This is a genomic window from Lewinella sp. 4G2, from assembly GCF_001625015.1.
Taxonomy (GTDB): domain Bacteria; phylum Bacteroidota; class Bacteroidia; order Chitinophagales; family Saprospiraceae; genus Neolewinella.
On the sequence record NZ_LVWJ02000019.1, the window covers coordinates 115,344 to 173,014 of the forward strand.

At 56.5% G+C, this 57,671-nt stretch carries 38 protein-coding genes and 1 tRNA gene (1 of these 39 only partly in view); 7 read left to right on the plus strand and 32 right to left on the minus strand.

Annotation, left to right across the window (positions count from 1 at the left end):
• Positions 1-5,107 carry the 5' portion of a gliding motility-associated C-terminal domain-containing protein gene (locus A3850_RS17505; protein WP_068220199.1) on the minus strand. The gene continues 749 nt to the left of window position 1, outside the view, so the window shows 5,107 of its 5,856 coding nt (coding positions 1-5,107); it begins with the start codon at positions 5,105-5,107; the stop codon falls past the left edge of the window.
• 282 nt (positions 5,108-5,389) lie between these two features.
• Here A3850_RS17505 and metF point away from each other — a divergent pair, with 282 nt between their 5' ends.
• Together metF and A3850_RS17515 are read left to right on the plus strand one after the other, a co-directional pair.
• A complete protein-coding gene (gene metF / locus A3850_RS17510) occupies positions 5,390-6,346 on the plus strand; it encodes a methylenetetrahydrofolate reductase [NAD(P)H] (RefSeq protein WP_068220202.1) in 957 nt (318 codons plus the stop codon).
• A 74-nt stretch (positions 6,347-6,420) separates the two neighbouring features.
• Positions 6,421-6,494 (plus strand) — tRNA-Met (locus A3850_RS17515).
• 537 nt (positions 6,495-7,031) lie between these two features.
• Here the strand turns inward: A3850_RS17515 and A3850_RS17520 are convergent.
• The 6 genes from A3850_RS17520 to A3850_RS17545 all read right to left on the minus strand — a co-directional run bounded on the left by A3850_RS17520 (position 7,032) and on the right by A3850_RS17545 (position 14,062).
• Positions 7,032-8,039, minus strand: a complete 1,008-nt coding sequence (locus A3850_RS17520; RefSeq protein ID WP_068220205.1) for a DUF3078 domain-containing protein — start codon at positions 8,037-8,039, stop codon at positions 7,032-7,034.
• Between the two features lie 238 nt (positions 8,040-8,277).
• Positions 8,278-9,126: a mechanosensitive ion channel domain-containing protein gene (locus A3850_RS17525; RefSeq protein ID WP_068220208.1), complete on the minus strand. Its 849-nt coding sequence runs from the start codon at positions 9,124-9,126 to the stop codon at positions 8,278-8,280.
• Between the two features lie 9 nt (positions 9,127-9,135).
• The gene (locus A3850_RS17530; protein ID WP_068220212.1) at positions 9,136-9,426 is read right to left on the minus strand and encodes a hypothetical protein; all 291 of its coding nucleotides are present in this window, start codon (positions 9,424-9,426) and stop codon (positions 9,136-9,138) included.
• Positions 9,427-9,435: 9 nt separating this feature from the next.
• Positions 9,436-10,032: an RNA polymerase sigma factor gene (locus A3850_RS17535; RefSeq protein WP_231915360.1), complete on the minus strand. Its 597-nt coding sequence runs from the start codon at positions 10,030-10,032 to the stop codon at positions 9,436-9,438.
• A gap of 612 nt (positions 10,033-10,644) precedes the next feature.
• A complete protein-coding gene (locus A3850_RS17540) occupies positions 10,645-11,538 on the minus strand; it encodes a DUF4249 family protein (protein WP_068220215.1) in 894 nt (297 codons plus the stop codon).
• A gap of 136 nt (positions 11,539-11,674) precedes the next feature.
• The gene (locus A3850_RS17545) at positions 11,675-14,062 is read right to left on the minus strand and encodes a TonB-dependent receptor (RefSeq protein WP_068220218.1); all 2,388 of its coding nucleotides are present in this window, start codon (positions 14,060-14,062) and stop codon (positions 11,675-11,677) included.
• A 207-nt stretch (positions 14,063-14,269) separates the two neighbouring features.
• Between A3850_RS17545 and A3850_RS17550 the strand changes: the two genes are divergently transcribed.
• Positions 14,270-16,264 (plus strand): thiamine pyrophosphate-dependent enzyme, encoded by a 1,995-nt coding sequence (locus A3850_RS17550; protein ID WP_068220221.1) that lies wholly within the window; start codon positions 14,270-14,272, stop codon positions 16,262-16,264.
• 347 nt (positions 16,265-16,611) lie between these two features.
• Positions 16,612-17,013, plus strand: coding sequence for a DUF5606 domain-containing protein (locus A3850_RS17555; RefSeq protein WP_068220224.1), 402 nt, complete (start codon positions 16,612-16,614; stop codon positions 17,011-17,013).
• Positions 17,014-17,135: 122 nt separating this feature from the next.
• On the opposite strand, the gene A3850_RS17560 is transcribed toward A3850_RS17555, so the two are convergent.
• The 16 genes from A3850_RS17560 to A3850_RS17635 form a co-directional block, all read right to left on the minus strand.
• Positions 17,136-18,320, minus strand: coding sequence for an OmpA family protein (locus tag A3850_RS17560; protein ID WP_082921942.1), 1,185 nt, complete (start codon positions 18,318-18,320; stop codon positions 17,136-17,138).
• A 139-nt stretch (positions 18,321-18,459) separates the two neighbouring features.
• Positions 18,460-18,921: a hypothetical protein gene (locus A3850_RS17565; RefSeq protein WP_068220231.1), complete on the minus strand. Its 462-nt coding sequence runs from the start codon at positions 18,919-18,921 to the stop codon at positions 18,460-18,462.
• Between the two features lie 24 nt (positions 18,922-18,945).
• Positions 18,946-20,643, minus strand: a complete 1,698-nt coding sequence (locus A3850_RS17570) for a M23 family metallopeptidase (protein WP_068220234.1) — start codon at positions 20,641-20,643, stop codon at positions 18,946-18,948.
• Between the two features lie 3 nt (positions 20,644-20,646).
• Complete coding sequence (hemA, locus tag A3850_RS17575) at positions 20,647-21,861, minus strand: glutamyl-tRNA reductase (protein WP_068220237.1); 1,215 nt, start codon at positions 21,859-21,861, stop codon at positions 20,647-20,649.
• A gap of 164 nt (positions 21,862-22,025) precedes the next feature.
• Positions 22,026-22,955, minus strand: coding sequence for a calcium/sodium antiporter (locus A3850_RS17580; protein ID WP_068220240.1), 930 nt, complete (start codon positions 22,953-22,955; stop codon positions 22,026-22,028).
• 168 nt (positions 22,956-23,123) lie between these two features.
• Positions 23,124-23,459, minus strand: coding sequence for a phosphoribosylpyrophosphate synthetase (locus tag A3850_RS17585; protein WP_068220243.1), 336 nt, complete (start codon positions 23,457-23,459; stop codon positions 23,124-23,126).
• Positions 23,460-23,525: 66 nt separating this feature from the next.
• Positions 23,526-24,917, minus strand: a complete 1,392-nt coding sequence (locus A3850_RS17590; protein WP_082921943.1) for a PAS domain-containing sensor histidine kinase — start codon at positions 24,915-24,917, stop codon at positions 23,526-23,528.
• Complete coding sequence (locus A3850_RS17595; protein ID WP_068220246.1) at positions 24,847-25,185, minus strand: element excision factor XisI family protein; 339 nt, start codon at positions 25,183-25,185, stop codon at positions 24,847-24,849. Before A3850_RS17595 ends, A3850_RS17590 begins: the two co-directional genes overlap by 71 nt.
• Positions 25,186-25,263: 78 nt before the next feature.
• Positions 25,264-25,581 (minus strand): element excision factor XisH family protein, encoded by a 318-nt coding sequence (locus tag A3850_RS17600; protein WP_068220249.1) that lies wholly within the window; start codon positions 25,579-25,581, stop codon positions 25,264-25,266.
• A gap of 21 nt (positions 25,582-25,602) precedes the next feature.
• Positions 25,603-26,967 carry a sigma-54 dependent transcriptional regulator gene (locus A3850_RS17605; RefSeq protein ID WP_068220252.1) on the minus strand — a complete coding sequence of 455 codons (1,365 nt, stop codon included), beginning with the start codon at positions 26,965-26,967 and terminating at the stop codon, positions 25,603-25,605.
• Between the two features lie 23 nt (positions 26,968-26,990).
• On the minus strand, positions 26,991-27,380 hold the full coding sequence (locus A3850_RS17610; RefSeq protein WP_068220255.1) for a hypothetical protein: 390 nt from the start codon (positions 27,378-27,380) through the stop codon (positions 26,991-26,993).
• A 46-nt stretch (positions 27,381-27,426) separates the two neighbouring features.
• Positions 27,427-28,608: an ABC transporter permease gene (locus tag A3850_RS17615; RefSeq protein ID WP_068220258.1), complete on the minus strand. Its 1,182-nt coding sequence runs from the start codon at positions 28,606-28,608 to the stop codon at positions 27,427-27,429.
• 36 nt (positions 28,609-28,644) lie between these two features.
• Positions 28,645-29,976 carry an ABC transporter permease gene (locus tag A3850_RS17620; RefSeq protein WP_068220261.1) on the minus strand — a complete coding sequence of 444 codons (1,332 nt, stop codon included), beginning with the start codon at positions 29,974-29,976 and terminating at the stop codon, positions 28,645-28,647.
• Between the two features lie 235 nt (positions 29,977-30,211).
• Positions 30,212-30,877: an ABC transporter ATP-binding protein gene (locus A3850_RS17625; protein ID WP_068221119.1), complete on the minus strand. Its 666-nt coding sequence runs from the start codon at positions 30,875-30,877 to the stop codon at positions 30,212-30,214.
• 152 nt (positions 30,878-31,029) lie between these two features.
• Positions 31,030-32,469, minus strand: coding sequence for a TolC family protein (locus A3850_RS17630; RefSeq protein WP_068220264.1), 1,440 nt, complete (start codon positions 32,467-32,469; stop codon positions 31,030-31,032).
• A 185-nt stretch (positions 32,470-32,654) separates the two neighbouring features.
• Positions 32,655-33,902, minus strand: a complete 1,248-nt coding sequence (locus tag A3850_RS17635) for an efflux RND transporter periplasmic adaptor subunit (RefSeq protein WP_068220269.1) — start codon at positions 33,900-33,902, stop codon at positions 32,655-32,657.
• Positions 33,903-34,228: 326 nt separating this feature from the next.
• On the opposite strand from A3850_RS17635, the gene A3850_RS17640 reads away from it, so the two are divergent.
• Complete coding sequence (locus A3850_RS17640) at positions 34,229-34,705, plus strand: hypothetical protein (RefSeq protein WP_068220272.1); 477 nt, start codon at positions 34,229-34,231, stop codon at positions 34,703-34,705.
• A 96-nt stretch (positions 34,706-34,801) separates the two neighbouring features.
• Here the strand turns inward: A3850_RS17640 and dusB are convergent, their stop codons facing one another.
• The 9 genes from dusB to A3850_RS17685 all read right to left on the minus strand — a co-directional run bounded on the left by dusB (position 34,802) and on the right by A3850_RS17685 (position 53,738).
• The gene (dusB, locus tag A3850_RS17645; protein ID WP_068220275.1) at positions 34,802-35,797 is read right to left on the minus strand and encodes a tRNA dihydrouridine synthase DusB; all 996 of its coding nucleotides are present in this window, start codon (positions 35,795-35,797) and stop codon (positions 34,802-34,804) included.
• Positions 35,798-36,115: 318 nt separating this feature from the next.
• A complete protein-coding gene (locus tag A3850_RS17650; RefSeq protein WP_068220278.1) occupies positions 36,116-37,579 on the minus strand; it encodes a RagB/SusD family nutrient uptake outer membrane protein in 1,464 nt (487 codons plus the stop codon).
• Positions 37,580-37,600: 21 nt separating this feature from the next.
• Positions 37,601-40,588 (minus strand): TonB-dependent receptor, encoded by a 2,988-nt coding sequence (locus A3850_RS17655; protein WP_068220282.1) that lies wholly within the window; start codon positions 40,586-40,588, stop codon positions 37,601-37,603.
• 19 nt (positions 40,589-40,607) lie between these two features.
• Positions 40,608-42,890 carry a beta-glucosidase BglX gene (gene bglX, locus A3850_RS17660; RefSeq protein ID WP_082921945.1) on the minus strand — a complete coding sequence of 761 codons (2,283 nt, stop codon included), beginning with the start codon at positions 42,888-42,890 and terminating at the stop codon, positions 40,608-40,610.
• A 63-nt stretch (positions 42,891-42,953) separates the two neighbouring features.
• Complete coding sequence (locus A3850_RS17665) at positions 42,954-44,354, minus strand: glucoamylase family protein (protein ID WP_231915361.1); 1,401 nt, start codon at positions 44,352-44,354, stop codon at positions 42,954-42,956.
• A 2-nt stretch (positions 44,355-44,356) separates the two neighbouring features.
• Complete coding sequence (locus A3850_RS17670) at positions 44,357-47,056, minus strand: T9SS type A sorting domain-containing protein (RefSeq protein ID WP_068220291.1); 2,700 nt, start codon at positions 47,054-47,056, stop codon at positions 44,357-44,359.
• Positions 47,057-47,100: 44 nt separating this feature from the next.
• Positions 47,101-48,969 carry a glucoamylase family protein gene (locus tag A3850_RS17675; RefSeq protein ID WP_197494106.1) on the minus strand — a complete coding sequence of 623 codons (1,869 nt, stop codon included), beginning with the start codon at positions 48,967-48,969 and terminating at the stop codon, positions 47,101-47,103.
• Positions 48,970-49,240: 271 nt separating this feature from the next.
• Positions 49,241-52,000 carry a hypothetical protein gene (locus A3850_RS17680; RefSeq protein ID WP_068220297.1) on the minus strand — a complete coding sequence of 920 codons (2,760 nt, stop codon included), beginning with the start codon at positions 51,998-52,000 and terminating at the stop codon, positions 49,241-49,243.
• A gap of 184 nt (positions 52,001-52,184) precedes the next feature.
• Positions 52,185-53,738: a T9SS type A sorting domain-containing protein gene (locus A3850_RS17685; protein ID WP_068220300.1), complete on the minus strand. Its 1,554-nt coding sequence runs from the start codon at positions 53,736-53,738 to the stop codon at positions 52,185-52,187.
• Positions 53,739-54,264: 526 nt separating this feature from the next.
• On the opposite strand from A3850_RS17685, the gene A3850_RS17690 reads away from it, so the two are divergent.
• Entirely contained in the window at positions 54,265-56,241 is a 1,977-nt protein-coding gene (locus A3850_RS17690; RefSeq protein ID WP_231915362.1) for an ABC-F family ATP-binding cassette domain-containing protein, read from the plus strand.
• A gap of 212 nt (positions 56,242-56,453) precedes the next feature.
• On the plus strand, positions 56,454-57,656 hold the full coding sequence (locus tag A3850_RS17695) for a hypothetical protein (protein WP_068220304.1): 1,203 nt from the start codon (positions 56,454-56,456) through the stop codon (positions 57,654-57,656).
• Positions 57,657-57,671: the final 15 nt, after the last annotated feature.

The window sequence follows — 57,671 nt, forward strand, 5'->3', positions numbered from 1 at the left end:
TCGGGGAAAGATCGAAGAGGACGGAGTCCAGGGTATTTTCCAGGACGCGGATAGTCGCGCTGGCTTCACAATCGTTGGCGGGGTTGGTGGCAGTGAATACGTAAATCCCCGCGCCATCCACGGTAACTGCGGTGGAATCTGACGCTCCGAGGATTGCTCCATCTCCCGTTCTCCATGTATAGTTGAGGTCTCCGGTACTTACCTCGGCGGTAATGCCCGTCGGCATGGGGTCGCAACCCAGGTCTATTTCAGCTGGCAACCCGACGGTAGGCGTTGCGACGTCTTCAGTCACGCGCCAGGTAATGGCCGATTCACAGGCGTTGAGGTTGTTCGTTGCCGTCAGAACGTAGGTGCCCGGAGTAGATACCGACAGGTCGGGACTGATGGCGGGGCCTTCCAGGGTACCGTCGGTACTCGTCCACTGGTACATCACATTGGGCTCGGGATTCCCCGTCGTGACGGTGAACATGGTCTGGCTGCAAGTAAGGGTAGCAGGGGCGGGTTCTTGCAAGCCCGGTTTGACGGTATCCTGGGTGACGGTCACCACTAAATCCTGGGTACAGCCATTGGTGGGGTTGGTCACCTCCAGCGCATAGGTTCCGGCTAAGTTGACGGTAGCTTCCGGTTGATTGACCTGCCCCACCACGTTGCCATCCGTCGTAGTCCAGTCGTAACGGAAACCGGGAAGGCGGTCGGCGGGGTCCGGCACCAACTCAGTGGTGGGGTTAGCGCAGTTGAGCTGCAGGACGGGCATCAACCTGACCTCGGGTGCCATCGTGTCGATGGCGACGATCGTGCGGACGGTATCCGTACATCCATTGTCCGGGTTGAGGGTAATGAGTTGGTAAGTCCCAGGCACTGAAAGATCAATTTGGGTGGCCCTTGGATCACCGGTTACCACACCATCAGTTGTGGACCATGCGAAAGTGGCGTTTCCCGCCGCGCTTTGCCCCTCCAGCGCGAGGGAGGTGCGTGTACAGTTAAGCTCATCCGGGCCAGTGATGGAGGCCACGGGAATGGTTTTGTCTTCGGTGACCGTAACGGTACGCGTCGTTTCACACCCCGTGTTCCGGCTGGTGGCCACCAGGACGTAGGTACCGGCTTCCGCTACAGTGAGGTCTGGAGTGGTTACCACCGGTGTCCCATTTACGTTGCCTTCGAACCATGCGTAGTCCGTTCCAACCGTTGAGCCTGTCATGGGCACGAGGGTTTGCTCCGGTTGTCCACAACTCAGCACCTGCGACAGCGCCATATCTACCGTTGGTGCGGAGAAATTTTCGGTGATGACAACCGCATCATCGGCCGAGCAGCCGTTGACAGTATTCAGTACCACGAGTCGGTACTGGCCAGCCGCATCCACCGTGGGTGCTGCAGTGCCGGCCCCGGAAACGATGTTGCCGGTGACGGACGACCAAGCGTAGACAATCGTATCGCCGGGGGTGGATCCCGTCCCATCCAAAGCTATTTCCGGATTGCGACAATTCAGCATGAAAGGGCTGCCAGCATTTGCGACAGGTGGTGTGAATGACTCAGTGACATCAACATAAGCGGTATCCATGCACCCGTTTACGGAGTTGGTAACGATGAGACCGTAGCGGCCGATGGTGCTCACCGAGGCGGTCAAATCCGTCGCTGAAACGGGGTTACCGCTGGCGTCAATAAAGCGGGGGAAAAAGTCGCCCGCGGGGTCGGCGACGCTGCCGAGCAGATCGATCTGAGCATCGCGGCAATTGATCTGACCCGACGTGGTGAGGCTGACTGCGTTAACTGCCCGGTCGACGACCACCGGCACCGTTCGCTCCGTAACGCATCCATTGACCGGGTTGCGTACGGACAGCGTGAAATCGCCCGTCACGTCCGCCAGTAGTTGTGAAGTAGCGCTCGTCTGTTGGGTGTTTCCGGCGGGAGCCGTCCAGGTATATTCCAGCCCCGACACCGGGGTTGTGAGCCCTTCGAGAATAACCGAATTGGTATTGCAGGTAAGGGCATAACTATTTTGGTCGAGGCTATTTTCGGGTGCCGTGATGTCCTGCAGGAGCGTAACCGAGGCCACGCTCTGGCAGCCAGAATTGATGTTGACTACCGTGAGCAAGTAAGTACCAGGACCAGTAGCCGCTGCAGAAGTTGCTACGGGATCTGAAGCCAGCGTACCGTCGGTAGTCGACCAGGTATAGGTGATAGAATCACCGGGAATAACGCCGGCCGCGCTCAGATCTACCTGCGGTAAATCACACGTAAGTAGGTCGTCACCAGTGATGGCGGCGGGCGGTGGAGCACCGTTTTCGTCTACCACTACGTTCAATGTATCGGCACACCCTGTACCGGGGTTGGTCGCGATAAGCTGGTAGTCACCACCCGCGGCAATCAGGGGCGTGAGGGTATTGCCATCTTGCAAAATATTTCCCCCCGTGGTGGTCCAAACGTATTCAAAACTGCCGGTTCCTACGTCCGTAGCCATCAATTCCTGGGTGGGGTTTTGGCAGTCGATGATGGACACATCAGCAATGTTTAAATCTGGAATGGCGTTGTTCACTGTGATCGTCACGGTACTTTCGTCGGTGCAGCCGTTACTAGGGTCTGTGGTCACGAGCGTGTAGGTACCGGGCCCCTCAACGGCGATGCTGGGCGCGGTGGGCAGGCCGGAAAAAGTCCCGTCGGGCGTAGACCATTGGAAGGTATACCCCAATCCAAATTGGTCCGTTCCGATCAGTAATTCTGGCCGATCGCAGGTAATTTCTAAGCCCGGTGTATTAATGGGTGCGTTGGGTGCAATGGTATCGGCGAAAACCATCACGGTGTCGATGGCCTGGCAGTCGGTATCGGTATTCGTCACGATGAGGCGGTAGAGGCCCGCTTCGGTGATGGCGATGGTGGGGAGCACATTTTCGTCGGCATCCTGATACACACTCGTAAATTCCGGGCCGGTGCTGGAGCCCGTTGCGTTCAGGAAAACCTGTGTGGTGGTACAGGTCAGCCGCAGGTCTTCATTCGCGTTCGCCACGGGTAGCCCGGCGACCGGATCGATGGTAATGGCTTCCGATGCCGTACAGTTCGTGATCGTATTCGTGACGGTCAGTACGTAAGTACCGGGTTGGTCGATCAGTGGGTTCGCGGAGTCTCCCCCCTGCACAATATTGCCGTCGGCGGTTGACCACTGGTAGGTGATCGGGTCGCTGGTCATCACGTCCGCATTAATGTTGATCTGGGCGCGGTCGCAGGTGAAAGGCAATGGGCTAGTAAGGGTAATGGGCACGTCAAAATCAGTGGACGTAACGGTAGTGAACGTGGAGTTCGTACAGCCACCGGCGCTGGTTACGGTGAGCACGTAGGTACCGGCGGACGTAGCGGTAGCCATCAGACCATTCGTGGGGCCGGAGAAACTGCCGTCGGTGCTCGTCCACTGGTAACTAATGCCCGTACCGGTAGTACTGCCCACGCCGGAGAGCATCGCCAAGCCGGTCCCGTCACAGTTGATCTCCCCGGTAGCGTTCGCCTGGGCAGTGACTTCCCCTGCAGTCTCAGTAACGATGACGTCCTGCTCCGTAAAGCATCCCGTATCGGTATTCGTCAGCCGAAAGGTATAGGTACCGGCGCTGCTCACGGTTGGGGTGTATCCATTCTGGCCAGTCACGAACGTCCCCCCGTTGGAGGCTACCCACGATGAGGTGATATTGGAGCCAACTTCGGATGCCCCACCGTCAATGATCACTTCCGGCTGGTCGCAGCTGATATTCCCCACTGGTTCGATGGACATAATAGGAGTGGACAGATCCTGGAGGACTTCCACCGTACGGGTCGCCGTACACCCCATGAAACCGACGACGGTGAGGGTATACGTACCGGGCTGGTCCACCTGAACCGTAAGCCCGGAGGTGCTACCGACAATATTACCCCCAACGGTCGCCTCCCAGAAATAACTTACGGAGGACCCGCTACTGGAACCCGCTGCGGAAAGGGTAACGCGATCGTTGGAGCAGGTAAGGATACCATCTTCATTTGCTACCGCGCTGGGGATATTAGGGTTGGCCCGTACAAGGATGGTGGCGGATTCGGTACAGACGGTCGTGCCGTCATCGTAAGATAGGGTTAGGGTGTAGTTGCCAGGCTGGTCCACGCTGGGAGTAAGGGTGGTAGCGCCGGAGACGATATTGCCGTTGGCGTCCGTCGTCCATAAGTAGGAGTAATTCGCCCCCGTGGTGGTTCCGGTAGCGTCCAGCTCCGTTCCTCCGGACGGGATGTTGCAGGGAAGGGTAAATTCGTCGTCCAGCTCAATCTCCGCTTCCACGACGGTGACCAGGACGTCGTCCGTCACTTCACAGATTGGCCCAAAGTAGAGGTCGTCAATGGCAAAGTCATTACCGCTGCTCTGGGTATTTTGGTTGACGATACACATCCGGGCGGTTGTGGCCGTGCCGGAGTTCCAACGGTCGTCGAACTGTCCCCAATTGCAAACGGAGGAGGAGGGGCGGAAGAGATTTCCAATCAACTGCCCGTTCACCGAAAACTGTAACCGAGCGGGGTTTTCGCTGATGACGGATTGCACCCAGGCGCGGAGGGCGTAGTCGGTGTTGGGGTCCACGGTAACCTCCTGGCAGTAGATCTCCTCGTTAGGCTGGGTGGCGCCGTTAACGACGAGCATCTGCCCACCGCCGGTGTGGTCATCACAAGCCGCAAAGTTACTGTGGGTATTGCTGGCGTTGACGTCGACGACGTAAGTCCCTTCCGCGGAGAGCGGCCCGAAAGCGCCACCGGGGCCAGGTTCGTATTCGGTCGTCCAGACCATCCCGGGGCTTTCGAAGTCACCGTTGACGAGCAGATTATTGTCGGAATAGATCACGCTGGCGGAGAAGGTCATCGTAGTCGTCTCGTCGCCAGTGAAGGTGGTCATGACCTGGTCCGCACTGGTAACCGCGGTGGCGGGGGACCATTCAACGCTGAGGAGTTCCCCACCCACCAGGTCAACGGTACCAGCGAGGCCCGCCCCGCTAGCGTCGGGGCAGATCACGATGGGCTCGCCCGCATCGGCCGCGGCATTGCACTGAGCCACTACCTGATTGCCACACAGCAATAGCAGGGAGATGGTGAATAGTTTAGAAAAAGAAGTCATGTCAAGTGTATGTATAAGCGACCGGGGAAACCTAAAGCAGTATGAAAGTACGCATACCGTAAGCCAAATACACCTTGTTATGGGTAGCGGATGCGTCCAAGATTCAAAAAATTCGGTTCAACTGGTTTTAAGGTATGCTTACCCGAAAATCAGCGTGCCCGTTCTAAGCTTGGTGTGGATAGACAGTGTATAAAGCACGGCTAATTTACGCAATCCTTACGCTTAGCGCTCAGCCCGTGGTGTATCTTCGCCGGCCCCCAACAAACTATACCCTCGCGAATTATGCGCGTAACCGATTACATCGACCAAGCTAAGGGCAAGACGCTCATCAGTTTTGAAGTACTCCCCCCACTGAAGGGCGGCAGCATGCAGGCCATTTTTGATACCCTGGACCCATTAATGGAGTTCAAGCCCCCCTTCATTGACGTGACCTACCACCGGGAGGAATACGTCTACAAAAAGCGGGCGAGCGGGTACTACGAGAAGACGGCCATCCGCAAGCGCCCCGGCACGGTGGGGATCTGTGCCGCCATCATGCACCGCTACGGCGTGGATGCGGTACCCCACATGCTCTGCGGTGGCTTCACCAAACAGGAGACCGAGAACGCCCTGATCGACCTGGGTTTCCTGGACGTACAGAACGTCCTCGCCCTCCGGGGTGACGCGCGCAAGTTTGAGGGTAAGTTCGTCCCCGAAAAGGAAGGCCACCACTACGCTTCCGACCTCGTGGGCCAGATCGCGCAGATGAACGAAGGGCAGTACATGGACGATCTGACGGACCAGAGTAACAAGACCAACTTCTGCATCGGGGTGGCCGGTTACCCGGAGAAGCACTTCGAAGCGCCCAATATGGAGATCGACCTGCGCTTCGTCAAAAAGAAGATCGAAGCGGGGGCTAATTACATCGTCACCCAAATGTTCTTCGATAACCAGAAGTACTTCGACTACGTCGATGCCTGCCGGGCGGCCGGGATCAACGTCCCCATCGTACCGGGTTTGAAGCCCATCACGAAGTTGTACCAACTCAACTCCATCCCCCGCCTCTTCCACGTGGACTTGCCGGATGACCTGGTCAAGGCCATCACCGAAGCGAAAGATGCCAAGGCGCGCACCCAGGCTGGCATCGAGTGGTGCATCGCCCAGAGTAAGGAGTTAAAAGAGCGCGGTGCCCCCGTGTTGCACTACTATACGATGGGGGATTCGAGCACGATCCGCTCAATTGCCGAGGCTGTTTATTAGGCTTCAACAATTTTGGGGCGTGGTTGCACAGAATTAGACATCGTACTATCTTTGCACCCGCTTAACCGAATAATGGCGCGGTAGCTCAGCCGGTTAGAGCGCAGGATTCATAATCCTGAGGTCGGGTGTTCGAGTCACCCTCGCGCTACTTTTAAGATGGAGTTACGGGTTTCCCGTGGCTCCATTTTTTGTTTTGGTGTGTAAATTTCGCAAGAGTTGGCGAGGTTGGGGAGGCCTGCGGCGCTGCGCCTCGCGGCTATTGTTTCGCAGGAGTTACGGAGTTAAAGAGAAGAGGAGGCTTAAGGCGATTTGCCACATCCCGTCCCGAAGGGCCGGCTTACGTAGCGGTGGCACACCGTCAGGTGGCCCACCCTACTTCGGGACCTGTGGCGCCTACCAAACCCCGTCCCGAAGGGCCGGCCTGCGTAGCGGTGGCACACCTTCAGGTGGCCCACTCTACTTCGGGACCCGCGACTTCCTTCCTCTCTTCTCAATCGTCTCACCCCCCTTAATCTTCTTTGCGAAACCCAAAAAATAGTTCGACCAAGCCGAAGGCGAACATCTCCAAAATCGAGTAAATCAAAAGGGGTAAAGCCCACAACTCGGACTCTACCCCTCTTATTCCCCCTAACCTTCTTCACCTCCTTGTCGAAAAGTAAATCCAGCAGCTTAAGTTTTCGCTACCCTAAAACGTCCGCGAATAAGTAAACAGCAGCTGCTGAGTAATACTCACCCGCTTACCCAAACCATTCACCCCGTTCGGGAAGTCGTAGTCCGTAACCTGGACGAACACGTCGTCATCATAAAAGACGTTCAGCAGGAGCTGGACCTGGAAATTCTTGAAGATCTCATAGCCAATGGCGTTGGCCCAGTCGACGTCCACGTTCTGGGGGTTACGCAGGTAATTGGTATACAGCTTGAGGTTGGAGATGTAGGACCCCTTGTCACCGGCGAAGCTGTACTTGTATTGCACCTGCGCCAGCGCACCTAACTGTGCATCGACTTTTTCGTACTCGGGGAAGAAGCCAAACTCGTTGGCCACGCCTTCCACTTGGTTACCGTGCACGCCCCGGGCCGCGATGGAATCATTGGCCACGATGATGAATTTGGAGGCCAACGGCGAGAAGAAGACGGAAAGGTTATCGTTCGGCTTGTAGTCGATACCAACCGACAACTGGAAGGTAGCCGGTGCCAAAAACTTGCTCAGGGGCGTGACGCCACTATCGATAAAGTCGGTGATGAAGTTACCCGCGTAGGTATCAGGGAACTGGTACGTCGGCGTCACTTGGCTGAGGAAACTGCTGTTGACCGTCCAGAACAACTTACTGCCGGGCTTAACCTGAAAGCCGTACTTGGAGTTGATCCGCAGTTCGTCGATGGCCTTTTGGAAAGGGATCTTTGATTCGGAGCCCTGGGCAATCACCCCGGAACCGAGGCGCTGCAGGCCAAACTGCCAAAGTAAGGTGGTCTCCCACGCAGCCGTTTCCGTGCGGTGGTTAGCGAAACCGTTGAAGGCACCGCCGAAACCCAAACGGTTCTGACCGGCACCCTGCTTGGGGTTGATCTGAAGTAATTGGGAAAGGTCCAGACCAAGGCCGGCACCTTTCTCCCAGCCTAGTTTGGGTTCTTCATCCTGGCCCAAAACGGGCAGTGCGAACAGACACAGCAGGGCGAATAAGGTAAAATTTTTCATGAGGTACAGTTTATCGGGTGGGCGGTTAGGGAAGTCTTAGGTCGCCAACACCCCAGTTCAAAGTGAGTAGGCCAATTTATCGCACGGAAGTGTGTGCGACGCTCGGCCGCCGCAAAAATACTAAACCGGATAAGTATTGTTAGCCTCTTCCCAATTTTGGTACTCCGCTGGTCCTCGTCATAAGGTTATCCCTCTTGTTAAGGAGCGGCCAGAAATCCAACTACGTAATACCCCAGTATTACCCCTCCCGGTTCGGCGGTAACGGTGGCCCCACCTCCCGCCGCGAGTGAATCTGAACCGACTCCGAAGTAAGTTTGCTGAAGGGAATGATGTACTCGCTCTCCTCCGCCCTTAGGACGAGGTCCGAATTATTCATCGTCACGATCTCACCGCGCATCCCGTCGATGGTGACGTCGTCGCCCACCTTGAGGCGGCCGCGGTTGTAGAAGCTGGCGAGCAGGGAACCCATTACGTGGCGGGATGCCAGGCCATATCCAATGGCGAAAGCACCGGCAACTCCGGCGAGCATCACGGTGATGTTGGCCTCCATGAAGCGGGTCTGCAACTGCGCCTGCCGTAGGGCGATCAGAATGATATTGAGCAGAATGAAGTAGAAGACCACATTAGCGATGAGGTTACCGCTAGAAATACCCAAACTCCGGCAGGTCTCGTAGATGATCTTTTTGACGGTATCCGCCAGGAAAATACCTAGCACCAGGACGAGCAGCGCCGTCACCCCGTTCGGGATGTAGGCAATCAGGTCCTTCAAAAGATCCGAAATGATCTTCAGACCCATCGCTTCCACGGCGGCCATGATGAAAATGATCAGGATGAAATAGTACGCGGCGGAAGAAATGGCGGCGGAGGGCACCAGATTGAAATTGGAGGACTGCAACAACTCAATGTCCATCAACTTATCCGCCAGCTTATCGATGCCCACGGCTTCCAACAGGCGCTTGAGAATATTACGTACTAGTTTGGCCAGCAGGTAGCCGACGAGGATGATCACGAAGGCCTTTAACAGGGCGGGGATGACCTCAAAAAGGAGGTTAAGCTGTGCTTGTAAGGCTTCTAAAATAGCTTCCATGGGTGGTCCTTAGCGGATGATCTCGTCCCGGTCTTCGGGGCCGGGCAGGCGTTTGGTGGCGGAGTCGTTAGCGGAGGGGTCCTCACCAATGGTGGGGTAATCCTCCTGCCCTTCGATGGCTTCGCCGCCGGCCATTACGGTAAGTGTGTCCGCTAATTTAGGGAAGAAAAGTTCCAGGACGTTACCGATGAACTCCTGCCGGCGCAAGCGCTGCTCCACCTTGGCGCGGACGCCATCCTGGCGGTGCGCTACGAACTCGGCCATCTCCAGCTCCCGCAGTTGTAAAAAACTGTTGTTCATGCGTTCGTTCTAAAGTGTTGAAGAGGTAAAAAGCTCTCCGTGGATTTTTTTCGCCTTCTCTTTGGCGCGTTTCAGTTGCATTTTAACGGCGGAGTCGTTCTTTCCGAGCATCTCGGCGATCTCGCGAATCTTGACGCCGTCCTTGTATTTCAGCAGCAAGAGCGTACGGTCGGCGTCACTCAGCTTGGCCAGTACTTTGCGCAGTTCGTTCACCTGCAAAGTGGCCAGTTCACCGGGGTCTTCCTCGTCGGCGGCGTGGTCCGGTGGGTTTTCGATCTCGTCCGCGAACAGGGCCCGGCTGCGCTTTTCCTTCCGGATCTTATCGATGCAGAAGTTATAGGTCACCGAATACACCCAGGTCGAGAACTTCGCCTTCCCCTCAAATTTGCCGAGGTTCAGGAACACCTTCGTAAAGATCTCCTGGGTGGCATCCTCTGCCTGTTCCTGGTCGCGCAACATCGTCAGCGCCTTGCTGTAGATCTTGGAGGCATACCGGTCGTGCAGTAAGCGAAAGCAAGTAGCGTGTCGCTTGGCCCGGTAGGCTACGATGATGTCCAGGTCCTCCATTTCGGAAGTACACCCATTGCTGTAGGCACTAGCAGCCATTGAGAGAAGGTTTCGATATCCACCCGATTGCGTTGGATACCTTATGGAGACGTTAAGAAATTGTTTGCGTCACAAGATAGGGTACGTATTTGGGAAATTGCCCTATGGAATTGACCAGCCTCCTTGGTACTTCTTAAAACCCGGACGCTTGGAGACCTTCCTGCGTCAGGCGCTCCAAGATCCTAGCAATCTCGGTAGTTAATTAGTTTCCGGCGCCTAAAATCTGTAATCGAACGTCTAAAGTCCTTTTAACCCGGACGCTCGCAGGACCTCCTGCGTCGGACGCTACGAGGACCTAAATATTTTATTAGTTGATTAAGCCGTCACCTTCCTTTCAGGACCTCGTAGCGTGGTCAATTCGCGCGCAGCAAGAATAGAGCTCCTGCGAGCGTCCGGCCCTCTACCCATTTAATGTCCTTTCAACCCGGACGCTCGCAGGACCTCCTTCGTCGGACGCTACGAGGACCTATAGATTTTAGTAGTTGATTAAGCCGTCACGTCCCATTAAGGACCTCGTAGCGTGGTCAATTCGCGCGCAGCAAGAATTGAGCTCCTGCGAGCGTCCGGCCCTCACCGGCCACCGTCTAAAATCCAAAATCCAACCTCTAAAATCTATTCAACCACCCGCGAAATCCGCGCAACCTCCCCCACATTGAAGAAGCCCAAAATCGGCTCCTGCGTATCCGCATCGAATACGTTGCCCGGAGAGTTCGCTACCGGCAAATCGAAGAGGCCACTTTGGCCATTGTTGATCTGCTCCTGCACGATACGGAGGTAGAGGTAAGCTTCCGGGCTGAGGCCGATGATCTCCACCGCCACCGTTTCGCCGGGTTCGAGTGGGATTGGCCCGCCGTTGTCGTCCGTTTTATTGATGGAGAAACGGATCGGGAAGATGAAGGCCACGCCATCGGTGTTCGTGCCGGGGCTGAAGGTCGCGTCAAAGGCTATATTCAGTTCGGCGGTACGCAGCAACAGGGTGTCGTTGATCGTGCTGCGGATGAAGTAGGCATCACCCTGCCCTACTTGGTCGCGGGCGTAGATTTGGGCGTACAGGCCTTCGTCCAGGCCCAGCGATTCTTCCTCGAACTGGAAGGAGAGGGAGTCAATGATGGCCGTCCGGTTGATCTGTGAGATGGCAGCATACTGCTGCTCGCCCCGTTGTACGCCAAGACCCATTACCTGGCCAACTTCGCCCAGGGTTTGCCCGGGTTCGGGCGTCCAGACGTAGCGGCCGGAATCCTGGTATTCAAAGACAAAGATTTCGCCTGTCGGGACGGAGTCCACAATTTCGGAGACGACGACCACCGCGTCCTCCACGTAAGTTGGCAGGCGGTTATCGTAAAAATCCTGGCTCTCGCTGAGGATGATCGTTTGGGGTTCCGACTCGGTATTCAGCCAGGCTTCTACCACCAGTTCGGCGTTTTCGAAGCGGCTGTCCAATTCCACCGGGTCCGTGCAGGAGGCCAGTACGCAGAGGAGGGAGAAGAATACTACCAGGTTTTTCATACGTAGTAATTAGGTTGGTTCAGGGTTTGGTCCCCAGTGAATGCGAGATCAATTGGGCGCTGACGCAGGTGCGAAGCAAGTAGGTCAGGGTATACCCCATCCCCATTACCCGGCACCCGCGGCAGCGCCAAAAACCTTACTTGAATTTGAAATTGTAACTGACGGATGGGATGAAGTTGCCAACGACGCTCAGCTTGACGCTTTCCGTAGAGATCGGCTGGCCGAGGATGGGCCGGATATCCGCGTCCTGCCGCCCGGAAACAGTGATCGGGTTGCGGCGGGAATAAAGGTTGTAAACCCCGAAGACCCACTGTCCTTGCCACCGCTTGTCCGCCTTCTCCTTCTTGGGGTCGAGCGTGAAACTGATGTCCAGCCGGTGGTAATCGGGGATGCGGAAGTTATTGCGGCCCGCCCCCTCGTTGTTGGGCACGAAATACCCCAATTGGTAGTACCCGGAGCTGGCGAGCGTGACCGGCGTGCCGGTGATGTAGGCGAACGTGGAACTGAAGGTCCACCGATCGTTGATCTCGTAAAAACCAGTGACGTTTAAATTATGGGTCTGGTCGAACCGGCTCGGGTACCAATCGTCGTCGTTGATGCCTTCGGTGAGCAATTCGGTGCGCGCAAGCGTGTAGTTGATCCAGCCGTTGAAACGGCCCTTGACTTTTTTGACCTGCAACTCGAGGCCGTAAGCCCGCCCCTTGCCGGGCAGGATCTGCCCCTCCACGAGTTCGTTGAGGACAAGGTCGGCTCCGTCGACGTAATCGATGAGGTTGGAGAAGTCCTTATAGTAGGTCTCCGCGCTGGCTTCGTAGGTATTGTTTTTGAAGTTGCGGAAGTAGCCGATGGCGTACTGGTCCGCCAGCTGCGGATCGATATTGTTCGTGCTTGGCGTCCAAATGTCGAGGGGGACGGAGGCCGTCGTATTACTCAGCAGGTGGATGTACTGGGCCGTCCGCTGGTAACTGGCCTTGAGGGAGCTGGACGTATTGAGCTGGTACTGGATCGAAGCCCGGGGTTCCAGATTGTACCAATCCTTGATCGTCTCCCCCCGGTCGGTAGACGTCGCGTTGGTGAGGGGCCGGGCGATCCCCTGCCGCGGTGCTTCCCCGAATTCGTAGACGTTGCGCCCACCGAGGTAGGCGAAGTAGCTGAGGCGGAGACCGTAGTTGAGCTTGACGCGCCCCTTGAAAATACTCTGCTCGTTCTCGATGAAGGCCGCCGACTCGATGGCCCACTGGTTGGCAATGGAAATATCAATCTCGTCACCGTCACTTACCGCAATGGCGTTGGCCGGCTCAAACCGGTAGTAGATCCCCTGCCCCCCGAAACGAATGACGTTGTCCGGATTGATGAAGTAGCTGAACTCTGGCTTGGCACTGAAGTTGACGATGCTCGCGTCCCAGTCAAAGGCATCTTGCTCCGGGTCGTCCCCGAAGTTGATGGCGTAGTCGTAATCGGAGTAGTAAAAGGTCAGGTTGCTGAAGAGCTTGTCCGAAAAGAGGTGATTCCACCGCAGCGTCGTCGTGGTATTTCCCCAGCTGAAGCCGGCCTGGTCACCGGGCGCAAATACGTCGCGGCCGAGGTAGGCGGAGAGAAAGATCTGGTCGCGGTCACTGAATTTGTAGTTGGTCTTCAATGTGAGGTCGTAAAAGTTGAGGGTCGTCCCCTCCAGGTCATCGCCCAGGAAGGGAGCGGCCAGCACGTCGATGTAGGACCGCCGCCCCGCTAACAGAAAGGAAGACTTGTCTTTAACGATCGGCGCCTCCACCGAAAGGCGGCTGAAGATGGTACCGATGCCCCCGTCCATTTGAAATTGCTTCGAGTTACCCTCCTTCATCCGTACGTCGAGGATACTCGAGAGGCGGCCACCGTAGCGGGCCGGAATTCCCCCCTTGTACAGTTTGACGCCCTTCACGGCATCGGGATTGAAGACCGAGAAGAAACCGAAGAGGTGGCTGGAGTTGAAGACCGGTGCCTCGTCCAGGATGACCAGGTTCTGGTCAATGGAACCACCCCGGACGTTAAAGCCGGCGGCGCCCTCCCCTACCGTACTCACGCCGGGTAGCAGTTGGATGCTGCGCAGCACGTCCACTTCCCCAAGTAGCGCTGGCAAGCGTTCGATCTGCCCGATGTTGAGTTGTTCTACGGACATCTGCACGTCGGCTACATTAGCATCTTCCTCTTCGGCGGTGACGACGATCTCCACCAGGTCGGTGCCGGATTCGGCGAGTTCGAAGTCGGCGGTAAAGTTGCCGATGAACTCAGCTTCCCTAGCCTGGTCTTCGTAACCCAGGTAGCCGGCCACGATGGTGTAGGTGCCGGGGTCGACGGTCAGGGAGTAGAAGCCGTATTCGTTGGTGGTCGTCCCCTTGGTGGTGCCCTTCAGGTAGATGGTGGCCCCGATCAGGGTTTCGCCGTTGCTGGCGTCGGTGACGGTGCCCTTCACGGTCACTTTTTCCTGGGCGGCCAGGCCGGTGGCGAGGGCAAGACTCAGGACAAGCGTGAGTAGTTGTTTAATCATCAGGTGGGTGTTTGGGAGTACTGAGTGCCGGGCCAAGCCGGCCGGTTGTATTCACCCCACCTAATGCGTGAACCACCAAAAGGATTTTACTACACCGTTAAACTTGCAAATAAATGATGGACGCCACTTTCGTGCTACCTTGCCGACGTTTTAGTGCCGGGATTAATTAGTCAATTTTACCTGCCGCCAGCCCAACCACCACTGACCATGACCACCACGCTTCCTTCCCTCGAATTTGATCAGTTCACTTACTCCGACGCAGACTTACTCCGTTTCTACGAGGCCCTCCTCCGCCCCCGGCTGATCGAGGAAAAGATGCTGAAGCAACTCCGCCAGGGGGTGATCTCCAAGTGGTTCTCCGGTATCGGCCAGGAAGCCATTAGTGTCGGTTGTGCGCTAGCGCTGGTGCGGAGCGAATGGATGTTCACCATGCACCGTAATCTGGGGGTGTTCACGACGCGGGAGGTACCCCTCCCCCAACTTTTTGCCCAGTGGCAGGGGAAGCCGGGTGGGTTCACGAAGGGCCGTGACCGGAGTTTCCACTTCGGCTCACCGGAGCACCACATTGTGGGGATGATCTCCCACCTCGGGCCCCAATTGGCCCTGGCCGCCGGGGTAGCCCTCCGCCACAAACTGATGGGCGAGCAAAAGGTCAGCCTCGCCTTCACGGGAGATGGTGGAACGAGTGAGGGAGACTTCCACGAAGCCCTCAACATTGCCGCCGTGTGGCAACTCCCCGTCATCTTCGTGATCGAAAATAATGGGTACGGACTTTCCACACCCGTCCGGGAACAATACGCCTGCGCTAACCTGGCGGACCGAGGTGTGGGCTACGGCATGCGCTCGGTTACCATTGATGGAAACAACATCCTGGAAGTCCACGACACCATCGCCAAATTGGCCACCGAACTACGTACTAATCCGGAACCCGTCCTGGTCGAGTGCCAGACCTTCCGCGTACGGGGCCACGAAGAAGCATCGGGGGTGAAGTACGTCCCCAAAGAACAGATCGAAGCCTGGACGGAACGGGACCCCGTCGAACGTTTCGCCGATCATCTGCTGGAAAGAAATATCCTGACGAAGGCGGACCAACAGGCAATGGCGAAGCGCATCAAGGCGGAGATCACCGCCGGGCTTAAGGCCGCCGATGCACTTCCCGCCGCAACGGGTGATCCCGAGCGGGAGGTGGCCGATCTTTTCCATCCTTACTCGGCACCTGCGCCAGCGCCCGCTGTAGAGACCAGCACAATGCGCTTTATCGACGCGATTTCGGACGGACTCCGCCAGTCCATGCGCCGGCACGACGACCTTGTTCTGATGGGCCAGGATATCGCCGACTACGGTGGCGTCTTCAAGATCACGGACGGCTTCATGGATGAGTTTGGTGCCGGCCGCGTCCGCAACACGCCGCTCTGTGAAAGTGGGGTGATCGGTGTCGGACTGGGCCTCAGCATCGCCGGTGGCAAGGCGATGGTGGAAATGCAATTTGGTGATTTCGTGACCTGCGGCTTCAATCAGATCGTCAATAACCTGGCCAAACTTCACTACCGGTGGGGGCAACGCGCGGACGTCACCGTTCGCCTCCCCGTTGGTGGCGGCGTTGGCGCCGGGCCCTACCACAGCCAGACGATGGAAGCCTGGTTCACGGCCGTCCCCGGATTGAAAATTGCCTACCCCAGCTCCCCTGCAGACGCGAAGGGAATGCTGATGAGCGCTCTGAATGACCCTAACCCCGTCCTCTTCTTTGAACATAAGGCCCTATACCGATCGCTTTCGGAGGAAGTGCCAGCGGGTGACCACTTCGTACCGATTGGGAAAGCACGCACCATCCGGGAAGGCACCGCGGCTAGCATCATTACGTACGGGATGGGCGTCCACTGGGCACTGAAGGCCGTAGAAAAGGCTGACCTGGACGTAGAAATCCTGGACCTCCGTAGCCTCGCGCCGCTGGACTACGATAGTATTCGGGCGTCCGTCAGCAAAACGAGTCGTGCCCTGATCCTGCACGAGGCCAACCTGACCGGCGGCTTCGGTGGGGAACTGGCAGCGTGGATTGGTGAGCACTGTTTCGAGCAGCTGGATGCTCCGGTGACGCGCCTTGCGGCCATGGATACGCCGGTTCCATTTGCTGCCGCACTGGAGGCTGACTATTTGCCGGAAGGGCGCTTGGAGCAGTCGTTGGAGAGATTGCTGGCTTACTAGGTTTAGTACTTTTTTCGACAAGAGGTTAAAGGCGATAAGGAGGATTAAGAGGAAGAGATAGGGTTCTTTTGATTTTACGTGTTCTTTGTGCTTTTGTGTCCGGCCCGCCCCAGGCGACGTGCTAGTGATTTAGCGCGAGATTTTATTTCGCAAAGAAGTATAAGGCGGAAGAGAGGTTTAAGAAGAAAGCCGGTTGCTGCGGCTTTACTGCGGATTCTGTGCTTCTGTATCAAAACCGCCACTGGCGACATAACATTTTCGTGCTGTAATCTCCTTTCGCTTTCTTCATCCCTTCCTGCCAACGAAGCTCTCCAGCGATTACCTTTGCGGCACCAACTAAAACGTATATGAAACTCAGTCAAATCATTGCCATTACCGGGTTGCCCGGGCTTTACTCCGTCATCACCGAACGGAAGGGTGGCTTTATCGTGGAATCCCTGGCCGACGGGAAGCGCCGCTTCGCCCCCCACCGCAAGCACCAATTCGCGCCCCTGGAAAGCATGGCCATGTTTACCGACGACGGTGAGGCAGAACCACTAGATAAGCTCTTCAAGCGCATGAACGAGCAGGCGGAAGACAACCCCGCGCCCAAGCCAAAGTCGAGCAAAAACGTCCTCTTCGAATACATCGCGGACATCCTGCCCAACTACGACCCCGAGCAGGTGCACGCCAGCGACATCACCCGCCTGCTGAAGTGGTACCACTTTATGGTGGCCAACGATCTTTTCGGCGGAGACGAAGAGGAATAAATCTTCCAGACAACCTTTAAATCTAGAAAAGCCCTGAGCATTCATTTGCTCAGGGCTTTCCTGTACCTAGAGGATGCTAAGTTCGATACCGAAGCCTCAATCATATAATCGAGCCTACTTCCCTAACTATTCAACCGCAAGATCTTGATCTCCACCCGTTGGTTCCGGGCGTTACAATCAGCATCCCGCGAAGTACAAACCGGCCGGGTATTGCCGTAGCCCTTCGGGAACATCCGGTTCTTCTCGATCGCATGGGACCGCAAGTATTTAATGACGCTCCGCGCGCGTTGGGTGCTCAGGTCATTGGCGTAGGTAGAGCTGGCCATAAAACTGGCGTGGCCACCTACTTCGATGATGATGTCATCGTTCTGCTGCAGGAAACCCAGGATCTCATCCAGGGCCTCTTCGCTACCGTCCGCCAGCTCGTCGCTATCCGCTTTAAAGGTGATCTTTTCGATGCGGAAGACCTGCCCTTCTTTCAAGGAAGCCGTGGTGTTACCCAGTTTGATCTTCGGTTCGGCTGGAGTGGCCACGGCCGGCTCGGGTTCTGGTGTAGCGGGTTCTATTTCTCTCCGTACGACCGGTTGCGTTTGGATGTTTTCGTCCGGGTCCACAAAGGTTACGGGGGCATCCATTACCGGGGTATCCGTCGGTACGCTCAAGTCTTCGTCGCAGGGGATGGGCTTTAACGCCTGGGCGTTGTCCAGCAGGATGTTACCGTTGTAGGGCAGCATGCTCTGCGGCTTGTAGTAGACCTCCAGAATAATATGGGTGTACGCTTCGGAAGGTTCCAGTTTAACCCGGTACTCCCGCCAGTCGTAATTGGAGACGATGGCCGATTCACCGATTTTCTCGCCGCGTTGGCAGATGGAGTAACCTCCGTAGATCCGCAGTACCGCGGGCGTAACGTAATTACTCGGCAAGTTCGTCCGGCGGCTCCGGCTCAGGTAGGTTTCGGATCGGGCGAGTTGGACGTTGAGTTCGTAACACTGGCCGGCCACGAAGTCTTCGGAGAGCATTTGCCCCACAGCTTCGTAGGTCTCATTCTCGCGCGTCACCATCCCGAGGTAAGTCATCCCGTGTTGGGCCGCCTTCGCTACCTGGAATTCAAAACGGGGGTCTGGATGAACGTCGGGGGGCGTTTCGCCGGGGAAGCCACAGTTCGTCCAGCCGCGGGGTGGAGCGCTATTCCGGGGCATATCCTCAAAGGAGGGGTTCCGCAATTGGATCTCCCCCAACTCCTGCGCGCTGGCGACAGTGCCGGCGGTGATCAAAAGAAATGTAAGGAGGGTCAGTGCTCTGCGCATGTGCAAGGATGCTTCGTTCGGAGGGTTAACGTCTGAAACAATAAAGCTGTTGTATCATCCCGGTTCAGTCTGGAGGGCAATCCGAAGAATACTTTGCTAGGCCAAGCGCTCAGGCGAATTATCTAAAATCGGCCAGCCATTACTCCTTCGGCGCGCCTACTACGGCCCGCACGTTAGCCGGAGCCTCCGCCCGAAAATTATCGAGCAAACTCTTATCCGCCAGGAAGCGCAGTTTACGGCCGAAACTGCCAATCCCGTTCAGGTGAATCGTCGCAAAACGGAAGAAAAGGAATCGCGTTTCTGTCAGCTTCTCCACGTCGCTATCCCAACGGTAAAAGGCCGTCCGGAAGTAATTGCTGATATAGACTTTTTCACCGTCCGTCTCCACCCGCTTCAGGGGCCAAAAAATGAAGAAAAAGCTGACCACCCCAACGACGAGGGCGAACAGGGTGCCGTAGCGGAAGGACGTTAGCACCGCGCCTTCAAACTGGTTCTCCTTCACGAACCAGGCCACCAGGGTCAGGGCCGTCAGAATGGTCGTCCAGAAAACCGGGACGAACAGCTTCAGAAACAGGGTAGCATTGGAGGATAGTCGGTACATGCAGTGGTTGGTTCTTCGGCGCCCTTAGCGGGTAAAATTTCGTTTCCAGACGGTCGTATTTCCCCGGGCGTCGGTTACGGTGAGGGCAAAGGTATGTCGCCCGCGGGCAAGGTTACTATCCCGGAAATTATGGGTCAGTTTATCGTTCTTGGCGTCGTATTCAAGTAACACCCATTCTCCGTCGACGGTGCCCCGGAACTCTAGTCGGCTACTACCAACGGCGTCTTTCGCGATCACACTAAAACCGGCGTAGCGGCTCAGGTTGGTAGGGAAGGAGTTGATCTGTACCGTTGGGGGGATGATATCCAGAAACAGTGCGTAGTCCCCAAAACTCATCACCCGGGTTACGTACATCCCGGTTTCTGGATCCAGCGCCGTCACTCCGGCCGCGGAGGTTCCTTCTTCGTCGCAGCGGCCTAAATAAACGTGGCCAGTTAAGCTGTCTGGAATGATGCGGTTCGGGGCTAGCCCAATTGTCAGTGGTTCCTGCAGCGGTGTCAACGGGTCGTGCAGGTGGTAAGTGGGGCTGAAGCGGTCGGCCGAGTTATCGTTCAGTTCGGTGAACTGGAAGTAAAGATCTTCGTACAGCGCGCCGTCTGGAAAGAACACCTTGAAGCCCGGCCGCTCAATGATGCTCTCTTCGTCGGCGGGGATGAAGTACTGGTGGGGGTGCGCTACCCGTGGTTCCTTCCCCGGGCGGTACTTAAGGATGAACTTTTGCTGGCTCACGTTACCGGCGAAGTCGCTCACGTCCACCGTTACGGTTTTCGGTACGTTAGCCTGGAGTTTGATCCACGAGCCCTCGTTCAGCGCTCCGCCCCCTTTGCTTTGCACCCGCGGCAGCGCCCACAAACGGTGGAACCAGGAGGTGTTCTTCGTCCACTCGCGGTAGTCCGTCGCGGCGTTGAGGTAGCGGGTGTCTTCGAAGGGAATGCGGTCGTGCAGAATGCCGGATTGTCGCAGCGTATCCACCGTAAGCGTGGCCGAATAGATACCGTTCCAGTTGGGCATCGCGTCCTGGCGGTCGTAAGTCTTTACGGCAATACCGACGTCGGGCACGCTCGTAAAGATAGTATCCGGCAAAGCACGTTGCCCCCGCCCCGGCCGGCCGATCTGGTAGGTGGTTGCGGAGATTTCGTGGCCGCTCGCTTCGAGTTCGTAAACCCGCAAGCTGCGGATCTGGGGGGAACGTTTATCGGGAATCGAAAAGCCGAAACGCATGGGATTGACCGGCACGTCGCCGTCAATTTCCCGCATCTCGAAGTGGAGGTGGGGCCCAAAACTGTGGCCCCGGTTCCCTACCCCACCAATTTTCTGGCCGCGTTCTATGGGGAAAGCGAGCGAGTCAAATTTCAGATCCTGATCGAAACTGGTATACTGAAATTGCCGGGCGCGCAGCGTATCCAGCAACTCCGGTGCCAGTGTCTCTAGGTGAGCGTAGACGGAGCGGAAACCGTCCGGATGGTCGACGTAAATGGCCTGGCCGTAACCGCCACCGGTGATCTTAATGCGGCTCACGAAACCGTCCTGCACCGCATAAACGGGCGTATTTGTGCCCGCCCGGAAATCAAGCCCGGCGTGGTAGTGGTCGCTCCGCAATTCACCAAAAGTGCCCGTAACGAGCAGTGGCCCCTTCAGCGGTGGCGCGTAATTTTCCTGCGCTGCCGCGGGTGCCAACAAAAGGGCAAGAAACAGGACCGGGAGGAAACGCAGGATGAACATCGGCTATCCGAGTATGGCTTCACGGGCCGCCTTCATGGGGATCCCGATGCAACGTTTTTCCATGTAAGTGAGCATCCGGTCCATCAATTCGCGAGTGTTGGGGTCGAGGTCGGCGATCTCCTTAGCAAAGACCTTATCCACGGCATTCTGGCGGACGGCCTTGATCTCAGCAGGAAGGTGGGCCAGGGCCCGCTCGAGCAGACGTTGGCGGTAAGCGTTCTCGAGCTCTTCCAAGTGCACGTGCAGTAAGCCGTGGCTCCGCTTGATTTCTTCGCGGCGGAAACTCATGTTCTCATCGGCCAGCGCGCGCAGTTGCTCGATGCCGACGTAGCGGAAGTCGTATTCGGCGACGGTACGTTCGTCCACATCAGCAGGGACGCCGAGGTCGACGACGAGTTTACCCTTCGGCTCATCCCCGGCCAGCAGCCAGTGGAATAGCGTGGGGGTAACGATGGGCTCAGCCGAGCCGGTACAGGCGATGAGGATATCGAAACCACCTTCGTAGGAGGACAGGTGCTTAATGCTCAGTGCCTTACCGTTCTCAAAAGTGGAAGCCAGCATCGCGGCCCGGTCCAATGTCCGGTTCACCACCGTAACGTTCTTGAGCCCCTGTTGGCGCAGGAATTTCCCCACGAGCACGTTGGACTGCCCGGCACCAATCATGAGCACACGGGCATCCGTACTCGGCTTATGGGCGCGTAGCTGCTGCATGGAGAGGGAAACAACCGAAACGGCTTTCTCCCCGATCCGGGTATTATTGTACACATCCTTGGAGGCCAGGCTGACGCGGTCGCAAATGATGCGCAGGTCGTCACCCGTCAGGCCCCACTCCTTACTGCGGGCGTAAGCGTCCCGAAACTGCCCGAGGATCTGCCGCTCGCCAACGACGAGGGAATCGATGGACGATCCAACTTCAAAAAGATGGTAAATGGCTTTCAGTCCGCGCAAGTGGCGCATATCGGCAACGGCGGGAATGGTGCGGTCACCCAGCAGGCGGGTCCGAAATTTGTCGTCCACCTCCCTTTGGGTAGTAAAGAGCAACAACAGGCGGTTACAGGTGGACATATAGCAAAGCTCGTCTACGATGCCATCTTCTTTAAGTTGCGTAAGCCGCTCCCGCAACTGGTCGTCTCCCTCAAAAGCTGCTACCAATTCACCGATGTCCTTCAGCTTGGCGTGGCGGTGGGTAAGCGTTAATAAGTGGACGTGCTGCAGCATCAAAGACGAACGTGGAGTTGTTGGCCGCAAAGGTAGTTTAGGGGCGGGGGTGGTCTGTCATATTACTGTAGAGTAATGGAGGAGTGTACAGTCTGTAGTCTATAGTGTGCAGTCCGTGGAGGCTGACTACAGACTGCAGACTATAGACTATAGACTAATTACTGCTATCCTGCATTCTCCGCCAACACCCCAAAGTACCAGGCGAAGAACAGGAGCAGCACCATCCCCTCCCACCGGGTGATCTTCTTGTTGTTACTCATCACGCCGAGGAGGATGGTCATAACGATCATGACGGGCAGGAATATCTCGATGACGTTCTGAGGGATCTCCAACTTGCCGAAGAAGCGGGGGATGGCCATTACGATGAATGTATTGAAGACGTTTGAACCAATGGCATTGCCCACCGCGATGGAGGCTTTACCCTTGCGGGCGGCCGCCAGGCTTACGGCTACCTCCGGCAGACTCGTACCAATCGCTACGGCGGAAAGTGCGATTACCGTGGGGGCGATGGCCAGGATGCTGGCAATATTTGTGATGGCCTCAATAACATACGTCGCGGAAACACTCACGAGCGCTCCGCCCAGGACGAGATACAGGTAATCCTTCCAGGAGGCCGTCGGCCGGTCCTTCTTATCCGGCTTATCCTGATCCTTCAGACTGTAGGCCAGGAAGATACAGATGCCAACCAGGAATAATATGGCTTCGTAGATAGACAGGTTACCATCCGATACGGCAAAGTAGAGCAGAAAGGCGCTGCCCCACAGAAAGGGTATATCGATGTGCCAGAGGTTGTACTCCAGGTCGATGTTTTTCACCACGACGGCCGTCAGCCCCAATACCAACGCAATGTTAGTGATGTTGGAACCGACCACGGCCCCGATCACGATCTCCGGCGTGCCGTTAAGGACGGCCACGATACTCGTTGCCAGCTCCGGTAGCGAGGTACCGAAGGCGACGATCGTCACCCCAATGATGAAGGGAGAGATGCCAAAGCTGAGCCCGATCCGCTCGGCGGCCTCCACGAAACGATCACTCGCCCAGAGGAGGGCGGCGATGCTAACGACGAAGATGCCGATCTGAATGAGTAATTCCATAAGCGGCGCAAAGGTAACGAGGGGGGAATGAAAAAAGCGCTGGCACGTAATTATCGCGCCAACGCTCTTTTTGTTCTTTACGGCATCCACCGCTACGAGCGCGGACTGCCATTATCTCACCCAAAAAGAAATCGGCTGCGTACCGATTCATTAGTGAGTGGGTCTGCTCTATAGCTTACCCGGTGATTCGTACTCAACCCGGAATTTTTCAATCATCTCTTCGCTGAGGGAATCCGCGTAAACGCCGTAAGCATCTACCAACTGCCCCTTGGTACCGTCGGCCGCCTCAATCGCGTAAAGCACGGAATTATCCCCGGCGCTCGACATCCCTTCGAAGCGGTAGGTGTGGCGAATGGTGAAGTCCGCAGGTCCGAAGTTTTTACCGAGTTGCTTGCACTCCAGGTACTCTTCCCGCTGGTTGAAGTCGTGGGTGTAGCCATCCTCCTTCAGCTTTTCGATGGCGGCGGTAAGGGTGGCATAGGGGTTATCCTGAATGATGGGCATGATGCGGGTACTTTAGTTAAATCTTGCCTCACTAATACCGCGGAAAAGTGCACCGTGTTCGGCCCGTCAGCGCCGCTGCTCCGGGAACTGAACCTTGAACCGTGTCCAACAATCCGCTTCAGTTGCCAGTGAATAAGTGGCGCGGTGGGCCTCCAGAATTTCCCGGGCCAGCGTCAGGCCAATGCCCTGGCCAGTCGCTTTGGTACTAAAGAATGGCGTAAAGATGGAGGCAGCGTCCTCCTGGCTGATGCCGGGCCCGTTGTCGGCAATGGTGAACCTTGAAGGGTAAGCCTGAACGGTTACCTCAATTTGCCCATCGGTTCCAATACTTTGCTGAGCGTTGATGAGGGCGTTAACGATCACCTGCTCGATTTGGGCCACATCCATATCCACTAAAACTGGTTTAGCGGCGAGGGCACAGCTACACTCGATCTTATGCTGGCTTAGATGTTGGTGCATGACTTCTACCGTCCGCTGCATCACTTCATTCAAATCAGCACTGCGGAGAGCGGGCGCGGGCAGCCGCACCACCCTCGCAAAATTGCGGATGAAGTCCGTCATATTATCCACCCGTTGGATGGCTGCAGGCAGGTAATCCGTCGTCAATTGCCCCATCTTAGGGTCGTTTTCCTGGGCGGCTTCGAGTAGCGTTTTCAGGATGCTTACCACCCCAGCATTGGTGTTGTTGACTTCGTGGGCCATCATCCGAATCACCTTACCGTAAGCTTCCTTTTCGGCGGAGAGCAATTCAGCGGTTACGTCCTGAATGACGATGAAGCCCCGCTCAAAGCCCCGGTCCACAAAACTGGAAAGGTCAACGTGGTAACGTCGGCCGCCGGGGCCGTTTAATACCTGAGTCCGTAAGCCCATCGTGTCATCCGTTGGGCGCTGCCGCAGGTGCAAAGCAGGTTGGAGGACGGTTTCCCGGAACGCTGGGGACGCACTCTTCTCCTCTAACCAGCCATTTTTACTGGTGACGTTACCGTCAAAATCCAGAATAGCGATCCCGAGTTGGGCGGATGCGAGGATGCGATCCAAAAATTCCTCCCGTTGCTTGCCCGAGACGCGTTCCGACCGCAGTTGGTCGATCATCTGGTTGTACACCGTCACTACGCCGTCCATTTCCTTACTGCCGGTGGGAAGAAGCTTGACGGAAAAATCCTGGTCCTCCAACGCTGCGGCCCCCTGGCTCAGTAGCCGTACGGGCGCAATGATGGACCGGTAGATGCGAAAGGCGATGTAAGCGGAAAGCAGGAGCGCCGCCTCCGCTACCAGGATATAGATGGGCTCCTCCGTGAATGCACGGTACGCCAACACCCCTAACCCGAGGTGAAGGGAGGTGATGTAGAGGATGTATTTGGTGGAGGAGGACAGGGGGGAGGATTTACTATGCTGCTCTCGTACCGCTGTGTTCCTGTAGTTCCGGGGGGTACCATCCGATGACAAGATCTTTCTCATCGATACCGGCCTCCTTTAATTCTCGAAAAACCTCCTGATCCGTATTGTTTTCGAGCAACGTAACATTACCCGTTGCGCCAATGAGGAAATGAACGAAAACACCATATTCCCACCCATTTTTACCGTGGCCAAATTCAACGAGCAGTAAGTGCCCATCATTTCCCTCTATGATCTGAAGCGGAACGCCGGTTTGTTCTGACGGGTGATAAGCAATCCAATCGTTAAGGTATTTAGTTACCACCTTTCTATTATTGCTCACCTTATCCATTGGTCAATACTTTTAGTGTCTACGTTGTAGACTATCGTACGGATTTTGTTTTTGATTAAAGTATCTCGGTACAGTCGTTTATTCAACACCTCTCGGTAGAAAAAGGTAGGGACGGCAAGGAAAATCTCTCTTTGATTCCAGCAACTCAAAAGCCGTTTTGTAAACCAGATACTGCCCGATAGCCTTTTCAAACTCATTCATATTGCTGATGCTGATGAAGTTTTTCACCTCGACGGCAAGTTCTTCCATCTGCCCATCAGTTTTACGTTCCGCGGCTACATCGATGTACATGCGGATGTTGTCAACCTTTAGATAAAATGGATCTCCAGTGATTACCCATCCATCACTTTTAAGCGCTGAAATGAACTGATCGTGAAAGGCATCTCTTTTTGGCATCAATAGGTAAGATAGTACAAACTACCCAATCCCAAACTTCTCCAACCGCCGGTAAAGCGCCGCCCGCGTGAGGCCCAACTCCTTCGCCGTAGCGGTGATCTCACCGCCGTTGCGGCCAAGGGCGGCTTTGATCATACGTATCTCCATTTCCTCGAGGGTGACACCGCCGGGAGTGAAGGCGGGGTCGCGGCCGGTGGAGTAGTGGCTTTCCAGATCAACCGGAGTGATGGTGGTCTCGCGGGCGAGGATGGCGACGCGCTCCACCAAATTCTGCAGTTGGCGTACGTTCCCGGGGAAGGATTGCTTCCGTAACCAGGTGATCGACTCCTTATTATAGCGCAGGCCCGGTCGCTTGTACCGGTTACGGGCACTGGCGAGAAAATGCTCGGCCAGTCCGGGAATGTCCGCGGGCCGGTCGCGGAGGGCAGGTAAGTGGAGATGGATGAGGTTGATCCGGTACAGTAAGTCTTCCCGGAAGGCTCCGGCCGTCACTAAACTCTGCAGGTTGCGGCTGGTAGCGGAGAGGATCCGAACGTCGGTTTTCCGTACTTTGGGGTCCCCCAACCGCTGGTATTCCCGTTGTTGCAGGACGCGGAGGAGCTTTACTTGGGCCGCGAGATCGAGGTCACCAATTTCGTCCAGGAAGAGGGTACCTCCTTCGGCTAATTCGAAGCGCCCCTTACGGTCGGCGCGGGCGTCCGTGAAGGCACCGGCTTTGTGGCCGAAGAGTTCACTTTCAAACAGGGAGGGAGGGACGCCACCGAGATTAACGGCGATGAATGGCCCTTCGGCCCGGTCGCTGGCGGCGTGGATGGCTTCGGCGACCAATTCCTTTCCCGTACCGCTTTCACCGGTTATCAGCACCGAAGCTTTCGTTGGGGCCACCCGGGCGGCCTGGCCGAGGAGATCCATCAATTCCTGGCTTTCACCGATGATGCCGGCAAAGGCGTCCTCCGGTGCACCCGATCCGGACTTGGCACCTGCGGCAGCGCCCTGCTCGTTTCGTTCCGCGGCTGGCACCTTGGCCAACTGCGTGGCGATGGCGTTGAGCAGCTCCTTATTGTCCCAGGGCTTGGCAATGAAATCTTTGGCGCCCGCTTTCATGCCTTCGACGGCCAATTGGACGGTAGCCCAGCCCGTCATTTGGATGACGGGTAGCGAAGGCCGCTCCGCCAAAATCTCCCCGAGCATTCGCATGCCGTCGCGGCCACTCGTTTCGATCGAAAAATTAAGATCGAGCAGGACCAACGCGGGCTCAAATTCCCGAACGGCCGGCAGGGCCTCTACCATCCGCGATACCGACCGCACGGTATAGCCCGCCCGGCCCAGCAGGAGTTCAAGACTCTTGGCCACGGTGGTATCGTCGTCGATAATTAGGATGGACATCGGGTAGTCGGGGAGGTTAAGGCCTAATTTGTGATTGGAGGTGGTGGAGGAGCGGGAGCATCATCGATGCCAAGGATACGACGAACAACGTTGGCCTTCTCTACAGCGGTGGCGATGACGGATTTATCCTCGCCCCTGTATTTGATGCTGATCTTACCACGCTCGGTGTTGAGCATCATCCGGATGCCCTCGGTGGTTTCTTTGGTCCAAGGCCCCCGGAAATCAGGGTGAACATCAGAATCGGTGATTTCAGCAAAGGCCTCAATGAGTTCGGGAATGCGATCATCGTCCACGATGGCTGAAAAGGTGAATTTTTTGTTCGTTTCGACTTCCGTTGTAATGGTAGTCTTGGATTGCGCGGTGGCGGGCGCGGCGGCCAGGAAGAGGCCAAAGGTGAGGAGTAAGTATTTCATGGTAGAAAGTACGAGTGATGAATTGATTGGTTGCTTGTGCGAAGCACTATTCTTCGTGCAAGACCGAAGCCGGCTGCAACGAAGCGGCCTGTCTACTGGGGACGAAAGCGCAAAGAACAACAATGAGTAAAATAGTTGCGATCGCGCCCAGGATGCCGAAGTAAAAGTACTTGCCGGGGATGGGCGTCAACTCCAACAGAGGTACCTGTACAGCGAAGAACGCCCCTAAGAGCAGGGCGGCGGAAGTCACTAACAAAATCTCCATTACGAATTGGGTAGTGATCTGTGAGGGTGTGGCGCCCATCGCTTTACGTAGCCCAATCTCCGCACGCCGCCGATTAATCTGTGTAAAGAGAACCCCGAATAACCCCAGCGCAATGTTGATGAGTAGGAAAGCCGAAATGATGGAAAGAATAACGATGGGCACGACAATATCCCGGTTAGCCTTTTTTCGGTCTTTCGCCATATCCCATATCACGACCTCCGTGGATTTTACCGCAGCGACTAATTGTTTGTAAATCGTTTCCTCTACGTCGGCTAGGGAACCCGGTTGTAGCCGCAGGATCATCATTTCAAAAGGGGAGTTATCCTCTTCTTGCATCCTGTGTAATTGGGGATACCATACCAAAGGGAAGTTTTCGGCGAAATTTCCTTTAAATTTAAAATCGCCGGTCACGCCTACTACCTGATATTCGCCGCCGATATCAAAAACGCTATCGATGACACTGGTGCCGGGGTAGTACCGCTCCTGAAATTCCTTATTAACCACCATGGGCGGGTATTTACTCGAATAATCTCCGGGCTCGAACCAGCGGCCTTCGATGAGCTCGACTTCCGCCGTTTCCGCGAAATGCTCATCGGTAAACATCATTTGGGCCATAATATTCTGTCCATTTACTTCGGATCCGTTCATCCACGTGCTGCTGCCAAATGGATTGACCGGCCCCAGCCAGGTAACCCCTTCCACCTGCGGCAGATCGAGCAAGTCGCGGCGGATCCGTTCCTGTAGCTGAATAGCGCCGAGGGAATCCAGGTCGTCAGGTAAATCCACCCGCACCCCGATGCTATTTTCGTAACTGAAACCGAGAGGTGACGAATACCGCTCAAAACAGTAACCTAGGAACCCATACACGCCGAATAAGACGATGAAGGCAAGCAAAATCTCCAAAAAGATCATGCTATTGGCACGCCGCTTATTCCACATTAATTTTAATAGGTGACCGATCATGGCTATATATTTTTAGGCTAATAGATGGGTGAGGTGTTAGCGGAGTGATTCCGCCACGTTCGCCCTACTCATGCGATAGGCGGGCAGGATACCGGACAGAAACCCGAACAGAAGGATGATGAGCAGGAAATACAGAAAAACGCTGGTGGAGTAAGACAAGCGTGCCGTACCGAGTAGGTCATTCGCGTTTATGTAGGATATCGCCATCAGCGCCAACGCCATGCCTACGATGCCACCGATAACGGTGAGGACCATATTCTCAAAAATGAATTGGTACAAAATATCGGTGCTACTGGCGCCGAAAGCCTTGCGCACGCCGATTTCCCCTTCCCGCTCATTGACGCGGCCAATATTTAGGTTAACCAGGTTAAGTAGCGGAAGGGCCACAAACAACAGTAACAGGATGGCAAGTGGGATAAATAGTAGCCGGACGGCAGTGGTGTTATCGTCCGCCCCGATCAGATTACGGGCAAAGCGTTCAAAGAAGGTGGCGCTGTGGATTTTCAGGGAGCGGAAGGGATCATCCGGAGGCAGTTGGTAGTTTTCTCCGAGGAAGTCCAATTCCGCTTTAATCGCTTCCCGCTTTTCGGGAGTGGAGGCTAAAAAGACGGCCACGAACCCACCCTGCGGCGAGGTTTCGGCCAGCTGTCGGTTATCGATCGTCGTAATGGGCGCGTAAACGTCTCCAGCAAACAGGCCACTATCCGAGATTGGCCGGCGTACGACACCACGTACCGTATAGGTTTCCCCGCCCAGGTTCATTTCCTGACCAACCACCGACGCATCCACGGAACCGAAATAGGTCAGGCTTGTCTTGTCGGTAATGACAACCGCCTTGTTCGCTCCGCGTTCGTCGTCCGCATTGAGGGGGCTCCCGTGGAGAAAATCGAAATCAAATACATTAAAGTATTGGTCGGAAACGTAGTACGTCTGAAAGGAGAACTTCCGGCCCTCCAGATAGCCCTCAATAAAGTTCCCACTACTAAAAAATGCCTGGTTCTCCACGCTCTCCAAATCCTTGAGGTTATCGTAAGCAAACCGATAGCTCATTGGCCCGCTGGACATGTACTTGCTATTGGTCTCCTCCAGCGTTTGGGTAGTATCGTAGCGCACCGCATCCCCTTCTACCTGAATGGTATCAATAGTGGTAATGGTATCGTAATTCATCGTAAACCGCTCGATGTATGGCACGACCACGAGCCGGTCACGCTCAGACAGCGGTTTATTATCTCCCAAGGATGCGTCATACAAAGAAGCAATCAACATTAAGATCATCAACGTAAAACTGATGCCAAATAAACTGACAAACGTATAAAACGGCTTACGTTTCAGGACCTTGAGGGAGAGGAGGAGGTAGTTTTTGAACATGACTTTTAGTTTATGTGGGTGGGTATGGTTTGAGAGGGGAAAAATGGATTCTCGATACTCGATTCTCGATTAGTGAGGACTGATTCGTTTCACGGCTACTTCGTGGTGGCTGCCGCACGGCTTTGTCGCACTGCGTGCTCGCTCGAGAGGTTCGGCGGTAGCGGAGCGAAGCGACAGTAGCAGCGGCAGCAAATCAAGAATCGCCAATCGAGAATCGAGAATCGAGAATCAAAAATCAACTCACCCTCTCCCCATCCGAAAGCCTAACCAACCGATGCGTTTTCTTCGCCATCCGCTCATCGTGCGTAACCATCACAATGGTGGTGCCCAATTCGGAATTGAGGCGCAGAAGAATGTCCATTATTTCGTCGCCCATTTGGCTATCGAGGTTACCCGTCGGCTCATCGGCGAGGATGATGTTGGGGCGGCCCACAATGGCCCGGGCGATGGCCACCCGTTGCTTTTGCCCCCCGGACAATTGGTTGGGGAAATGGCCGGACCGGTTACTCAAGCCCACGTGCGCCAGAGCCTCGAGGGAGAGGCGGCGCCGCTCCTTCCCACTCACCTTTCGGTAGAGCAGGGGCAACTCGACGTTATCCACTACGGAGAGATCATTGATCAGGTGGAAGCTCTGGAAGATGAAGCCCAACTGTTCGTTGCGGAAGCGGGCAATTTTACTACCGTTGTAACCGGTGATGTCCTGACCGGCGAGGGATACCGTGCCGGCAGTGGGCTCATCAATCAAGCCCATGATGTTGAGCAGGGTACTCTTTCCACAACCGCTAGGGCCCATGATGCTGAGGAACTCACCGGAGGGGACGGAGAGATTCATTTGTTGGAGGGCAAGGGTTTCGATGGTTTCGGTGCGGTAGGATTTGGATATGTTTTTTAATTCTATCATGGTATATCTTTTTAATTCAATTTGGCCTTCGGCTTTTTTTGTTTGGCCTTCGGCCTTCTTATTTCGCCTTCGGCTTTTTTCCATCACGACTAATGTCGTGGGGGACTTGCGGCGCTGCGCGCCGGGTAAGGCTAAAGCCTTACGATACGGTGTTATTCTCCCAGGGGTTTATCGTTAATGAAATCCCAGAGGGTTAGGCGGGCCAGGGAGGCGTAGGTAAGCCAGTAGGCCCTCAGGGTGCGGGCGTAGGCGCGCGTGTTCTGGTCGCGAAACTGCTGGGCCAGGGTTAATTCCGTCAAAGGGATGGCGCCGAGGGTGTAGCTCTCCTGGCTAATACGAAAGCGTTCGTTGGCCAGGTCGCGAATCTCCGTAGCGTACTTCAGTTCTTGTTGGACGGTGATCCACTGGTCCAGCAACTGAGTGAGTTCGGTGGTCAGGTCGAGGCGGGTGCGGCGGGCAATTTCCAGGGTGAGGTCACGGTTGGTTTCTGCCTGGCGGCGGAGATTTTTGCGTTGGCCCCAGTCCAGAATCGGCAGGCTGACGTTGACACTCACGATGCGCTCGTTCTGCGGGTCGGTATAGATCGGGGGCAGGTTTTCGTCGTTGCGCACGAAGCCAAAACCAGCCTCCAGATTGATTTGAGGGCCCAGGTCCCGCTTCGTCCGTTCCACCTCTCTTTCCGCCTCGCGAGTGGACTGAGCAGCAGTGAGTAGTTCGGGGCGGCGCTGCAGCATCTTGGCACCCGCTTCGTCGGTGTCGATGGCGATCGCTTTGGCGTCGGGTAGTTCGGGGATTAACAAATCACCGTCGTAAGCTCGCCCCAGGAGCTGTTGGATTCCGGCGGAGGCCGCCGCCACTTGGCGTTCGGCGCGCAGGGCATTTTGCTCGGCGCTCTTGAGTTCGAGGCGCAATTGTACGAGGTCACCCCGGTCAATTTTCCCCAGTTCGTAGCGCTCTTCGGCCACCGTAAACAGTTGCTGATTAGCCTCCCGGTTGAGTTCGGCGATCCGGCGTTCCTGGTCGGCGTCCACGAGGTTGAAGAAGCGTTCGGTCGCGACCAGGGCGGCATTGGCGCGGGCGGCGGTCAGTTCTTTTTCGCTTACCTCCTTAGCGAGCGGCAGCAAATCCCGATCCCATTTCCAGGCATTAAAACCGAGGATGGGCTGGCGGTAAAAAAGGCGCACCGGCGTCCCGTTATAGCTCTTGCTGTCGAGGGCGAAATTATCCGTCCGTTGCAGCCGGCTTTCGAGGCTCACCGTGCCCCCGGTCGCGGCGATGCGTTGGTTAGCAAATAGCCCGACGAAGCTGTTGTTCAATTCAATTTCGCGGAAGGCGACCGTGCCATCGTCCTGGGTCACTTCTGTGCTCGTCCGGAAATAATTGGGGAGGTTGGCGTTGAGGTCGACCCGCGGTTTCAGGCTGGCCTCGAAGGCAGTCAGCTCGTACTCCGCGCTGCGCAGATCTTGCTCGGCGATCAGTACGTTCGTCGCTTCCGCAGCGGCGAGTTGCTGTAGCTCCTGCAACCCAATCACCGTTTGGGCGCTGACGCAGGTACCGGGGAAAAGGGGCAAGCAAATAAAGAGCACCAGCATTCTGAGTGGAAACGCACCACTGAGAAAATGCTCCCTAATCAAAGTATAGGACTGGAAAAGAAGATTTTCACCTCGATCTATGAAACGCCTATCACGTCTCCCCTCTCTTTTGGAGAGGGGCCGGGGGAGAGGGCTACACTGATACCACCTATAATATTCCAATTGCTTCAAAAGACTTCCTTCCATTATTCATTAATTGTAAAGGCGGAAACCCGCTCCAATTCCTCCGTATCGGAAATGATGATGCGATCCCCCACCCTAAGGCCACTGGTGATCTCTACGAAATCCCCGTTCCGCATTCCGGTACCGACCTCAACACGGGTGGCTTCGTTACCCCGGACGACGAAGACCGACTGCCGTACCCCACCCCGGAAGGCAGGTCCGTTCTTAACCCGGGTAATGCCCTCCCGCCGGCTGGTGATCACGTTGAGTTCCGCCCGGAGATTGGGACGAAGCTGTTCGTGAGCTGCTTCATCCAGCTCCACCCGGAAGGTGATGGTGTTGTCCTTGATCTCCGGCAGGATGTCCGTCACCTCCCCCGCCAGTCGGACGTTGGCGAGCCGGAGATCAACCTCCTGGCCCACTTTGAGTTGGTCGGCGTACCGGTCCGAGCAGGTGGCCTCGATCTTGTAGCGGCCAAGGTTGGCGATGCGGGCCAGCGGCGCCCCTTCCGGCACCTGTTGGCCAATGGATTCGTTGACCCAGGTGATGACGCCGGGCCGGGGAGCACGGACTTCCGTTTCCCTCAATTTGCGGCTGAGTTGGCGGACTTCTTTTTCCTCGATCCCCACTTCCAATTGGAGTTGGCGTTTGCGGCCGGCGAGGCTGTTCCGGCTGTAGTTCAGTTCGTTCTCCAACTTATCGCTTTCCAGACGGGTGATTTGGACGGCCAGTTCGGCGGCTTCTACTTCTTCCTCGGTGGCGCCCCCGACCTTCAGGAGGCGGCGGGCGTCGGCGAGCTGAGCTTCGGCGGAGGCGAGTTCCAGTTTCTTTATTTGCGCGTTATACCCAAGCGCCTTCAGGTCTCGGTCGTACTCCAGGTTCAGCAGATTAATCTTGTTTTGCTTGACGGAGAGCTGGTCACGGCGACCATCGAGTTGCAGACCTACGTAGTCGCGGTCTAGCTTCATCAGCAACTCACCGGCGGCCACTTCACTTCCGGGGAAGAGTAGCACTTCTTCGATGGTGGTTGCTACGGGTGCGTTGACCTGCTCTTCGAAGGCGGGTAGCACCAGCGCCGTAGCGTTGATCGTATTGGCGATGTCGCCGGTTTCGACGGTGGCAAATCGCAGTTTGCCCTCATCCGCGGAGGGGGCCAACAGGCGGAGGCCGTAGTAACCGGCACCCAGGATGGCTAGCGCGATGAGGAGCCACTTCAGCAGCTTCCCACCTTTCTTCCATCCAGCGTTCGTTTGGTCAATCTGTCGATCCATGCCGAAGGATATGCCAGGATCGTGCCAAAAAGTTACCTATTTGGTTTTCAGCCACTTATATATATTAACCCGAGCATTCCTGTTCGATTTCGGACACGGACCGTTCAATTTCGCACTTCCAATTATCTGGAGAGTAGGTTCGATTCCCCTTCACTGAGCACCTGCGGCAGCGCCAAATTGATGTGATCTTTCTCAGCAACAGCTGGGTTATTCTGCACGCAAACACATTGTCGATTTAAAAGCAATGTCATAACATCAATTGCAGAATTATCCGAATTAGCTGAACTAAAATTTCAAAATTTAATTTGACATTGAAATACTCTACTATGAAAAATGATCTCTATCGCTACATCTTCTACTTCGCGGCGTCGCTCGTCGTGATTTTCCTGGTGGCCTACTTTACGGGCATGGCCGACAACTACTACCTGCGGTTCACCAATGGGTTTGCGCACATTGTGGTGCTCTACTATGGCATTAAAAACCTGCGTTTGCGCCAGCCGGAGACCGTCAACAACTACGTGAGTGGGGTGGCGCGGGGGATGTCCATCGGCGCGGCCGGCAGCCTCGTATTTGGACTCTTTATTCTGCTGTTTATGCTGGGCAATCCAGCCCTGGTAGCGGAATTGCAAGCCACGACCAACATAGGCGCCAGGCTCACTCCCTGGGCGATGGCCCTCATCATTTTTGCCGAGGGCGTAGCCGTTAGCCTGATTGGTTCCTACCTGTTGGTCCGCTACGTAGATGCCCGATTAGAAGCCAAGAATATTGGAGCAAATTATGCCAACCGCGGCGCGCTTTCCTAAGCCTAATCAGTGGCTTACCCTCACTGGATGAGCTAATAAAGCCCCTTCACCATTGCAGGTGAAGGGGCTTTTGGTTTTTTGCCCGTACTGCTTTGCCTAGACCATCGCGGGAACGCCGGCGTACACCGTACGCATTTCTTCGAGGGTGGCGAAAAGTACGTCCGTGTCGTATTCCTGAACCAACTTCTGGCGGTAGTGCTTCACGTTCGGCAGGCCACGGAAGTAATTTGTGTAGTGCCGGCGCATTTCGAGGACGCCGAGCTTGACGCCCTTCCAGTCGATGCTTCGTTCGAGATGGCTCTTGGCGGCGTTCACCCGTTCGTCGAGGGTCGGGCCGGGTAAGATCTCCCCGGTCTTGAAGTAGTGTTTGATCTCCCGGAAGATCCACGGGTTGCCGATGGCCGCGCGGCCAATCATGATGCCGTCGACGCCGTACCGGTTCCGGTATTCCTCCGCCTTGAGTGGGTTATCGATATCGCCGTTGCCGAAGATGGGGATGGAAATGCGCGGGTTATCCTTGATGGCACCGATCAAGGTCCAGTCGGCTTCCCCCTTGTACATCTGCTGCCGCGTGCGGCCGTGGATGGACAGCGCCTTGATGCCAACGTCCTGGAGCCGTTCGGCGACTTCTTCGATGTACTGGGTCTTGTTGTCCCACCCCAACCGCGTCTTGACGGTGACGGGCAGGTTCGTCCGGTCCACGATGGCCTTGGTGAGCTTGACCATCTTGGGGATATCCTGCAGAATACCGGCGCCGGCGCCCTTACAGGTCACTTTCTTGACGGGGCACCCGAAGTTGATATCGAGCAATTCGGGTTGGGCGGCCTCGACGATGTCGGCGGCCTTGATCATGCTTTCGATGTTAGCCCCGAAGATCTGAATGCCCACCGGGCGCTCGTAGTCGAAGATGTCGAGCTTTTCCACGCTTTTCGTCGCGTCCCGGATGAGTCCTTCGACGCTGATGAATTCGGTGTACATCATGTCACATTCCGCTTCCTTGCACAGGGCGCGGAAGGGGGGGTCGGAAACGTCCTCCATCGGGGCGAGGAGGAGGGGGAATTCTCCCAGTTCTATGTCGGCGATCTTTACCATAGCGCAAAGGTACGGCGTTCGGATAGGCTGGCTTGGCTAGTGGGTGACGTTTGAGATTTGGGGTGGGGCCGGGCGTTTGGAGGCCCATCCTGCTAAACCGGACGCTTGGAGGAGCTCCTACGTCGCACGCTCCAAGGTCCTTGATATACTGACTTTTAAGAAACCCCGCGACTTCTATAGATCCATTGGAGCGTCGCGAAGCGTCCTCTAAGCGTTCGGTATTCGAGGTACCCTGTCTAGATTCTTTAAAGCCGGACGCTTGGAAAAACTCCTACGTTACATGCTCCAAGGTCCTTAGTCGTTAGAAAATCCCCCCTTCTACCACCCAGCATTCTGGCTCAACACCCCTTCGCTCAGATCAATCTCCCCCTGCGGGATGGGAAACAACTCGTGCTTGCCAGCCACGAAATCTTTTCCGAGGGCTTGCATGGCCGTGGCGGCCCGGCCCGTCCGGACGAGGTCGAACCAACGGTGTTGTTCCAGGGCCAGTTCGGAACGGCGTTCGCGGTAGATGGCGTTGCGTACTTCAGCTTGGTCCAGGGAAGTCACGTCCGGTAGGATGCGGCGGAACCCGCCCCGGGCGCGTTCGCGGACGAGGTTCAGCAGCGGCAGCGCTTCGGCGGTCCGGCCAGTTTCGTTGAGGGCTTCGGCGGCGATCAACAACAGATCGGCGTACCGGAGGATACGGATATTGCCCGGGCCGTTACCATTACCACCGGGGTGGTCCACCACGAAGGCTTTTTGGTTGAAGCGCTCGCCAACGATGTTGTCATCACCCACCACTAGGGCGGACCCATCCGGCAGTACCTCACCTACCGAAAGAATGGTCGCATCCAGCCGGGGGTCACCAATTTCAAAACTGCGGAGCAAATCATCACTTGGGTTATTGAACCCCCAACCCAGGTTGGGTTCCCCGCGGACGCCCTGCACTTCGTTGTACTGCGTTCCGCCGCCACCCATCGGTAGGGCCGTTGCCTGCACCTCGAACATACTGCCGGGGCCATTCTCGCCTTCGCGGGTAAAGATGCTGCCGTAGCTCGGCGCGAGACTGTACTCGCCCCCTTCAATCACCTCCAGGGCGGCGGTTGCGGCTTCACTAAAATTTTGTCTGGTCAATTGGACTTTAGCGAGCAATCCCTTCGCGGTACCACGCGTCACCCGGCCGAGGTCGGCGTCGGCGTACTCCGACTTAGCGGGGAGCACGGCGGCGCCTGCTTCCAGGTCGGCGACGATCTGATCGTAAACGGCATCCACGCCGCTGCGGGGAATAGCAAAACTGGCGGGGAAGGGTTCCAGCACCAACGGTACCTCCCCAAACCAACGGACCAGGGTAAAGTAGAAGTATCCCCTGAGCACCCGTGCCTCCGCGATGAGCCGTTCCCGTAATTCCTCGTCCATCTCCGGCACTTCGGGAATCCGTTCAATGGCGAGGTTGGCCCGGAAGACACCATCGTAGTAGCCGGACCACACGGAAGCCGGCGCGGTATTGGAAGCCGTAAAGGTGAAGTCCTCCACCTCCTGCAGGAAGAAACCGTCCGAGGGGAAGCTCCCCTTTTCGGAGTCGTCGCTCACGATATCCGTCATCCCAATGAAGCTGAAGACGTGGACTTGCCACTCCCGCAACTGATTGTAGATGGCGTTGACGGATTGCTCCGCCTGCTCTCCCGTTTGGAAGTAGTTATCAAGGGTAAAGACGCCCTGGGGCTCCCGGTCTAGCACCTCCGTACAGGAAACGAGGCTTACGATCAGACCAAGGGCGATGAAGTATTTCTTGAATTGCATGTCGGTAATAGTTTATGGTGCTTAAAATTGAACGTCCAGGCCAAAAGTGATGGTCCGGGCAATGGGGTAGATATTTCCCCGGTCGATGCCGTTGTCGAAAACGGAACCATTGAAGATCTCCGGGTTATAGCCGCTGTATTCCTGGGAGGTCCATAAGTTCGTGCCGCTGGCGTAGATCCGTACCCGTTCAAGGAATAAACTACGGGTTACGCCGGCCGGCAGACTGTACCCAACCGTAACGTTACGCAAGCGCACGTAGGAGCCGTCTTCAATGAAGCGGCTGGACAGGGTTTCAATGTTCTGCCCAGCCAACGTGACGCGGGGTTCACTGTCACTGGTCCCCTCCCCGTTCCAGCGGTCCAGGAAACTGCGCTCGTAGTTGTAGGCACCGAAACGGGACATTTTCTTGGCATTGATAATCTGATTACCAAACTGTCCGGTAAAATTGAGACTCAGTTCAATCCCGGCGTACTGCACCGAACCATTGACACCAACGATGGCGTCCGGAATGGCCGATCCAAGCACTACCCGGTCGCCTTCGGGCGTAATGACGCCATCTCCATTCTGATCCCGGAAACGCAGGTCGCCCGGCACTTGAGTACCCAACGTCGGCAGCGCGTCCACTTCTTCCTGGGTTTGGAAGACGCCATCCAATTCGTAGCCCCAGAATGATCCTGCTACGAAGCCGGCCCGGGAGTTCGTACCGAGTTGGCCACCAACGCCAATTCCTCCGGCAAAGAAATCGCTTTGCTCACCGTCGAGCTTCAGCACTTCGTTGCGGACGAGGCTCAGGTTGCCGCCCAGGCTGTAGCTGAGTTTACCCTTTATTTCCCGCCAGTCCAGGCGCAAATCCACCCCCTGGTTCAGTACCTCGGCGATGTTCCGTACCGGCGCGCCGGCCCCGACGAAATCCGGGATGGGCGCGTTGAAGAGCACCCCGCTCGTCACTTTTCGGTAGAAGTCGGCCTCGAGTTGCAGGCGGTTGTCCAGTAGTCCCAGTTCGAGGCCGAGGTCGGCCTGGGTGGTGGTTTCCCACTTCAGGTCCGGGTTTGAGAGCGTCGTCAGTGTTGAGCCGGGCACCAAAACTTCGTCGGGCCCGAATACGGTGTTGATCCCACTGTTGACGAGGGGCGTGAAGCCGAAGTCGCCAATCCGGTCGTTGCCGGTTTGCCCCCAACTGGCGCGGAGTTTGAGGCGGCTGATGAAGCCGTCTTCGTTCCAAAACCCTTCCTGGCTGACGTTCCAGCCCAAGCCTACCGAGGGGAAGAAACCGAAGCGGTTGTTCTCCCCGAAGCGGGAGGAGCCGTCCGCCCGGCCGGAAACCGTCAGCAGGTACCGACTGTCGTAAGTATAGTTGATACGGCCGAAGTAGGAGACCAGGCCCCAATCCCCGCCGAACGTGCCATTGCCGTTCGTTGCCGTCAGCACGTCGCCGGCGTTAAGGTACCGGAGGCTCTCCGTTTCCCCGATCAGGTCCTGGCGGCCGCCAGAAATGAACTCCCCGAAGTTATCCTGGGTCGTCGCGCCCAGTAGGCCGTCGAAGCGGTGCACGCCAATTTCTCGTTCGTAATTCAATGTGTTCTCCCACAGCCAATTTCGGCGGTAAGCATTAAACACATTGATATTGTTGATCATATTTTGCTGGTTCGCCGAGACGAAAAAGACCGGCGTAAAGGCCCGGTTGCGGGCGTAGGTGAAGTCTAGTCCAAAGCTCGTCCGGACGCTAAACCCGCGCCCCAGGTCAGCCGCGATAAAGGCGTTACCGACGGCGCGGTAATCCTGGCTTCTATTGTCATTAAATTCAATCGTCGCCAGGGCGTTGCCCGTATTTCCTCGGATGGCAGTATTTCCAAAATTCCCCAGCGTATCCCGTACAGGAGTGATAGGGTCCGAGCGGTAAGCATCCAGCAGAATACCACCCGAATTGATATTGTCGGAATTACTCAGGATAAGGCTCAGGTTCGTCCCCACCCGCAACCAGGGTTTAATGCGGTGGGCCGCATTGATTCGCCCCGTCAACCGGTCAAAGTCGGAGCCTTGAATGATGCCCTCCTGCCGGAAATAATTGGCACTAATGTTGACGGAAGATTGCTCATTTCCCGCGGCGAAACCCACCTGCACGTTCTGGATGGCGGCCGTCCGGAAGATCGCATCCTGCCAGTCCGTTCCTTCCCCAAATTCTTCGGGGTTCGGGTAACGGCCGGGCCGGCCTTCGTTAATGTCCGCTTCGTTGATCAGCGTCGCGTATTCGGTAGCATTCACCACGTCGATCTTGCGCACCACTTCCTGGGTACCGGCGTAAGCGTTCACCGTCACCCGCCCGGCACCTGCGTCAGCGCCCTGCTTCGTAGTGACGATGATGACGCCGTTAGCTCCCCGCGCGCCGTAAATGGCCGTTGCCGAGGCGTCCTTGAGAACCGATACGCTCGCTACGTCCTGCGGATTAACGAATGAAATATCATTTAAAATCATACCGTCCACCACGAAAAGTGGGTCGGCATTATTCAGGGTACCGACGCCGCGAATCCGGAAAATAGCGTCCGCCCCCGGCGCGCCCGACCCCGGTATGATTTGCAAACCGGACACCTTGCCCTGGAGGCTCTGCCCTACTGACTGAGTGGGTATATCCACTAAATCTTCACTTCCAATCACCGCGACGGCCCCGGTCAGGTCATCTTTCTGCTGAATACCATATCCGATCACAACCACTTGGTCGAGAATCGCCGAGGCTTCATTCATGGAAACATCGATCTGAGTGCGCTGATTAATGGCCACCTTACGCGGCGAAAAACCGATATAGGTAAAAATCAGACTATCGCTTTCAGCCGGTACCCGCAGCGTGTAATTCCCGTCGATATCCGTAACCGTCCCACCGCCATTATTTCCGCTGATACTGACGCCAATGAGGGGCTCCCCGTTTCCGGTGACCAGACCAGACACCACGTTTTGGGCGCTGACGCAGGTGCCAAGAAAAAGACTGAGTGCACAAAAGAGTAAAATTCGTTGCATGATCTTAAATATCTAGAGATTATTGAAGACTAATGGTGAGGGCGTTCTGGGTCCGGGAATCTCCCCCGACGAAAATGCGGTAAGTACCCGGTTCCGTACCGAAACTCATATCCCGGCGGTGGAAAGAAAGGTCCTCCGCCGTAAGTTGAAAGCTGACGCGCTGCCGCTCCTGACCATTCAGAGTCACGCGCCGAAATGCTTTTAATTCCCGCAATGGCCGGGTGACGCTGCCAACGACGTCCTGTACGTACACTTGCACCACTTCGGTACCGGTGCGCTGACCGGTATTGGTCAAGTCCACCGAAATCGTCACAGTATCGTTAACGGTGAAAGCAGGTTTATCCACCCGCGGCTCACCGTAGGCAAACGTGGTGTAGGATAGCCCGTAACCGAAAGGAAAAAGCGGCGTATTTTCCTCGTCCAGGTACTTACTGGTATACTTATTATTGACGTCCTTCGGCCGGCCGGTATTCTTGGCGGCATAAAAGATCGGTACCTGCCCGATGGAGCGGGGGAAGGTCATCGGCAATTTAGCCGAGGGAGCGTAATCACCAAAAAGTAGATCGGCAATCGCATTCCCGGCCTCCGTACCGGGGTACCAGGCCTCAAGGATGGCCCCGGCCTTCTCGTTAAGAGTAGGGATTGACAGTGGCCGGCCGTTGAACAGGACGGCCACGAAGGGTTTTCCCGTTTCGCTGATGGCGTCCACCAGCGCATCCTGTTGGCCCGGCAGACCAATATTTGCCCGGCTCGCTGCCTCCCCGCTCATGATCCAGGTTTCACCGAGGGCAAGAATGATGGCGTCAGCGTCTCCCGCGGCCTTCACGGCGGAGGAGAAGTCCGGCTTACCCGCACTGGTGGAGACGACATCTACGTTGACAAAATCGATCTTTGTGTTCTGGCCAACCGCAGTGCGTAAGCCAGTCAGCAGCGTTACGACGTCTTCCGCTTTCCCATCCGCGTGCCAGGCACCGATCATATCCGCCTGGCTATCCGCCAGTTGGCCGATCACGGCAATGCGTTTGAGATCTTTACGAAGTGGCAGGAGGTTCTCTTCATTTTTCAGCAGTACCATACTCTCGCGGGCGATGCGGCGGGCGGCCTCCCGGTGCTCCGCGGTGAGGATATTGTTCTTTTCTCGCTCAGTATTGGAGTAGCGGTAGGGGTCGTCGAAAAGCCCCAGGGCGAACTTCAGTCGGAGGATCCGGCGGGTTGCTTCGTCCACAAGCTTCATGTCCACTTCTCCCGCCCGGACTTGGTCCTGCAGGTGGTCGTAATACACAGCTCCCTGCATATCCATATCGACGCCGGCCCGGACGGCCATCTTGCCCGCGTCCGCCAAATCGGCCGCGACGCCGTGGGGGATCATTTCGTTGATGCTCGTGTAGTCCGTTACGACGAAACCGAGGAAGCCCCAGGTTTCGCGCAAGATTTCCGTAAGCAGGTAGTGGTTCCCGGTGGCCGGTACGCCATCCACTTCGTTGAAACTCGTCATGAAGGTTGCCACGCCAGCGTCTAGGGCAGATTCAAAGGGCGGCAGGTAAAGGTCCTTTAGCACCCGCTCGGAGATATCGACCGTATGGTAATCGCGCCCGGCCTGTGCGGCTCCGTAGGCAGCAAAGTGTTTGGCGCAGGCAAGCAGGGTAAAGGGATCCGCAAGATCATCCCCCTGGAAACCCCGGACGCGGGCCGCGGCCATCACGTTGCCGAGGTGGACGTCTTCCCCCGCACCTTCCATCACCCTACCCCAGCGGGGGTCACGGGCGAGATCTACCATGGGTGCGAAGGTCCAGTGCAAACCGGCAGCCGCGGCTTCGCGGGCGGCAATCCGGGCGGATTCCTCTGCGGCTTCCGGATTGAAACTTCCGGCCTCCGCCAGTGGAATTGGAAAAATGGTACGGAACCCATGAATGACGTCATAACCGAACAGCAAGGGGATGCCCAGTCGCGTCTCCTCCACGGCCATTCGCTGGAGTTTCCGGGTGTAGTCCGCCGTATGGGCGTTGAAGATGGCCCCGAGGCGCCCCGTCTTGATGTCGGCCTCGTACCCCTTACGGATGGTGGGTCCGGTGACGTCCCAGTCGCTGGTCAGTAAGGTCATCTGGCCTACCTTTTCTTCCAGGGTCATCCTGGCCAGCAGAGCGTCAATCCGCGCTTCGTGTTCCGCGTTGTACCAATTTGGGATGGTCGTCTGAGCCGAGGCAATGACAGGTAGCATCAGCAAGCCGAAAGCCAGTAGCGAAGCCAGAGGACGTCGCCAAAAGGAGCGAATTAGTAAAGTGTGGGTAAGCGTACTATGCATCAATGTAGAAGGTCTCTTTAAGGTAAGTCCGGTCCTGCCCGGTAAATTTTGCTTGAAGGAATATCAGCTTTTCTCGTCAGCTACGGTATCCAGCCAGCCACCGGAAAAGCCGGCGCGTTCCAGCCCCCGCCGGACGTATTTGTTGCGCTTCAGCAAGTCCCACACCAGTCCGGATCGATGGTTTTCGATCTGAATGAGGATGGGCCCTTGATCAATCCCGAGGTAATCCTGGTCGAACCAGCCGGCCGGGCGGTCCGGGTCGGGGTAGCTCAGGTTGAAGGCATCCTTGAACCCATAGCGTCCGATCAGGCTGTCCTGATAGGTCGTCCACAGGTGCTCGAGGGCGGCGATGGATTCCTCCGGGGCGAAGGGGACGGACCCACCCGCCGCGGTAGGCGCAATGGTTCCGTCATCGATCTCGTGGAGGGCCGAAGCACCTCGCGCCCGGTAGCCGAAGAACCGGCGGTCGCGACCGTTTAGCGTTGTATCCAATTGCCCCGGACCGTCACAGGCGGTAAGGCCCCACTGGGTCGAACCGTAACCCGTGAAATTGCCTGGATTATCGATACAGTAGGTCCGATTAGCGAGGGTGGCCTGGCGGCTATTCTCGAAATAATCGCTCTGCCGTTCCCGCATGTATTTATCCTGGATGCCACGGAAGTCCACGTACATCTGGCTGTATTGATGGCCAAAGAGAGGGCTGAAGTTGAGGTGGTCCTCCCCCCGGTACTCCGCCCATTCGTAGCCATCCGTCCACCTCGCCCAGGAACCATCCGGAATGGGATGGGTGGGCGAACCGAGCGCGAGAATCAGTAGGACCATCGCTTCGTTGTAGCCATTCCATTCGGCGGGGATGAAGCCCTTTTCTGGGCGCCAACCCATGCTGAGGCGGCCCTTATCGTTCAGCGCCCAGTCCCATTCCGTGCGGAGGTAAAGGCTATCGGCTAGCGCGCGTATTTTCCGTTCGTCCTCCTCCGTCCCGTCAAAGTAGGATTGGACGGAGAGTACACCTGCCATCAGCAGGCCACTATCGATGGTGGAGAGCTCGACGTTGCGGTGGCGGAGAGCGTTGTCATTCGTCAGGAAGTGGTAGTAGAGACCGCGGTAGCCCGCAACGCCCTGCTCCGCATCTCCTTGGGGTAGGTTCCACAGTACCTCCAGTGTCCGGCGGGTACGGTCAGCGGCATCGGCCCGGCTGACGAATCCGCGTTCGGAGCCGATGGCGTAAGCGGTCAACCCAAAGCCCGTCGCGGCGATGGAACTGAAGTGCTCCGTTGGCCACCGGTCGGGAATCTGGTAGTTTCCGGGCAGGGCCGTCTCCCAGAAGAAGTCAAAGGTTCGGCGTTGTACCTCGTCGAGGCTGAAGGCCGTCTCCACCGGCGGGGCCACCTCCCCCAACGGAGAAGGTGGGCCCTGGCAGGCAAACAGTATGGCCAGGCAACAACACATCAGTTGGCGGTGCATACTTAATTACGGACGATACGGGTACGGGCCACGAGGAGGCCATTCGCGTTCCGGGCCGTCAGTACGTAAGTACCACGGGGCACATCCGCCACATTCCATTGCACCTGCGTCCGCGCCTGATCTACCGTAAGGGTCCGTACGCGTTGGCCGGTCATGTTGATGAGCTCGAAGGTATTCGCGCCGGCACCGTTATCGATGTTCAGGATCTCGTTGACCGGGTTCGGGTACACGCTGATGTTCTCGAAATTGACCGGGTTAAAGAGACCGACCGTACCACATGCAGCATCACCGACAACAATATCATCGAAGAAATACGTAGCATTTTCTGCAACTACGGCGCTATTAAGGATGAGTACGAAACGATCATACCGCGTATCATCGGGTAGAACGCTCATATCGAAGGTGAGCTCTTGCCACTCATTGGGGGTGGTGTACATGGCAATAATATCGCCGGACTGGGGCATTTCTTCGGGCCCGCCTTCGAGCTTAAAGACTACTTCACCGGCCACGTCCATGAGTACTTTCATCTTGACGAATTTATTACCCGCCATAAAGACGACCGGCGCGCGGGAGTCCGCGAACATGCCGGCAAAGAATTCACCATCAGCCGCTTTTTCGAAGGTACCTACCTTTGCACTGGGGTTACCGGGGCCAACACGGGGGTTATCCGAAATGATGAAGTCATTTCCCTCCAGCATACCGTTGGCGAAGTACTGCCAGGAAGTGATCGTCAGGTCTTCTTCCTCGAAGGTGACCACGCAATCGTTGACGTACGGGGCCCGCGCGAACTGCAGATCGTCGAGGAAGTATGTATTGGGTGCGGCGTTATCCGTACCGGCGCCAAAGAACATCACTAGGCGGGTGTAGCCACCACCTTCGCTGGCGCTGAAATCAATTTCGTAGTCCACCCATTCCATCGTGGCGGGGATGTCCACGAAAGTCTCCACGTCGCCGGCGGTGCCCCCTTCAAGTTTGAAGAGGATCTGACCCTCGACGGGTGCCCAGATCTTGGCCTGGAAACGGTTGTTAAGGCTGAGGTCAATCGGCGCACCGAAGTCCACTACCAAAGCATTGAAGGCGCCGGGTGGGTCCACGAATTCACCCACTCCGGTGCTGGTGTTTGCGGGGGTGAGGTCGGGGTTGTTGATTGCGTTCACCGTTCCCACCGTGTAGTTGGCGTTGCGCTGGCACTCGAAATTATCGAGAATAGTATCGTCCAGCGGCACATCGGCGCAGGCGTCCACCGTGCTCTGGCCCTGGACTAGGTTGTCGAAGTAGTACAGGCCGGTTCCGGTTGTTTCGGGGTCGAAGAGGATGCTGATGCTGCCGAAATCCTCCACGTCGGCGAATTCCTCAAAATTGAAACTGAGGGTCTGCCAGGTCATCGGATCCTTGATATTGGCGGAGATGGAACGGGGGCCATCAATCGCGCTGCGTAGCTGGAGGGTAACACTGCTCGCCCCTTCCGGCGCCCACACGTCGAGATTCAACTGTGGGTTGGCGCTCAGATCCAGGCCGTCCAGCAAAAAGGCCGTCAGCGTTGAAAAGTTGGAGCTGCCTCGAACGTAGCTACCCACGTTGGCGGACGAGTTCCCTTCCATATCGGGGTTAGGGATGGGGCCGTTGAAGGTGCCGTGGAGCGCGGTATTGTTGTTCAGTGGGGCCCAGCCGAGCAGGGCACCATCCTCAAAGTCCTCCAGTGCCTGGGCCGGTGGCGCGGGCGCAAGCGTTAGGTCGTCGATGTAGTAGATGTCACCAGCCGCTTCGTCGACGCCGACGTTAAAGAAGAGCACGAGATTTTCGTGATCGGCGGCCGCCTGGCTGCTGAAGTCACCGCAGACTTCCACCCAGGTCATGATCTCATCCTCGGCAATCGCTACCCGGGGTGCTTCAAATGGTGGAGAAACGCCGCCCTCCAACTTGAGGAGGATCTCACCCGCGACGGGCGCCCAGACCTTCATGCAGAAGCGGTTGTTAACCGATAGATCGATGCCATCGTTGTAGTCAATAATCAGAGCGTTAAATCCACCGTCGCGATCCGTGTACTGACCAACTTGCGGGCTGGTATTAATTCCGGAAGCATCGGGGTTGTCAATCACCACGACGTCGTCAAAACCAACGCTGTAACTCACGTTGCGCTGGCATTCGAAGTTATCCAGGATGATTGGGTCCGCGACCGTTCCGGCACAGCGGCCGGCGGGGTTAGCGGTAATGTTATCAAAGAGGTAAGTATCCGCGCTCTCCTCCACGCCGGGGTCGAAGAATAGCACGATGCGGTTAATGCCCGTAAAGCCAGCGGCAGCGGAGAAATCAAAGGTGTAAGTCCGCCACTGATCGGCCAGGGGGATGTTGACCATCCGCTCAATACTTTCCCCGCCGCCCTCAAGTTTCATGAGCAGTTGGGTAGCGGCACCGGCGTTGACCTGGATGGAGAATTCATTGTTCACGCTGAGGTCCAGCGGCTCGGCCAGATCGGCAAAGAATAGGCTGAAGCCGGTAGTTCCGGCCTTCGTGTATGAACCGACGAATGCGCTGGGGTTGCTCGTCGAGTCATTTGGGTTGGTGACGGAACCATCGAAGATGCCGTCGACGGCCGTCCACGTAAGGTCCGGACCGCCGTCCTCAAAGGTTTCCAGGACAACCTGGGCGTTGACGGCCACTGCGCCAAAAACGAGGGCCAGAAGGAGTAAAAGTTTGTGCATGATTCGAGATGTTTTAAGCGAAAATTTGAGATAGTGTGAATAGCCTACCGCCCACCCACGATTAGTGGTTGCGTCACCGCGGCACCCGGGCCGTTGATCTTCAGGTAGTAGAGCCCGGCGTTCAGGCGCGGCCGCAGGTGCAGGGGAAGTTGGTGCGCGCCCGCCCCCAATGTTCCGGGGGAGGTGATCCGGCGAATCACCCGCCCCTCCCCACTGAGGAGGTCGATGGTAATGGACGCGGGCGCGGCGAGGTCAAGGCTGAGGGTAACCCACTCGGTAGCGGGGTTAGGGTAAACGCTGGGTTGATCCCGCAGAAAAGCGGGAAGGGGGGCTTCGACGGAGGTGCTCAGGTCGTCAACGAACCCTACCCTCTCGATGATGCGTTCGGCTTCGGGGCCACTCATGAAGAGGTCCCACAGCAAACCGGAACGATGGTTCTCAATCATACAGATGATGGGCCCCTGGTCAATGGCCAGGTAGCTATCCGCGTACCAGTTGCGGCTGACGTTGAAGGCATCATAAAAACCGAAGGGGCCCCACATCCGGTCGCCAAGGTCTCGATAGAAGTGCTTGAGGGCGGCCATGCTTTCGTCCGGCGTGTACGGCATGCTACTGAGGGCGGCCGTTGGGGCGATGGTACCGTTATCGACGGTAGGGTTATCCGGCGCGTGGGCGAGGTAGCCGTCGGGGTCGTCACTCGCAGTAAGTCCCCAACAGTTTTCTCCGTAACCGGCGTGGTTGTATGGGTTTTCGATACAGTGGGCCTGGTCGATCAGCGCGTGGTTGCGCCCGACGTTGAAGTAGTTGGCGTAAGCATCCTTCTTCTCCCGCGGGTCGAAGGCGATGTAGCTGTAATGGGTGTAAAACAACGGGCCTCCCTTACCCCGCCCCACCAGGAGTGGGATGCCATTAAACCTGAGGGAGTTGAGGTAATTACCGCCGACCCAACCGGAGTCGTAGAGGGAGCGCGGAATGGCAAAATCAGGATTGGGGGCAGCGATGGCCAGCAAGTAGACGATGTGGGTTTCGTTAAAGCCCCGTACGTCCAGGTCGATGTCGAAACCGAAGTTGGGCGACCAGTGCCACGTCAACACCGTAGGGTCAAGTTGGCGATACCAGTTCCAGTTCACCTCGGCGTACAGTTGGCTGATGTTGTCGCGCAGGGCCTTTTCCTCCGCGTTATCCCCCGTGTAGTAGGCTTTCGCGGTGAGTAGCCCCTGTAACAGGAGGGCCGTTTCCACGATGTCTCCCCCGTCATCCGTAGGGCTAAAGGGAATCACGGCTCCCGACCGCCCGTTCAACCAGTGGGCGAACGCCCCCTGAAAGCGGGGGACGGTCATTAGGAAATCTACGATCCTACTGGTTCGTTCCCGGGCCTGCTCGTAGGTGATGAAGCCGCGTTCCGCCCCTACAATTAGGGCCTGGACGCCGAAGCCCGTGCCGCCCGTCGTGACGAAACCAGCCGTGTTTCGTTCCCGGGCCATCCCTGACGTAGGGTGGCCGAATTCAAAGAAGTAGCGGAGGGTGTATTCCTGGACCATATCCAGCAACATCGAATCACTCATCTCGAAGGTGGAGACGGCTACCGTATCGGAAGCATCCCCCAACTGCCCGCTAGATCCGATCGCCCGGACGAAGTAACGCCGATTCTCATCCTGGGCTCCTACAAAATCGATCAGCCGCCCGTCGAAATTAGCGGCGGTACCGACCAAAGAGAATGGCCCGTCATCCGTGGCGCCAAAAACGCGGACGTTACCCACGAAAGGGTTAGGTGAAGGTTCCCAGTTGATCTCGACGTGGTGGTCGAAGGCACGGGCGGCCACTCCTGTGAGGGCATCCGGTTGCCCGGTCAGTACCCCGCCGGCAGTGGATACCAGGACGAGCACTAGCAAGAAAAAACGGGAAAAGGTCATTTGCATGATTTGATTCATCGACTTGGATGTAATTATCCGGGAATAGCCCCGGGGAACCTAAAATGTGACCTCACTACGACTACGCCACCACACCATTTCGCTACTCCTTCAGGTGTAGAGGTAAAGCTTAAATCACTATTCATCAATAAGTTAGCTTTCGCCCCGCGATGCACCAGGTGAGCGTAGCACTACGCCACCTAAAAAAGGTCTTTGGGCTGACGGCGAGGCTTAACAATAAGGGCACGCCCTCAATCAAACTGCCTGCCCTGACTTAAAAGTCGAGTAAGTAAGTATTTAGGTCGCCCCCGCTTTCCAGCCCGAGTTTCTTTCGGAGTCGGTAGCGTTTATTCTCCACCCCGCGGACGGAGATGTGCAAGAGCGGGGCGATTTCTTTTGAGCTCAGGCCCATGCGCAGGTAGGCGGAAAGGCGGAGATCACCGGTAGTCAGGTTAGGATAGGTCTTCCGCAGGCGCTTCAGGAAGGCCTCGTGCACCTCGTTGAAGTGAGATTCGAAAATGGCCCAGTCTTCCTCATTGTTGAGGTTCCGGTCAATGAGGTGTTGCATCTTGCGGTGGTCCAATCTTTTCTCCGGGGTTCGGCGTGATCGTTCGATTTCCTCCTTCAACACCAGTAGCATCTCATTCTTCTTGGCGAGCGTCAGGGTCGTATTCGCCAGTTCCTCAGTTTTCCGCCGGACGTTCGCGTTCAGCTCCTGATTCCGGGCCAGGACACGCTGTTGTTGCAATTCCCGTTGCCGGACGATCTCCAACCTCCGGGCTTGAGCACGAAGACGTTGGAGGTGCAGCAAGTAGAGCAAGTACAACAAGGCAACCAACAGAACCCCGTAGAGTAGGTAAGCGAGCTTAGACCGGTACCACGGCGGCGCGATGGAAAAGTGCAGGGCATTCCCAGCGTCGAACCAGTTCGCTTCCACTTCAAAACGGTAATCGCCGGCGGGTAAACTAGTGAAGGACCGCGTTCCCGTCGGTGACCAGTCGGACCACTGCCCACCCGCGTAACCGACCAACCGGCTCCGGTAGCTAACGGGCCGGTCGTAAACGGGGAGAGCGAAGCTAAAGCGTACGTCGTTTTCCCCGTAGGAAAGCTCAATCGGCTGGTCAGATTGCTGGTTAATGGAGTGGCTACCAGCCGCCAGTTGTTGCCATCCCCGTTGATTGGCGGTTTCCGCGTTGAGCAGCATATTGGCAACCGGCCGGCGTTCGGCCTGCACGCTGACCCGCGCGTAACCCTGGTCTAACAGAAAGAGATAATCGTCATCCGCCCAGGGGATAATGATGGGAAAGGGGAATCGTAGCCGCAAGGGAAGGTTCGTAACAAAATCCCTACCCCGATAAACGCCGATCCGGTCCGCTGCGTACAGAAACCACTCAGAACTATCCCGCCCGACCAGACACTGGTTCCCCGATTGCAGCGGTACGCCCCGAAATTCGGTAATTGACCGCAGTACCCCGTCAGCGTACTCATACAAGGAGTCTTGCGTCTGCACGAGCAGCGTTTCCCCAAAATCGGCGGGGCTGGCTTTGATCAGGCCGGGCGCATTGATGGTGTCCAATTGGACTATTGAGCGGTAGTCGTCACTAAGTTTGACTCGGTAGCCACCGCGTGAGCCGTGGAGGGCAAGAAACTCTCGGTCACCAGTACGAGTAAGATAGCGGATTGGCGCATCGAGGCCGGCAATTCCGTGGGTGACGTAAACACCATCCTCTTTTTGTAAGAGTTGCAGCCCCGTGTAGGTAGCCTGTATTAACGTTCGCGGCTGATCTGGCAGGGGCAAGGAAGCCCAGCCTCCGGAGCGGTCCGACACGATTTTCGCAACGTCACCCTGCACCGCGTAGGTACCATTGTTGTGTCCACAGAGTAACTCACCATCCAGTACCCGGAGCTCCCAGACTTGTCCGGAAGTACCCCGTACTAACTCGTAGCGTTCCCGGGCATTGTCCCATCGGTATAGCCCCTGGTTAGTGCCCACGTAAGCCTGGCCACCGTGTTTGATGGCTGCGTATACGGCTCCGGGAGGTCGATCATTACCAACGTGGTACCGGATCAACTTGGAACGATCAATCATGTCCAGGCCCCGGTCCAATCCGAGCCAAACGTTTCCCCATTGGCTTTCGGAAAGTGCGAGAACGGTATTATTGCTCAGCCCGGTCGTTTCGTTGAGTTGGCTGAAGGTGCCGGCCGTTTGTTGGTAAAAGAAAACTCCGCTGGTGATGGTCCCGATAGCAAGGGTTCCGTCCCGCAACTGGAGCAACCGATTGATCTCACTCCCACCCAGCAATTCGTTGAGTTCGGCCGACCAGCTATCCAGTTTATCCTGCCGCAATACGTAGATGCCGTCGCCGGTGGCCACGAGCAGACCGTCCGGGCGTTTCACCATCCCGACGACTTCACGCTCCCCTAATTCTTCTGAACCGGGCAGAAAGCGGAAACCCGACTCCGCCGTCCAGCGGTAAAGGCCGGCGCCGGTAACGGGCACGATCAACTCGTTGCCATCCGCGCGGGCGAACATCATTACTCCGGGGGGGCTGACCTTCGTGATGGTTTCCCCCTCCAGCATAAAGAACTTGCCGAATGACTGAAACATCACCCGGCCATCCGCCAAGCGTTCGATGTGCCAAATCTCTTCGTTACGGTCGGCCACACTAAGCTGCGCGGCCAGGGAGTGCCATTCCGCACCGCCGTGATCGCTCAGTTGAAAGTAGCCAAATTCTCCGTAGCCGCCGGCGTAGACTCGGTTGCCATCCGCCAGCACCGCGCGTACCGTCGGGCTTCCGGGTAGCGGTAACGTTAGCCACTTTACCCCATCGTAACGTAGCACTCCGGCGGGGTTCGCTACGTAAATTCTGCCGGCGGCATCCTGGGTGACGGCCCAGTTTTGCACCCCACCACCGTGGTCCTCGGCCGTGAAACGGTGGATACGGGGAACGGGGGCATCCGACTGTCCGGGCAAACGCCCAGCGCAAGAGAGCACGCCGAATAAAACCAATAGTAGGTAGCGTTTCAATAGCATGAAACCTGAGCGCTAATCGGATTAGGGGTGAAAAGACTGCAGCCGCCACCGGGCACGGTAGCAGCTGCAATGTAAGGGGCTTGGTGTAGAAGCTTAATACAATAAGTGTTGGTTCAAGAATTGCTTACGCAAAGTGTCACGGCCACACCATAACGGTGGTTGATGCAGCCGCAAAAGAAAGATTTTAGTGCACAATGAATACGGAGTTGACCCGCTGCTCATCCGTCATTCTAAGGAGGTAAGTACCACGAGCTGCCGTCGCGGGAAAGGCGATTGAAACGCTGTTCGCTCCCTTCGCCACCTGGACTTGTTTCCGTAGCACCACTCTCCCGGAAAGATCCACCAACTCCACCAGTGATTCCCCGTCGACCGGCGAGGTGAAGGCTAAGGAGAATTGATCTTCCACCGGGTTAGGTGATACGGTCAGGCCTGCCTCCGTACGTACGATATTAGCTGAGCGCACGGGAGAGTATTCAAGGCTACCGTCCAGGTCTTCCATCCGTAGACGGTAGAGGTGTTGGCCACTCCCCGCGCCGTGGAGAAAGGTGTAGGGGCGGGTGCCTTCACTGTTACCGGCCGCAGCGATTTCTCCCACTTCGGACCAATTGGACCGGTTCGTTCGGTGCTCGACGACGAAGCGGCGGGAGCCTTCCTCCAGGGAGGTTTCCCAGTCGAGCCGCACCGCCTCTTTCACTACTGATGCCGTAAAGTCGACCAGGCTAACCGGAAGTACCGCTTCGAAAGCAATGTCATCAAGGAAGTACTTGTCGTTAGGGCCAGGTACGTTACCCGAGTTGAAGAAGAGGACCAGACGGGTATGATTTTCGTTGGCCTGAGCCGAAAAATCAACCGCGATGGTTTCCCAGGTGCTGGTACCCATCACTGTGGTATTGACCTCAATGCTGGGCGACGTCCCTCCCTCTAACTTGACGATCAAATTTCCGGGAGTGGCGGAGTTGACCTTCATCGAGAACTGGTTATTCGTAGTCAGGTCAATCGGTCCGTCAAACTGAATAAAGATGTTATCAAATTCGGCACCGATATCCTGAAAGCAGCCCACCCGGTCGCTGGGGTTATCTGCGTTCACCAGCGGATTAGCGACAATGGGGAAACAAGTCTGGAAGGGCTCATTCTGTTGGCACTCAAAGTCATTTAGAATGGAGGGATCCGCCTCCACGTTGGAACAGGGATCGGTGGCCCCGGCGTCGGCCGCAAAACGCACGTCGTCCAGGAAGTAGGTTTCCGGTCCGTTTGTTCGGGTAATGTCAGCGTTAAAGATCAGGATGAGTTCCGAGTGGTCGGCGCTGGCTTGGTCGGAAAAGTCGAAGACATACTCCGTCCAGACCCCGCTCGTCATGGACGCCACCTGCTTTTCACTCGAGGGAGAAGTACCACCCTGTAGGATCGCCAAAAAGCGACCGGCGGGCATGGCGTCGGTGTACACCTTGATGCGGAGCTGGTTAAAAATGGTCAGGTCCAGCGGGCCGCGAAAGTCCGTGAAGAGGCCATCGTAGGCATCGTTCTGGTCTACGTACTCACCGACCATTGTGCTGCCGTTCACGTCATCAGGTGCGGGGTTGACGACCGCAGGTAAACCGATATAATTGGTTTGGCACTCAAAGTCGTTAAGGATGTTACAATCGGGGTTCACATTCTCGCACTGCGCCCGTAATACGGAGCCACTGACGAGCACGAGGAAAAAGAGTAGCGTCTTCTGCATATTAATGTTTACTTGCATGATATCGATGTGGACAATATGCTCTGCCACATAAGCTACCAGCAAGAAAACGACCTCACCAAGAGTACACCATATACGTAAGTACTTGATTTTCAGGCTACTATTTTAGGCTGGGCGTTTACAGGCGCTGCGTACGGTAATCGAGGTTGTCCATCCCACTCTTAAAAAGCCGGACGCTTGGAGGAGCTCTTGCGTCGCACGCTCCAAGGTCCTTGATATGCTGACTTTGAATAATCCCCGGGACTTCCATAGATCCTTGGAGCGTCACGAAGCGTCCTCCAAGCGTTCAGTAATCGAGGTAATCCGTCAAACTCCTTGAGAACGGACGCTTGGAGGAGCTCCTACGTCGCACGCTCCAAGGTCCTTGATGTACTGACTTTTAAAATACCCCGCGACTTCCAAGATCCTTGGAGCGTCGCGCAGCGTCCTCCAAGCGTTCGGTAATTAAAGTAGTCCGTCCAACTCCTTTAGAACGGACGCTTGGAGGAGCTCCTGCGTCGCACGCTCCAAGGACCTAAAGATGTGAGTGAACCCAGAAACCCGTACCTTCGCCGCCTCAAAATCCCCCCTCCTGATGCTCAGCGCAACCGGTATCTACCAACAGTACGGCGATCGTGTACTTTTCAACCACGCCACCTTTGTCGTCATGCCGCGGGATAAGGTCGGATTAGTGGGCCGCAACGGCGCGGGTAAGTCCACTATGCTGAAGATCATTGCCGGGGATATCGGCTCCGATCAGGGCACCGTCACCCGGCCTAACGGGACGACGCTCGGCTTCCTGCACCAGGAAATGGACCTCCCTACGGGCAACACCGTCATGGAGGAAACGCTGACGGCCTTCGCCCACATCCAGGAGATGGACGACCGCATCCAGGCCATGACCAAGGAGCTGGAGACACGGATGGACTACGAGACAGACGCATACGCCGACTTCCTCGAAGAATTCACCTCCCTCACCGAGCGGTTCGCCGTCATTGGAGGGATCACCATGGAAGCCGAAGCCGAACGGGTGTTGAAAGGACTGGGCTTCGAGCAGAAGGACTTTTCCCGCCAAACCACCGAATTCTCGGGCGGCTGGCAAATGCGGATCATCCTCGCCAAAATGCTCCTCCAACGGCCAGATTACCTGCTGCTTGATGAGCCAACGAACCACCTCGACATCGAGTCAATCATCTGGCTCGAAGAATTCCTGGCCGGCTACTCCGGCGCTGTCATCACGATCAGCCATGACAAACAGTTCCTGGATAACGTCACCAAGCGGACGCTCGAAATTGAACTGGGGAAGGTCTACGACTACAAAGCCAGCTACTCCGAGTACGTCATCCTGCAAGCAGACCGGCGGGAAAAGGCCGAAGCGGCCTACGAAAACCAGCAAAAGGTGATCGCCGACAAGGAACGGACCATCAGCCGCTTCATGGCTAAGGCGACGAAGACCAAGATGGCCCAGTCCATGCAAAAGCAACTCGACAAGATCGAGCGGATCGAATTGGACCAGACGGACACATCCGTCATGAACCTGCGCTTTCCCAAAGCCCCGCGCTCGGGTGCCATCACGCTAGAATGTAAGAACCTGACCAAGAGCTACGGCGACCTCAACGTCCTCCGCGGCGTGGACCTGAAGGTGGACCGCGGAGACCGCGTCGCCTTCGTCGGCCAGAACGGGCAGGGTAAGACGACATTGGCCAAGATCCTGATCGGACTCATCCCCGCCACGGAAGGGGAGGCGAAATTGGGCCATAACGTCACGGTTGGGTACTACGCCCAGAACCAATCCGACGAACTGGACGGCAAGAAAACGCTGCTGGAAACGATGGAGGAAGCCAGCCCGCCGGAGATGCGGACCCGCCTGCGGGCCATGCTCGGTGCCTTCCTGTTCAGCGGGGAAGACGTTGAGAAGAAGGTAAGCGTCCTGAGTGGCGGGGAACGAGCCCGCCTCGCGCTGGCCTGTATGCTGCTGCGCCCCTTCTCCCTGCTGGTGCTCGATGAACCGACGAACCACCTCGACATGGCCAGTAAGGACATGCTCAAGAACGCCGTCATGGAGTACGACGGCACCCTCGTCGTCGTCAGTCACGACCGGGAATTCCTTGGTGGGCTTACGGACCGGACCATTGAATTCCGGGACCACAAACTGTACGAGCACCTTGGTGACGTCAACTTCTTCCTCGAACGGCGCCAATTGGATAATATGCGGTCCGTTGAGCTGGAGAAGTCCAAAGCGGATAAGCCGGCCCCTCCTACATCCACCGCACCTGCGGCAGCGCCCAAGAAAGAATTGAGTTACGAAGACCGCCGCCGCCTCGAAAAGAACGTCGGCAACGCCGAGCGGAAGATCGAAAAACTGGAGAAGGAGATCGCCAAGATCCACCTCACGATGGCCGACCCGAATTTCTACAACGACCAGGCCAAAGTGGACAAGACAACCGCCAGCCTGCAACGGAAGCAGCGGGAACTGGACGAGGTGATGGAGGAATGGGAAGTGGCGAGTGAGGAGCTGGGATAGTTTCTAGTTGGAGAGCACATTCTATACTCTCCAACGAGGAACTAGAAACTACGCAACTAAATACTCCCCAACCGTCGCCACGCCGTTAATAAAATTAGAAACACGGCTTCGCCGCCATACTTTTATTTGCTTCATAGCGTATATTGAGTACACATTATCCGAGACGTCAACCCTAGCATACATCTCAGGTCTTTCACTACTTAAGTTGACGCATGAAAACGATTTCCCTGCAGGTTTTCGCCCTGCTCACCATATCTATCCTATTGACGGGCACCAGCCCTAACAATCTGGGCACGCCTGCTAATTATCAGCGCTTTGATCTTTCGTTCTATGCGGAAGAAGTACCGATCGTGTACGACCCTGCGATGAAGATTGGTGAGCCTTCCGTGATCAGTAACCGCAACCTCGCCGCTGCTCACCGCTTGCTGGAAACCAAACCCACCCGGGTGTTGCTCAACAGCCTGCTGGACGCGAAGGAGACCTACGAACTGAACGACTTCCTCTTCTACAAGCTGGCGCGCCAGACCCTGAGCGTAGTATACGGCCCGGCCGAAAACAACGCGCGGAACATCACGCTTTACGCCCTCCTCGCTGACGCTGGTTTCGACAGCAGATTGACCTTCCGTGGTGACCAGGTTTTTGTGAATGTATTTACCAGCGAAGATCTGTTTGAAGTACCCATCATTGACGCCAATGGCCGGCCCTACGCCAACCTGAGCTGTATTGACGGTGAGTGCGGAGATGGTGCCGGCAAACTGTACATCCACCCTCCGCGGCCGAATGCGCGTGGCCGCTCTTTCGGTTTTCAGTTACGGAGTTGGCCCAATTTAGGCGTGCAACCCATCGCTAAAAACCTGAAATTCAGTTACCACGGCGTCGAACAAGACCTGGACGTCACCTTCGACGCAACGATGGTGGACATCATGCGGGACTACCCCTTCATCCACGAATACTGCTACCTGGAGACGCCCCTCTCCCCCACCCTGCAGGAAAGCCTCATCCCGCAACTCCGCCAGCTGACGGAAAATCTCGACGAGCAACAGGCGCTCGAATTACTGGTCAGTTTCACCCGGTCCGGCTTCGACTACAAGGAGGACAACGAAAATTTCGGCCGCTCCAAGCCAATGGTTCCCGAAGAGCTTTTCGGCTATTCCTTCTCCGATTGTGAGGACCGCTCCGCCCTATTTTTCGCCCTCGTGCGGGAAGTTTTGGACCTGCCCATGGCCGTTCTGGCCTACCACGACCACCTGACGATCGCGGTACACAGCGAAACCATTCCGGGAGACCACTTCAATTTTGACGGCAAGCGCTTCGTCTTTTGTGACCCGACCGGGCCGAAGAATTCGAGCACCATTGGCCGCATTCCGCCGGGTTACGAGGAGCAGGAATTTCACGTCATCGGCACCTATAAGTAATCCTTTCACGGGGAA

What these genes read in the sequence shown, in the direction of transcription:
- A3850_RS17590 (WP_082921943.1), bottom strand. Translation starts at nt 24,917, where the DNA reads ATGAGAAAGATCTTGTCATCGGATGGTACCCCCCGGAACTACAGGAAC.
- A3850_RS17595 (WP_068220246.1), bottom strand. Translation starts at nt 25,185, where the DNA reads ATGGATAAGGTGAGCAATAATAGAAAGGTGGTAACTAAATACCTTAAC.
- A3850_RS17675 (WP_197494106.1), bottom strand. Translation starts at nt 48,969, where the DNA reads ATGACCTTTTCCCGTTTTTTCTTGCTAGTGCTCGTCCTGGTATCCACT.
- metF (WP_068220202.1), top strand. Translation starts at nt 5,390, where the DNA reads ATGCGCGTAACCGATTACATCGACCAAGCTAAGGGCAAGACGCTCATC.
- A3850_RS17535 (WP_231915360.1), bottom strand. Translation starts at nt 10,032, where the DNA reads ATGGCTGCTAGTGCCTACAGCAATGGGTGTACTTCCGAAATGGAGGAC.
- A3850_RS17625 (WP_068221119.1), bottom strand. Translation starts at nt 30,877, where the DNA reads ATGATAGAATTAAAAAACATATCCAAATCCTACCGCACCGAAACCATC.
- A3850_RS17545 (WP_068220218.1), bottom strand. Translation starts at nt 14,062, where the DNA reads ATGATTAAACAACTACTCACGCTTGTCCTGAGTCTTGCCCTCGCCACC.
- A3850_RS17565 (WP_068220231.1), bottom strand. Translation starts at nt 18,921, where the DNA reads ATGTACCGACTATCCTCCAATGCTACCCTGTTTCTGAAGCTGTTCGTC.
- dusB (WP_068220275.1), bottom strand. Translation starts at nt 35,797, where the DNA reads ATGGTAAAGATCGCCGACATAGAACTGGGAGAATTCCCCCTCCTCCTC.
- A3850_RS17620 (WP_068220261.1), bottom strand. Translation starts at nt 29,976, where the DNA reads ATGTTCAAAAACTACCTCCTCCTCTCCCTCAAGGTCCTGAAACGTAAG.
- A3850_RS17585 (WP_068220243.1), bottom strand. Translation starts at nt 23,459, where the DNA reads ATGCCCATCATTCAGGATAACCCCTATGCCACCCTTACCGCCGCCATC.
- A3850_RS17665 (WP_231915361.1), bottom strand. Translation starts at nt 44,354, where the DNA reads ATGCACCGCCAACTGATGTGTTGTTGCCTGGCCATACTGTTTGCCTGC.
- A3850_RS17525 (WP_068220208.1), bottom strand. Translation starts at nt 9,126, where the DNA reads ATGGAAGCTATTTTAGAAGCCTTACAAGCACAGCTTAACCTCCTTTTT.
- hemA (WP_068220237.1), bottom strand. Translation starts at nt 21,861, where the DNA reads ATGCTGCAGCACGTCCACTTATTAACGCTTACCCACCGCCACGCCAAG.
- A3850_RS17685 (WP_068220300.1), bottom strand. Translation starts at nt 53,738, where the DNA reads ATGCAAGTAAACATTAATATGCAGAAGACGCTACTCTTTTTCCTCGTG.
- A3850_RS17640 (WP_068220272.1), top strand. Translation starts at nt 34,229, where the DNA reads ATGAAAAATGATCTCTATCGCTACATCTTCTACTTCGCGGCGTCGCTC.
- A3850_RS17550 (WP_068220221.1), top strand. Translation starts at nt 14,270, where the DNA reads ATGACCACCACGCTTCCTTCCCTCGAATTTGATCAGTTCACTTACTCC.
- A3850_RS17540 (WP_068220215.1), bottom strand. Translation starts at nt 11,538, where the DNA reads ATGAAAAACCTGGTAGTATTCTTCTCCCTCCTCTGCGTACTGGCCTCC.
- A3850_RS17605 (WP_068220252.1), bottom strand. Translation starts at nt 26,967, where the DNA reads ATGTCCATCCTAATTATCGACGACGATACCACCGTGGCCAAGAGTCTT.
- A3850_RS17560 (WP_082921942.1), bottom strand. Translation starts at nt 18,320, where the DNA reads ATGCGCAGAGCACTGACCCTCCTTACATTTCTTTTGATCACCGCCGGC.
- A3850_RS17630 (WP_068220264.1), bottom strand. Translation starts at nt 32,469, where the DNA reads ATGCTGGTGCTCTTTATTTGCTTGCCCCTTTTCCCCGGTACCTGCGTC.
- A3850_RS17650 (WP_068220278.1), bottom strand. Translation starts at nt 37,579, where the DNA reads ATGCAATTCAAGAAATACTTCATCGCCCTTGGTCTGATCGTAAGCCTC.
- A3850_RS17670 (WP_068220291.1), bottom strand. Translation starts at nt 47,056, where the DNA reads ATGCACAAACTTTTACTCCTTCTGGCCCTCGTTTTTGGCGCAGTGGCC.
- A3850_RS17695 (WP_068220304.1), top strand. Translation starts at nt 56,454, where the DNA reads ATGAAAACGATTTCCCTGCAGGTTTTCGCCCTGCTCACCATATCTATC.
- A3850_RS17600 (WP_068220249.1), bottom strand. Translation starts at nt 25,581, where the DNA reads ATGCCAAAAAGAGATGCCTTTCACGATCAGTTCATTTCAGCGCTTAAA.
- A3850_RS17530 (WP_068220212.1), bottom strand. Translation starts at nt 9,426, where the DNA reads ATGAACAACAGTTTTTTACAACTGCGGGAGCTGGAGATGGCCGAGTTC.
- A3850_RS17615 (WP_068220258.1), bottom strand. Translation starts at nt 28,608, where the DNA reads ATGATCGGTCACCTATTAAAATTAATGTGGAATAAGCGGCGTGCCAAT.
- A3850_RS17655 (WP_068220282.1), bottom strand. Translation starts at nt 40,588, where the DNA reads ATGCAACGAATTTTACTCTTTTGTGCACTCAGTCTTTTTCTTGGCACC.
- A3850_RS17520 (WP_068220205.1), bottom strand. Translation starts at nt 8,039, where the DNA reads ATGAAAAATTTTACCTTATTCGCCCTGCTGTGTCTGTTCGCACTGCCC.
- A3850_RS17580 (WP_068220240.1), bottom strand. Translation starts at nt 22,955, where the DNA reads ATGGAATTACTCATTCAGATCGGCATCTTCGTCGTTAGCATCGCCGCC.
- A3850_RS17555 (WP_068220224.1), top strand. Translation starts at nt 16,612, where the DNA reads ATGAAACTCAGTCAAATCATTGCCATTACCGGGTTGCCCGGGCTTTAC.
- A3850_RS17570 (WP_068220234.1), bottom strand. Translation starts at nt 20,643, where the DNA reads ATGTTCATCCTGCGTTTCCTCCCGGTCCTGTTTCTTGCCCTTTTGTTG.
- A3850_RS17680 (WP_068220297.1), bottom strand. Translation starts at nt 52,000, where the DNA reads ATGCTATTGAAACGCTACCTACTATTGGTTTTATTCGGCGTGCTCTCT.
- A3850_RS17635 (WP_068220269.1), bottom strand. Translation starts at nt 33,902, where the DNA reads ATGGATCGACAGATTGACCAAACGAACGCTGGATGGAAGAAAGGTGGG.
- bglX (WP_082921945.1), bottom strand. Translation starts at nt 42,890, where the DNA reads ATGCATAGTACGCTTACCCACACTTTACTAATTCGCTCCTTTTGGCGA.
- A3850_RS17610 (WP_068220255.1), bottom strand. Translation starts at nt 27,380, where the DNA reads ATGAAATACTTACTCCTCACCTTTGGCCTCTTCCTGGCCGCCGCGCCC.